Source organism: Micromonospora sp. NPDC005305 (assembly GCF_040607315.1).
GTDB lineage: Bacteria > Actinomycetota > Actinomycetes > Mycobacteriales > Micromonosporaceae > Micromonospora.
The window spans coordinates 166,757-224,427 of sequence record NZ_JBEXGL010000008.1; the positions used below are offsets into that span (position 1 = coordinate 166,757).

Sequence of the window (57,671 nt, forward strand, 5' to 3'; positions counted from 1 at the left end):
GGTGCGGCACCGACTCCGTGTAGGCGGTGACGCACCCGGCCACGGTCCGCCAGAAGGTCTCCTCGTCGAGGATCCCCTCGGTGTCGAGGATCGCGTTGAGGTGGCGCAGGAACGAGTCGAACACGTCGGTGAAGACGCAGAGCACCTTCTCGTCCTCGGGCACGGCGGCGCGGATCCGGCTCACCGCCTCGGGCAGGTCGGCCTGCGGGTTCATCACCACGATCTCCTCGGCGATGTCCTTGAAGACCACCCGCTCGACCGCGTCGTCGCGGAGCACCAGGATGACGTTCTCGCCGTGCGGCATGAACGCCAGGTCGTACGCGTACAGCGCGTGCAGCACCGGCACGAGGTAGGCGTCCAGGTAGCGGCGCAGCCAGTCCGCCGGGGCCAACCCGGAGCCGGCGATCAGCGCACCGGCGAACGAGCGGCCGGCCCGGTCGACGTGCAGCAGCGACGCCATGGTGGCCAGGCGCCGGCCGGGCTCCAGCCCGGGCACCGGGCTCTCCCGCCAGAGCGCGGCGAGCATCTTCCGGTACGGCGAGTACCGGTCGGTGGCCGCCTCGAACTGCCGGTGCCGGTAGCCGATGGCGGCCTGCTCCCGGATGATCGACAGCCCGGTCCGCGCGAACACCGGGTCGGCGGCGATCAGGCCGGCCAGCCAGTCGTTGATGGCCGGGGTGTGTTCCATGTACGCGGCGGACAGCCCGCGCATGAAGCCCATGTTGAGCACCGAGAGCGCGGTCTTCACGTAGTGCCGGTTCGGGTCGGTGATGTTGAAGAAGGTGCGCACCGACTGCTGGGCCAGGTGCTCGTCCGGCCCCTCGCCCAGCGGCACGAGGTGGCGCCGGGCCACCTCGCCGGCGAAGGTGACGGCCAGCTTGTTCCACCACTGCCAGGGGTGCACGGGCAGCAGCAGGTAGTCGGCCGGGTCGAGGCCGAGCCCGGTGAGGGTGCGGGCGAACCCCGCGAGGGTCTCGGCGCCGAGTTCGGCCCGGACGTGGGTGTCGTAGTTCAGGTCGGCGGCGCAGGTGAAGGTGGTGTGGTCGCGGTGGGCGGCGAGCCAGAGCAGGCGGACCGGCTGGCCGGCCTCCGGGGCGTACCGGTGGTGGTCGTGCACGCCCCAGCCGATCCGGCCGCTGTTGGCCACGAAGCACGGGTGGCCCTCGGTCATCGCCGTCTCGATCTGCTGGAAGTCCGCCTGGACCAGCTCGGCCGCCGCCAGCTCGGGCCGGGCCAGCTTGTAGGCGAGCCCGGCCAGGGTGGAGGTGATCTCCTCCAGGTAGACGGGCAGGACGGCGTCGGTGAGGCCGAGCGCGCCGCGCAGCTCCAGGCAGAGGTCGACCGCGTCGAGCGGGGCCGCCCGCCCGTCGACGTGCCGGGTCAGGCCGGCGGGGTCGATCCACCAGTGGTGCAGGCTCAACTGCCGGGCCGCGAAGCGGTACTCGGCCGTGCCGTCGTCGCTGCGCACCCGGTAGTGGCCGGGGCTCAGCGGCTCGGGGGTGATGAGCCGTTCGTGGGCGAACTCGGCCAGGGCCTTGCGGACCAGGTGGCGGTTCGCGGCGGCCCACAGCTCGGGGGTGAGGTGGTCGACGGCGGCGGAGGGGGTGGTCACGCGGGTACCTCTCAACGGGTGGCGGCCAGGAACTGCTCGCGGGTGCAGACGCTCAGCAGGGCGGTCTTCTCGGGCTTGGCGATCGGGCCGACGACGGTGAAGCCGACGGCCGCGTTCACGGCGTGCACGGCGGTGTTGCGCACGTCGGGCTCGACCACCACCCGGCGGGTGGCCGGATCGGCGAAGATCCAGTCCAGCACCGTGGTGATCACGGCGAGGGTGAAGCCGTGCACCGGCGCGTCGGCGGGGGCGCAGAGGAAGTGCATCCCGACGTCGCCCTCGACCGGGTCGTAGAGGCCGACCAGCTCGACCTCGGCGGGGTCGTAGCGCTCGGCGAGGAACGCCGGGCGCCCCTGCCAGCACCCGAGGTACGCGTCGTGGTGCGGGTGCGCGGCGATCCGCCGGTACTCCTCGGCCACCCGGGCCACGTCGGCGTCCTGCATCATCCAGAACACCGCCTTGGGGTGCGTGACCCAGCGGTGCAGCAGCGCGGCGTCGGCGTCCGGGTCGAGCGGGCGGAGGCTGAACTCGCCGAGGCGCGGATCGTGCCGGTGGTGGGCGGGCGCCGTCATGAGGCCATCCCGGCCGGCGCGCCGAACTCCTGGAAGGCGATGCTCTTCTCGATCGGGTAGTGCTCGCGGCCGGTCAGCTCCCGGATGATCCACGAGTTGCGGTAGGGGCCCATGCCGAGGTCGGGCGAGGTGACGCTGTGCGTGTGGGTGCCGGCGTTCTGGAGGAAGACGCCCCGTCCGGTGTGGTCGATGCTGTAGTTGCGGGCCACGTCGAAGCGGCCGTGGCCGTCGAAGCGGAGCCGGTCGCGGATCGGGTCGAGGAAGGCGGGCACCCGGTAGCGGTAGCCGGTGGCCAGGATCAGCCCCTCGGTGTCCAGGGTGAAGTCACGCTCCTGCTCGACGTGGTGCAGCCCCAGCGTGTACGTCCCGCGCTCCGGGTCGTGGGTCGCCTCGGTCAGCTCGGTGTTGGTGAGCAGCCGGGTCGGCACCGGGCGGCCGATGCTCTTCACGTAGAGCAGGTCGAAGATCCCGTTGATCAGCTCCGCGTCGATGCCCTTGAACAGGCCCTTCTGCTCCGCTTCGAGGCGGTAGCGGGTCGGCTCGGGCAGGGCGTGGAAGTAGTCCACGTAGTCCGGGGAGGTCATCTCCAGGGTGAGCTTGGTGTATTCGAGCGGGAAGAAGCGCGGCGAGCGGGTGACCCAGTTCAGCTGGTAGCCGTGCGTGTCGATGTCGGCCAGCAGGTCGTGGTAGATCTCGGCGGCGCTCTGCCCGCTGCCGATGACGGTGACGCTCCGCTTGCCGCGCAGCGCGTCCCGGTGCTCCCGGTACCGCGAGTTGTGGATCACGTCGCCACCCAGCCCCGCGCAGGCCGGCGGCACGTGCGGCGGGGTGCCGGTACCGAGCACCAGCCGGCGGGCCCGGTGGGTGACCGCGCGGCCGTCCACCCGGGCGTGCACCACGTACCGGTCGTCGGTGGCGTCGTACTCGACGGCCGTCACCTCGTGTCCGAAGCGGACGCTGGGCAGCTTCGCGGCGGCCCACCGGCAGTAGGCGTCGAACTCGCTGCGCAGCGGAAAGAAGTTCTCGCGGATGTAGAACGGGTAGAGCCGGCCGGTCTCCTTGAGATAGCTGAGGAAGGAGTACGGCGAGGTTGGGTCGGCGAGCGTGACCAGGTCGGCGAGGAACGGGGTCTGCAGGTGGGCGCTCTCCAGCAGCATGCCGGGATGCCAGTCGACGTCGTCGCGGGCCTCCAGGAAGAGGCCGTCGAGGTCGGCGATCGGGGCGGTCAGGCAGGCCAGGCCGAGGTTGTACGGGCCCAGCCCGACGGCGATGAAGTCGTGGGTCGACATGGGGTTCTCCAGGGCGGGGCCGGTCAGCCGACCGGGCAGGACAGCTCGGCGGCGGTGCGGGTGCGGGCGTACCAGCCGGCGTGTTCGGCGATCAGGTCGAGCACCGCGGCGACGTCCTCCCCGGTCGTCTCCGGGTTGAGCAGGGTGAACTTCAGGTGGTGGGCGCCGTCCACCCGGGTGCCCGCGACGAGCGCGGCGCCGGAGGCGGCGAGCGCCTCGCGGGCGTACAGGTTGGCGTCGTCGACGAGGTCGGCGGCCAGGCCGGCGGGCCGCCAGCGGAACACCAGGGTGCTCAGCGTCGGCCGGGTCACCACCTCGAATCGCGGGTCGGCGTCGAGCAGGTGCCAGGCCTCGCCGGCCCGGTCCACCACCTCGTCGAACAGCGCGCCGATCCCGTCGGCCCCCATGATCCGCAGGGTGAGCCAGAGCTTGAGCGCGTCGAAGCGGCGGGTGGTCTGGAGGCTCTTGTCGACCTGGTTGGGGATGCGCTGCTCGACGGCGCGCGCCGGGTTGAGGTAGTCCGCGTGCCAGGTGGCGTGCCGCAGCGTCCGGCCGTCGCGCACGAGCACGGCGCTGGAGCTGACCGGCTGGAAGAAGGACTTGTGGTAGTCCACGGTCACCGAGTCGGCCCGCTCGATGCCGTCGAGCAGGTGCCGGCGGGTCGGCGAGACCAGCAGCCCGCAGCCGTACGCGGCGTCGACGTGCAGCCACACGCCGGCCGCCGCGCAGATGTCGGCGACCTGCGGCAGCGGGTCGATGCTGCCGAAGTCGGTGGTGCCGGCCGTGGCGACGACGGCCATGACCAGCAGCCCGTCCGCCCGGCAGCGGGCGATCTCCCGGGCCAGCGCGTCGGGGCGCATCCGCCGCTGCGGGTCGGTGTCGACGGTGCGGACGGCGTCGGGGCCGAGGCCGAGCAGCCGGGCCGCCTTCTGCACGCTGAAGTGGCCGGCGGCGGAGGTGAGCACCCGCAGCCGGGACAGCGCCTCGGGGCCGGGCCGCAGCCCGGCCCGTGCCCGCGCCTCCTCCCGGGCCAGCAGCAGCGCCTGGAGGTTGGAGTGCGTGCCGCCGCTGGTGAACACCCCGTCGGCGGCGGGCCCGAGCCCGATCCGCTCGGCCGTCCAGCCGATCAGGCGGCGCTCGATGAGGGTGCCGCCAGCGCTTTGGTCCCAGGTGTCCAGCGAGGAGTTGACCGCGCTGAGCACTGCCTCGCCGAGCAGCGCCGGGATCACCACCGGGCAGTTCAGGTGGGCCAGGTAGCGGGGGTGGTGGAAGTACACGGTGTCGCGCAGGTAGACGTCGTGCAGTTCGTCGAGGGCCGCGCCGGTGTCGCCGAGCGGCCGGTCGAGGTCGACGGCCGCGACGCGCGGGGCGAGGTCGTCCGGAGCGACCCCGGTGAACGGCCGGTCGGCGGTCGCCACCCGGCGGGCCACCCGCTCGACCCCCTCGGCCAGCACCGCACGGTAGCGGTCCAGCGAGCGGGCGGTGAACAGGTGGTCCCGGGCGGCGGCCGGGCCGGCGCCGGCCGAGGGGGCCGGAACGGTTGCTCCGGGCAGGCTCATGGGCAGTCCTCAGTGGTCGGAAGCGGACACGACGGCGACGGCGCGACGGCGCCTCGCGATCCCGCACGGTCCGGAAGTGATCGCGAAGTTAGGTTAGCCTAACCTAACTCGTGAGGGTCAAGAGGCCGGGACGACACGCGGGTCTCATGGTCAGCGCGCCCAGGCGACCGGTCACCGAACGCTCCAGTAACCCAGCGAGGTCACCTGGTGCTTCCCGACGCCGAGGGTGCGGCGCAGGTGCCGGGTGATGTCCCGGGTACTGGCCGCCTCGGCGGCCACCCAGTAGTGCGCGTCGTCGGCGGCCGGCAGCGCGTCCCGGACGGTCTTCAGGAGGCCCTCGCCGTCGGCGCCGCGCGGGACCCAGGTGACCTCGTGGTGCTCCCGGGCGCGGGGCGCCAGCGCCCGCTCGCCGTCGTGGGCGTACTCCAGCCAGACCGTGGCGGGCACGTCGGCGGCGGCGTCGAGCAGGCTGTTCACCGCCGGCAGCGAGGCGGCGTCGCCGACCAGGAAGAGGTGGCGCGGGGCCGGCTCGGGCAGGGCGAAGGCGCTGCCCTGCACGGTGGCGTCGATGGTGTCGCCGACGGCCGCGGTCTCCGCCCAGCGGGCGGCGCACCCGTCGTGCAGGGCGAACTCCAGGTGGAACCGGCCGGTGGCCGGGTCGGGGTCGACCAGGGTGTACGCCCGCTGGTGCGGCTTGCCGTCGTTGTCGAACCAGAGCCGGATCCACATGGTGGGGTGCACGCCGCAGGCGTCCAGCAGGCCGCCGCCGTCCATCAGCAGCCGCCGGTACCGGTCGCCGACCGGCTCGGTGTCGAGCACGGTGAGCCGGAAGTTCCGCCCGCCCATGGCTCGCAGCACGAGCGCTTCCCAGTTCCGCTTCACGTGACCCCTCCAGTAAGGTCTGCCTTAGTTAGGGGAGGGTAACCTAAGTTGATGTTCATGATGTGGCCGGCTGGTGACGTGTCCGCGACGGCCGGCCGGTGACCGGCATCCGGCGTGACGCCTGGGGTGTGCCGCAACTGTGGGGGAACAGCGTCGAGGAGCTGGCCCGGCTCCAGGGCCGCGCCGCCGCGCTCGACCGGGCCTGGCAGATCGAGGTCGAGCGGTGGCGCGCCGAGGGCCGGCTGGCCGAACACCTCGGCCCCGCCGAACTGGGCTGGGACCGGTTCGCCCGGCGGGCCCGCCTCGCCGACACCGCCGCCCGCTGCTTCCGGCGGCTCTCCCCCGCCACCCGCCGCTGGGTCACCGCGTACGTCGACGGGGTGAACGCCGGGCTCGCCGAGGGCGCGGCCGGCGCCCCGGAGTTCGCGGCGACCGGCTGCGCCCCCGGCCGGTGGCGGCCGTGGTCCCCGCTCGGCGTCTTCCTGGTCCAGCACATCCTCTTCGGCACCTTCCCCAACAAGCTCTGGCGGGCCCACGTGGAGGCCACCCTCGGCCCGGCGGCGACGAGCCTGTTCGCCGTCGAGGGACCGGGCGGTTCGGGCAGCAACGCCTGGGTGGTGCCCGGTGACCCGGTCGCCGGGCGGGGGCCGGTCCTGGCCGGCGACCCGCACCGGGTGCTGGAGCTGCCCGGGATCTACCAGCAGGTCCGGCTGGCCTGCCCCGAGTTCGACGTGCTCGGCTTCGCCTTCCCCGGCGTGCCGGGGCTGCCGCACTTCGGCCACGCCGGCGAGGTGGCCTGGGCGGTCACCAACGCGATGGCCGACTACCAGGACGTCTACCGCGAGCAGGTGCGCCGCGACGGCGGGCGGGTGCTGGTCCGGGACGCCGACGGCTGGCTGCCGGCCCGCCACCACGTGGAGCGGATCCGGGTCCGCGGCGCCGCCCCGGAGCCGGTCGAGGTGATCGAGACCCCGCGCGGCCCGGTGATCGACCACGACCGGCACACCGGCGAGGCACTCAGCCTGCGGATCCCCGCCCGGGTCGAGGCGGACCTCGGCTTCGACGCGCTGCTGCCGCTGCTGCGGTCGCGGACCGTGGAGGACGTCACCGAGGCGCTGCGCGGCTGGGTCGAGCCGGTGAACAGCGTGCTGGTGGCCGACCGGCACGGCGGCGTACGCCAGCTCGTCGCCGGGCTGGTGCCGCTGCGCGACGACCGCTGCCGGTGGGTGCCGGTGCCCGGCTGGGAGCCGCGCTACCGGTGGTCCGGCCGGTACGCCGAGGCCAAACCGGTCGAGGTGGCCGGGGTGGCGGTCTGCGCCAACGACCGCCGCGACGACGTGGCCGACCTCGGGGTCGACTTCGCGCCCCCGCACCGCGCCGCGCGGATCCGGGACCTGCTCGCCGTCGACGTGCCCGCGGACGCCGTGCACGTCGACACCCGGCTGGCGGTCGGCCCGCTGCGGGCGGTGCTCGACGGGCTCGACCCGGCGACCGTCGACCCGGCGGCACGGGCGCTGCGGGACCGGCTGCGCGCCTGGGACGGCCGGATGGCGGCCGACAGCACCGACGCCGGCGCCTGGGCGGCCTGGCGCACCGCGCTGGTCCGCCGGCTGCACGACCACCCCCGGCTGCGACCGCTGCGCACCCCGGCCCGGTACGACGAGCTGTTCGCGCCGTGGACCGACCCCCTCGCGCGGCTCGGGCACGCCCTCGACGGGCTGGTCGCCGGGGCGGACCGGCTCGGGGTGGACGTCGACGCGGTGGCCGTGGCGGCGCTCGCCGAGGTGGCGGCCGCCGGCCCGGCCCCGGCGTGGGGCACGCGGCACCGCCTGCACCCCGTGCACCTCGGCGCGGCCCCCCAGGTCGACGCCGCCGTCGCGGCCATGCGCGACCGGGTGGCCCTCGGCGGCGACACCGACTGCGTGCTCGCCACCTCCAGCGTCCCCGGAGTCTCCGACGCCTGCTGGCGGGGCCCGGTGGCCCGCTACGTCTGGGACCTCACCGACCGCTCCCGCAGCCGCTGGGTGGTGCCGTTCGGCGCCTCCGGCCGCGTGGGCGACCCGCACTTCGACGACCAACTGCCGCGCTGGGCGGCCGGCGAACTGATCCCGGTGCCCGACGCGGAACTCACGCGAGAAGGAGACCCGTCATGACGTACCAGGAGAAGCTGCCCGGCCTCGGCGAGCTGCGGCTCGTCCCGGTCGAGCCGGCGACGGACGCGGCGCTGCTGCACGGCTGGGTCACCCAGCCGTGGGCCCGGTTCTGGGGCATGGGCGAGCACACCGAGGCCGAGGTGCGGGAGGTCTACACGTTCCTCGACGGGCTGGCCACGCACCACGCGTACCTGATCACGCTGGACGGGACGCCGGTCGGCCTGTTCCAGACCTACCAGCCCGAGGCCGACCCGGTCGGCGAGCGCTATCCGGTCCGCACCGGCGACGTGGGCATGCACCTGCTGCTGGCGGCGAACCGGCCGGCGCCGGGCCTCGCCTCGGCGGTCGCGCCGGCCCTGGCCCGCTTCCTCTTCACCGACCCGACGCGGCAGCGCATCGTCGTCGAGCCGGACGTGCGCAACGAGCGTGCGCTGCGCCGGCTGGAGCGGGAGGGCTTCACCTTCGACGCCGAGGTCGACATGCCGGACAAGCGGGCCCAGCTCGCCTTCCTCACCCGCGACCGGTTCGAGGCCGACCACCCGCTGCCGGCCTGAGGACGACAGTGCCCGCCCGGCACGGGGCCGGGCGGGCACGGACGGTCGGTGGCTCAGGCGGCCAGGTACTTCTCCAGGTCGTCCAGGATCTTGTTGGCGGCGCCGACGCCGATGCCGGTCATCCAGACCTCGTCGGAGACCACGTGCGCCTTGCCCGCCTTCACCGCGGACAGGCCCTGCCACAGGCTGCCCCCCGTGACCTTCGCCTGCTCGGCGGCGGCCTTCTCCCCGTACGCGGTCACGAAGACCACGTCGCCGTCGACCTCGCTGACCCGCTCGGGGCTGACCAGGTCGAAGCGCTTGTCCTCCTTGCCCTCCAGCAGCTGCCGCTGCGGGCGGCCCAGGCCGGTGTCGCCGACCACGATGCCGGAGAACGAGTCCGGGCCGTAGACCCGGATGTTGCCCGGGATGAAGCGCACGATGGAGACCTTCCGCGACGAGGCGTCGCCGAGCTTCGCGCCGAAGTCCTTCGCCCGCTTCTCGTACGCGGCGAGCTGGTCCTTGGCCTGCTGCTCCCGGCCCAGGGCCTTGCCGTCGAGGAGGAAGTTCTCCTTCCAGGTGATGCCCACCTTCTCGGTGAACACGGTCGGGGCGATGGCGGACAGCTCGTCGTAGAACTTCTCCTGGCGGAACTTGCTGCCGAGGATCAGGTCCGGCTTGAGCGCGTTGATCGCCTCCAGGTCGGGCTCGGTGAGCACTCCGACCTCCTTGATGCCGGCCAGCTTGTCCGCGCCGAAGTAGGTGGGCCAGCTCTTCGCCTCGCCGGCGGTGGCCGCGCCGACCGGGGTGACGCCCAGCGAGAGCGCGGTGTCGATCTTGTCGGTGTCGAGCACCACGACGCGCTTCGGTTCGGCGGGCACCTTGGTGGTGCCCATCGCGTGGGTGATCTCCCGGGTCTCCCCGGCGCTGGTGCCGGAGACGGGGTCGCTCTCCCCGCAGGCGGTGAGGCCCACGCCGAGGGCGAGGGCCGCGGTGAGAGCGACGGCGAGACGACGCATCAAGGGTCCTTTCATGACGGGTACGGGTCGGCGCGCGGTCACGCGTCGCCGACGGAGGCGCCGGCCGGGGCCGGCGTGGCGGCCGGAGCGGCCGAGGTGTGGGTCAGGGCGGGCACCACGAGCGGGGCGCCGGTGACCGGGCAGGGCACGACCACGCAGTCGAGCCCGAAGACGTCCCGGACCAGGTCGGCCGTGAGGATCTCGCGCGGCGGGCCGGCGGCGACCACCGCGCCGGCACGCATGGCAACCAGGTGGTCGGCGTAGCGGGCGGCCTGGTTGAGGTCGTGCAGCACGGCGACCACGGTCCGGCCCCGCTCGGCGCGCAGCCGGTGCAGCAGGTCCAGCACCTCCACCTGGTGGGCCAGGTCGAGGAAGGTGGTCGGCTCGTCCAGCAGCAGCGCCTCGGTGTCCTGGGCCAGGGTCATGGCGATCCAGACCCGCTGCCGCTGGCCGCCGGAGAGGGTGTCCACCGGCCGGTCGGCCAGTTCGGCCACGTCGGCCATGGCCATGGCCTCGTCGACGGCCCGGCCGTCCTCCGCGGACCACTGCCGCCACCACCGCTGGTAGGGCTGGCGGCCCCGGCCGACCAGGTCGGCGACCGTGATCCCCTCGGGCACCAGCGGGCTCTGCGGCAGCACGCCGAGCCGCCGGGCCACCTCGCGGGTCGGCAGGTCGCGGATCGCCGTGCCGTCGAGCAGCACCGCGCCGCGCCGCGGGGTGAGCAGCCGGGCCATGGTGCGCAGCAGGGTGGACTTGCCGCACGCGTTCGGCCCGACGATCACCGTGAACGCGTCGGCGGGCAGGTCGAGGTCCAGCCCGTCGAGCACGGTCCGGGTCTCGTAGCCGACGACCAGGTCGCGGGTGGACAGCATCGCGGTCACGACCGCCTCCCTCGGGTCCGCAGCAGCAGGAAGATCAGGTACGGGCCGCCGATCGCCGCGGTGAGCACGCCGGCCGGAAGCTGGGTGGGGGCGAACAGCCGACGGCCGGCCAGGTCGGCCAGCACCAGCAGCAGCGCGCCGAGCAGGGCGGAGCAGAGCAGCGGCGGCCGCTCCGCCCGCACCAGCCGCCGGGCCACCTGCGGGGCGACCAGCGCCACGAAGTCCACCGCGCCGACCTGGGCCGTGACGGTGGCGGCCGCCAGCACGCCGGTGGCGGCCAGCCCGACCCGGCGGGCCACCGGGCGCAGCCCGATCCCCCGGGCGGTGTCGTCGTCCAGCGCGGTGCTGCGCAGCGCCCACCCCGCCCAGAGCAGGACGGGCAGCAGCGCGGCGAGGGTGCCGGCGATCCAGGCCGCCTCGGTCCAGCCCTTGCCGGCCAGGGTGCCGATCAGCCAGAGCTGGGCGCGCAGCCCGTCGATCGGGTCGGCCGAGAGCATCACCACCTCGGTGAGCGCCCGGAGCGCGAACGCGACCGCCACGCCGGCCAGCACGAACCGCTGCGCAGCCAGGCCGTGCCGGGCGCCGAGGGCGAAGACCAGGATGGCCGCCACCAGGCCGCCGACGAGCGCGGCCGGCGCCACCAGGACCGCCGCGGCGCCGCTGGTCAGGGCCACCGTGGCGGCCAGGCCGGCGCCCTGGGTCACCCCGATGACGTCGGGGCTGGCCAGGGGGTTGCGGGCCACGCTCTGGATCAGGGTGCCGGCCACACCGAACGCCGCGCCGGCCAGCGCCGCGAGCACCGCGCGGGGCAGCCGCAGGTCGAGCACGACGAGGTCGTACGGGGTGCCGGCGCCGGAGAGCGCGCGCAGCACGTCGGCCGGCGCCACGTACGGCGTGCCGAGCGAGAGGCTGAGCACCACGGCGGCGGCGAGCAGCAGGACGAGCGTGACCGCGACCAGCACCGGGCGGCGGCGCATCGGAACGGTCAGCGGGCCGACCCGCAGCAGCGACCGCCCCGCCAGGGCGGTGGACGAGGCCGTCATGCGGTCACGACCTTGGCGCGGCGGACCAGGAAGGCGAGCAGCGGCGCGCCGACCAGCGCGGTGATGATGCCGGCCGGGACCTCGCCGGGCGGGGCCACCAGCCGGCCGACCACGTCGGCCCCGAGCACCAGGGCCGGCCCGAGCAGCGCGGCGACCAGCAGGGTCCACCGGTGGTCGGCGCCGACCAGGGCCCGGGCCAGGTGCGGCACGGCCAGCCCGACGAAGGCGATCGGCCCGGCGGCGGCCACTGCGGCGCCGGTGAGCAGCACCCCGCCGAACCCGGCGGCGAGGCGGACCAGGGCGATCCGGTGGCCGAGACCGCGGGCGACGTCGTCGCCGAGGGCCAGCGCGTCCAGGCCGCGAGCGGCCAGCGCCGCCAGAGCCGTGCCGGCGAGGACGAACGGGAGCACCTGCCCGGCGACGCCGACGTCCCGGCCGGTGAGGCCGCCGACCACCCAGAACCGGTACTCCTCGAAGGTGCGGGCGTCGATGCTGAGCAGCGCGTACACGACGGCGCCGAGACCGGCGTCGAGCGCCGCGCCGACCAGCGCGAGGGTGACCGGGCTGGCGCCCTCGCGGGTGCGGTTGGCGACGGCGAAGACCAGGAGCCCGGCGAGCAGCGCGCCGGCGATGCCGAACCAGACGTACCCGGTGAGCGTGCTCACGCCGAAGACGGCGATGGCCAGCACCACCCCGAAGGACGCGCCCGCGCTGACCCCGAGGATGCGCGGCTCCGCGAGGGGGTTGCGGGTGACTGCCTGGAAGAGCACCCCGGCCAGGGCCAGGGCGAGCCCGACGACCAGTCCCAGGGCGGTCCGCGGCAGCCGCAGCTCGCGGACCACGGTGGTGGCCTCGCCGCCGTCCGGGGCGACCAGGGCGTGCCACACCTGGTCGACGGGGAGGTGGCGGCTGCCGAGCGCCAGGCTGGCCAGCAGCGCGACGACGAGCAGGAGAGCCGCCGCCACGGTGACCGCGAGGCGGCGGGGCGTGCCGCGGCGGGTGGGGGCGTCGGCCCGGACGGGCCGGACGGCGACGGTGGTCACAGGGGGTGCTCGCCTCTCGGATTAGGTACGCCTTACCTTAACCGAGCTGGTTAGGCACGCCTAACTCGGCGTTGTCGATGTGCGGCTTGCGCCTCCAGCGGGGGGAGGCGGCAGGGTGGGCGCATGGACGCGTGCTATTCCATCGGTGACCTGGCCCGGCGGACCGGGTTGCCGGTGAAGACCATCCGCTTCTGGTCCGACCGCGGGATCGTGCCGCCGAGCGACCGCGGCCCGACCGGTCACCGCCGCTACGGCCCGGACGCCCTGGCCCGGCTGGAGCTGGTCCGGACGCTGCGTGAGCTGGGCGTGGACCTGCCGACGGTGCGCCGGGTGGTGGAGCGGGAGGTCGGGCTGCCCGAGGTCGCGGCGGCGCACGCCGACGCCCTGGCCACCCAGATCCGGGTGTTGCGGCTGCGCCGCGCGGTGCTGACCGTGGTGGCCCGGCGCGGGGCCACGGCCACCCAGGCCGAACAACTGCACCGGCTGGCCGGGCTGGCCGCGGCGGAGCGACGGCGGCTGGTCGACGAGTTCCTCGACGCCGCCTTCGCCGGCCTGACCGGGCCGGGGTTCGCGGGGATCCGCCGCTCGCTCACCCCCGAGCTGCCCGACGACCCCACCGAGGAGCAGGTCGAGGCGTGGGTGGAGCTGGCCGAGCTGGCCCTGGACCCGGGCTTCCGGGCGGGCCTGCGGCGGCTGGCGGAGCAGCACGCGGCCGACCGGGCCGGCGTGCCGGGCGTCCGCCGCGACGCGGTCGCCGTGGTCCGCGAGGAGGTCACCCCGGCGCTGGCCGCCAGCGTGGACCCGGCGTCACCCCGGGCCGACGGGGTCGTCGCCGCGGCCACGAGCCGGTACGCGCGGCTGTGCGGTCGCCCGGACGACGCCGACCTGCGGCGGCGGCTGCTGGACCGGCTGGAGGCCGCCGGCGACCCGCGCCGGGAGCGGTACCTGCGCCTGCTGTCGGTGGTCAACGGCTGGCCGCCCGTGGAGAGCCTGGCCCCGGTGCTCGACTGGTCGATCCGGGCGCTGCGGGCCCGCCAGCCCCTACCCTGAGGGCATGCGATTCGACCAGCACACCGTGGTGCTCCTGGTCCGGCCGGACGACGCGCCCGACCTGCCCCAGGACGCGCTCGACCGGCTCCAGGACGCGCACCTGGCCCATCAGGCCGGGCTGGTGGAGCAGGGCGCCGTGCTCGCGGCCGGCCCGTTCCTCGGTGGTGACGACGAGCGGATCCGCGGGATCGCCGTGCTCTCGGTCGACCCGCAGATGGCCCGCGACCTCTACGCCAACGACCCGGCCGTCCGCGCCGGGCGGCTGGAGGCACAGGTGCTGAGCTGGATGGTGCCGGAGGGCAACGTCCGCTTCGAGCAGGTGCCGGTGCCCCGCTCGATGCTGGAGGCGGCGGCCGGGGACTGACCAGGCGCCCTCACTCGGCGCCCATCACCAGCCCCTCGATGGTGTGCTTCTGGCGGATCGGCACGAGGGTGTCGACCACGGGGCAGTGCAGGTGCGCCCGGACCAGTTCCGGCAGGCCCGCCCAGTAGTCCCGGGTGACCGCCAGGTCGTGGTGGGCGGCGTTGCCCGCGCCCGGCGCGTCGACGCCAAGCACCAGCACGGGCCGGGCGAGCTGGCTGACGTTCGGGGTGCCCCGGTGGATGGTGAGCGCGGAGCGCGCCGAGATGTCGCCGCGCTTCGGGTACTTGCGGACCGCGCGGGACCCGTAGCGGGGGTACCGGTCCTTCGGCGGGAACATCTCGTGGTCGAAGTCGCGGCCGTCGTCCCACTGCGTCCCCGGGGCGATCTCGAACGGGCCCATCTCCTCCACGGTGTCCACCGTGGTCAGGTTGAAGGCCAGCGAGGTGAGCCGGCGCCGCAGGCGGGTCTCCTCGGGCATCGGGAAGTCCCGGTGCCACGGCTGCATCTTCGCGCCGGGGAACGGGATGTCGAACCCCAGCTCGACGATCTCGTAGTCGGGGCCGAGCACCGCGCGGCACACCGACACCACCCACGGGTGGGTGACCAGGTCGACGAAGCCGCGCAGCTGCTCCGGGTGGATCTCGACGTACCAGCGCTCCGGGCCGCGGCCGACCGCGCCGTCGGGGCGGGAGCGGGCCTCCCGGAACGCGGCGTCGATGTCCTCGTCGACCCGCTCCACCGAGTCGGTGGAGAAGGCGCCACGGCGGGCGGTGATGCCGTCGCGGTAGAGGTCCCCGAGGGCCTCGACGGGGGTCTCGTCCTCGATCAGCTGGGATGTCATCGGGGCCTCCTCGTCGCGGGGACGACCCGAGTATTACAACGTTGTAGAAGCGTCGCAAGACCTGCCGGAGCCACTCCGGTGCGGAGCCGTCAGTCCTCGGCGGCCTGGCGGCTGCCCGGCACCACCGGCATCGGCCACACCCCGGTGCGCGGCGGCCCGACCGCCACCTCCACCTGGTGGTCCGACCAGACGTACGTCTCCGGCAGCAGGTCGGTCACCGGGACCGCCCGCAGCGCGTCCGGCGGCCCGACGATCACCCGGATCGACGGGAAGTAGTCCAGGAGAACCTGCCGGCACCGGCCGCACGGCGGAATGACGCCCCGGCCCCGGTCCCCCACCGCCACGATGGTCTCCAGGTCCCCCGCGCCCTGGGTGGCGGCGGCCCCGATGGCCACCACCTCGGCGCACGGGCCGCCGGTGAAGTGGTAGACGTTCACGCCGCTGAAGACCCGGCCGTCCGTGGTCCGCGCGGCGGCGGCGACGGTGTGGTTGTCGCTGCGGCAGCGCAGCTTGGCGACGGCCATCGCGGCCTGCACCAGCGCCCGGTCGGTGTCGCGCATGATCATCCCGTCCCGTCGTCGGACCTCACCTCGGCCGAAACTCTAGCCCGGCCACCCGCGCCCACCTGGCAGGGCGCGCGGGAGGCGGCGGTAGCCGGTAACCCGGGAGCGGTGGGCCGTACGCCTGCCTATCCTTGGCGACGACATGCAGAATCCAGCCGCACCCGCCGTACCCGAGACCGCCCGCGACCTGCACCGCCGCCTGTCCGCCCTGATGTTCCGCGACCAGCGCCGGCTCCAGCGCCGGCTGGACGGGGTGCGGAAGCTGCGCGACCCGCAGCGGCGGGAGTCGGCGCTGGCCGAGATCGCGGCCGACGTGGCCCGGGCCGAGGCGCGGCTGGCCGCCCGGCGGGCCGCCGTGCCGACGGTCACCTATCCGGCGCAGCTTCCGGTCAGCGAGCGCAGGGACGACATCGCCGCGGCCATCCGCGACCACCAGGTGGTGATCGTGGCCGGCGAGACGGGCTCCGGCAAGACCACCCAGCTGCCCAAGATCTGTCTGGAGCTGGGCCGCGGCGTCACCGGGCTGATCGGCCACACCCAGCCCCGCCGGCTCGCCGCGCGGACGGTGGCCGACCGGATCGCCGAGGAACTCGGCACCGAGCTGGGCGACGTGGTCGGCTACAAGGTGCGCTTCACCGACCAGGTGGGCGACAACAGCCTGGTCAAGCTGATGACCGACGGCATCCTGCTGGCCGAGTTGCAGACCGACCGGATGCTGCGCCAGTACGACACGTTGATCATCGACGAGGCGCACGAGCGCAGCCTCAACATCGACTTCATCCTCGGCTACCTCCGGCAGCTGCTGCCCCGCCGCCCCGACCTCAAGGTGGTCATCACCTCGGCGACCATCGAGACCGACCGGTTCGCGAAGCACTTCGCCGACGCCGAGGGCAACCCCGCGCCGGTCGTCGAGGTGTCCGGCCGGACCTATCCGGTGGAGGTGCGCTACCGCCCGCTGGTCGAGGTCGTCGAGACCGAGGAGGAGGACGACGGGGACGAGGAGAACGTCCGGGACCAGATCCAGGCCATCGGCGACGCCGTCGAGGAACTGGCCGCCGAGGGTCCCGGCGACATCCTGGTCTTCCTCAGCGGCGAACGGGAGATCCGGGACACCGCCGACGCGCTCGGCAAGCTGGTGCAGAAGAGACGCTCGCTGCTCGGCACCGAGATCCTCCCGCTCTACGCCCGGCTCTCCACGGCCGAGCAGCACCGGGTCTTCGCCCCGCACGCCGGGCGCCGGGTGGTGCTCGCCACCAACGTCGCGGAAACCTCGCTGACCGTCCCCGGCATCACGTACGTGGTGGACCCGGGGACGGCCCGGATCTCCCGCTACTCCAGCCGCCTCAAGGTGCAGCGGCTGCCGATCGAGCCGGTCTCCCAGGCGTCGGCCAACCAGCGCAAGGGCCGCTGCGGGCGCACCTCGGACGGCATCTGCATCCGCCTCTACGACGAGCAGGACTTCGCCTCCCGGCCCGAGTTCACCGACCCGGAGATCCTGCGCACCAACCTGGCCTCGGTCATCCTCCAGATGACCTCGATCGGGCTGGGCGACATCGGCGCGTTCCCGTTCCTCGACCCGCCGGACCGGCGCAACGTCACCGACGGCGTGAACCTGCTGCACGAGCTGGGCGCGCTGGACCCGACCGAGACCGACCCGGCGAAGCGGCTCACCCCGCTCGGCCGGCGGCTGGCCCAGCTCCCGGTCGACCCGCGGCTGGCCCGGATGGTCCTCGAAGGCGAGCGCAACGGCTGCGCCACCGAGGTCATCGTCATCGCGGCGGCGCTCTCCATCCAGGACCCGCGCGAGCGGCCCGCCGACAAGCAGGCCCAGGCCGACCAGGCGCACGCCCGGTTCGCCGACAAGGAGTCGGACTTCGTCGCGTACCTGAACCTGTGGCGCTACCTGCGGGAGCAGCAGCGGGCCCTGTCCTCCAGCGCGTTCCGGCGAATGTGCAAGGCGGAGTACCTGAACTACCTGCGGGTGCGCGAGTGGCAGGACATCGTGAGCCAGCTCCGGCAGGTGCTGCGCACCTCGGACAAGGGTGACGGCCGCCGCGGGGCCGGCGCGGACCTGCCCGAGGAGATCGACACCCCGAAGGTGCACCAGTCCCTGCTGCCCGGCCTGCTCTCCCACCTCGGGCTCAAGGACGCGCAGAAGCACGAGTACCTCGGGGCGCGCGGGGCGAAGTTCGCGATCTTCCCGGGCTCGGCGCTGTTCAAGAAGCCGCCGCGCTGGGTGATGGCCGCCGAGCTGGTCGAGACCTCCCGGCTCTGGGGCCGGGTGGCCGGCCGGGTCGAGCCGGAATGGGTCGAGCCGCTCGCCCAGCACCTGGTGAAGCGCAGCTACAGCGAGCCGCACTGGGAGAAGAAGCAGGCCGCCGTGATGGCCTACGAGAAGGTCACCCTCTACGGCATCCCGCTGGTCACCTCCCGCAAGGTCAACTTCGGCCGGATCGACCCGGTGCTGAGCCGGGAGCTGTTCCTGCGGCACGCCCTCGTCGAGGGCGACTGGCAGACCCACCACCAGTTCTGGTCGGACAACCAGCGGCTGCTGACCGAGGTGGAGGAGCTGGAGAACCGGGCCCGCCGGCGCGACATCCTGGTCGACGACGAGACCATCTACCACTTCTACGACCAGCGGATCCCCGCCGACGTGGTCTCCGGCCGGCACTTCGACACCTGGTGGAAGAAGACCCGACGGGAGCAGCCGGACCTGCTCACCTTCACCCGCGAGCTGCTGGTCAACTCCGGGCGGGCCGGGGTGGACGAGACCGACTACCCGGACGAGTGGCGGGCCGACGGGGTGGCCCTGCCGCTGACCTACACCTTCGACCCGGGCACCCCCACCGACGGCGTCACCGTCGACATCCCGCTGCCGCTGCTCAACCAGGTGCCGGCGGAGAGCTTCGACTGGCAGGTGCCCGGCCTGCGCGAGGAACTCGTGATCGCGCTGATCCGGTCGCTGCCCAAGGCGATCCGGCGCAACTTCGTCCCGGTGCCCGACTACGCCCGGGCGGCGCTCGCGCAGATGCCGGCCGGCGAGGAGCCGCTGCTCGCCGCGCTCGCCCGGCAGCTGCGCCGGATGACCGGGGTGACCGTGCCGCCCGACGCCTGGGACGTGGACAGGCTGCCGCCGCACCTGCGGGTCACCTTCCGGGTGCTCGGCGAGGACGACAAGCCGGTCGCCGAGGGCAAGGACCTGCCGGCCCTGCAACGCGAGCTGCGCCAGGAGGTACGCCAGGTCGTCGCCGCCGCCGCGCCCGACGTGGCCCGGACCGGGCTGACCGGGTGGGACATCGGCTCCCTGCCGCGCACCATCGAGCAGGTCCGCGCCGGCTACGCGGTCACCGCGTACCCGGCCCTGGTCGACGAGGGCACGACCGTCGGGGTGAAGGTGTTCGACTCCCCCGCCGAGCAGGAGGCCGCGCACTGGGCCGGCACCCGGCGGCTGCTCCGGCTGACCGTGCCCTCCCCGGCGAAGTTCCTCCAGGGCCGGCTCAGCAACGAGGCCAAGCTGGCGCTGTCCCGCAACCCGCACGGCGGGGTGCCGGCCCTGATCGAGGACGCGGCGGGCGCGGCCATCGACAAGCTGATGGCGGACGCGGGCGGCCCGGCCTGGGACGCCGAGGGCTTCGCCGCGCTGCGCGAGCGGGTCCGCGCCGACCTGGTCGACACGGTGGTCGAGGTGATGGGCCGGGTGCGGCAGGTGCTGGCCGCCGCGTACGCGGTGGAGCAGCGCCTCGGCGCCACCCGGAACCTGGCCGTCGTGGCCGCGCTGGCCGACATCCGCAGCCAGCTCGGCGGCCTGGTGCACAAGGGCTTCATCACCGAGGCCGGGTACGCGCGCCTGCCCGACCTGCTGCGCTACCTGACCGCGATCGAGCGGCGGCTGGACCGGCTGACCGGCAACCCGCAGCGGGACAAGCAGCAACAGGACCGGATCGCCGTGGTGCAGAAGGAGTACCAGGACCTGCTGGCCGCGCTGCCGCCGTCGAAGCGGCAGTCCGCGGCGGTCCGGCAGATCCGGTGGATGATCGAGGAGCTGCGGGTGAACGTCTTCGCCCAGGCGCTCGGCACCCCGTACCCCGTCTCCGAGCAGCGCATCTACCGCGCCATGGACGACGCCGAGGGCCGCTAGAGCGGCTCCACGCCGGCCGGAAGCCGGTCGGCGGCGGTGGCGTCGTGCACGTACTCCAGGAGGATGCGGCGCAGCTCGCGGCCGGCGTGGGTGGGCACCACGTCGCGGCGGCGGGCCACCGCGATGGTCCGGCGGACGCCGGGCGGGGCGAGCCGGGTCACCCGGATTCCCGGCCGGCGGGTGACCGCGATGCCGGGCACCAGGGCCGCGCCGAGTCCGGCCTCGACGAAGCTGAGGACGGCGTCCAGCTCCCCGCCGTCCACCGACAGGGTCGGCTCGAAGCCGGCCGCCCGGCACGCCTGGAGGGTGGCGTCGCGCAGGTCGTAGCCCTGGCGGAACATCACCAGCGGCTGGTCGCGCAGGTCGGTGATGCGCACCTCGCCCCGCTCGGAGGCGGCCGGCAGCGGGTCGACCGAGGCGACCACGAGGCTCTCCCGCAGGATCGGGTCGGCGCGCAGCCCCGGGTCGGTGCCGGTGGACGGCATGATGATCAGCGCCAGGTCGAGGTCGCCGCGGAGCAGGTCACGGACCAGATCCTGCGAGCCGCCCTCCTCCACCCGGAGGTCGACGGTGGGGTGGGCGTCGCGGAACCGGCGCAGCACCGGGGGCGCCAGCGAGGTGGCCAGGCTGGGGGTGGCGCCGAGCCGGACCCGGCCCCGGCGCAGGCCGACCAGTTCCTGCACCTCCCGGGTGGCGGTGTCCACGTCGGCGAGGATCCGCTTGGCGAAGGGCAGCAGCACGTCGCCGGCCGCGGTGAGGGCGATGTTGCCCCTTACCCGCTCGAAGAGCGGGGCCCCCAGGTCGGTCTCCAGGGCGTGAATTTGCTTACTCAGTGAGGGCTGCGTGATGCCCACCAGATCGGCAGCTTGGGTGAAATGTCGTACTTCTGCGACCGCGACGAAGTACCGGAGCTGATGGAGCTGCATCTGTATAGCTTATGGCTATCAAGACTGCGAGGTCGATGCATTGGACGACTGATCAAACTGCTCCTAGCGTCGGCCATGTGGTAATCACGAAAACTCGGTCGCCCATCCGCTCCAATGTCGGCCTCAAGGCCGTCATGGCGGTGACGGGCATCATCCTGGTGCTGTTCCTGATCCTGCACATGCTCGGCAACCTGAAGATCTTCACGGGCGAAACCTCGTTCGACCACTACGCGCACTGGCTCCGGGAGATCGGAACGCCGCTGCTGCCGTCGACCTGGTACCTGTGGATCCAGCGCACCGCGCTCACCGTGGCCGTGCTCGCGCACATCGTCTCGGCCACCGTGCTCGCGAAGCGCGCCCGGGCCGCCCGCCCGGTGCCGTACGCGCACCGCAGGAAGATCCACGTGAACTACGCGGCCCGGACCATGCGCTGGGGTGGTGTGATCATCCTGCTCTTCGTGATCTACCACATCCTGGACCTGACGACCGGTCACCTGAACCCGCAGGGCGACCCGGCCAACCCCTACGGCAACGTCGTCCAGGACTTCGCGGCGGACCGCTGGTACGTCACGCTCTTCTACACCCTGGCGATCGTCACGCTCGGCTTCCACCTGCGGCACGGCGCGTTCAGCGCGTTCCGCAGCCTCGGGCAGCAGACCCCGAAGGGCGAGCGCCGCGCGCGTGCCGCGGCCCTCGCCCTCGCCGTCGCGCTCTGCGTCGGCTACCTCGTGGTCCCGTTCGCCGTACTTACCGGATTGGTGGCCTGACATGGATCTCTTCACCACCGGCGACCCGATCGCCGACACCAAGGCTCCCGACGGCCCCATCGAGACCCGCTGGGACCGTCACCGGTTCGAGATGAAGCTGGTCAACCCGGCCAACCGGCGCAAGCTGACCGTGATCGTGGTCGGCACCGGCCTGGCCGGCGGCTCCGCCGCGGCCACCCTGGCCGAGCAGGGCTACCACGTGAAGTCCTACTGCTACCAGGACAGCCCGCGCCGGGCCCACTCCATCGCCGCGCAGGGCGGCATCAACGCCGCCAAGAACTACCGCAACGACGGCGACTCGGTGCACCGGCTCTTCTACGACACCGTCAAGGGCGGCGACTTCCGCTCCCGCGAGTCCAACGTGCACCGGCTCGCCGAGGTCTCGGTCAACATCATCGACCAGTGCGTCGCCCAGGGCGTCCCGTTCGCCCGCGAGTACGGCGGCCTGCTCGACACCCGCTCCTTCGGCGGCGCGCAGGTGCAGCGCACCTTCTACGCCCGGGGCCAGACGGGCCAGCAGCTGCTGCTCGGCGCGTACCAGGCGCTGGAGCGGCAGATCGGCCTGGGCAACGTGGAGATGAATGCCCGGCACGAGATGCTCGAACTGGTCATCGTCGACGGCCGGGCCCGCGGCATCGTGGTCCGCGACCTGGTCACCGGCGAGATCAGCACCGAGATGGCCGACGCCGTCGTGCTCGCCTCCGGCGGCTACGGCAACGTCTTCTACCTCTCCACCAACGCCAAGGGCTGCAACGTCACGGCCTCCTGGCGGGCGCACCGCAAGGGCGCGTACTTCGCGAACCCCTGCTACACGCAGATCCACCCGACCTGCATCCCGGTCTCCGGCGACCACCAGTCGAAGCTGACCCTGATGAGCGAGTCGCTGCGCAACGACGGCCGGGTGTGGGTGCCCAAGGCCAAGGGCGACGCCCGCAGCCCGAAGGACATCGGAGAGGACGAGCGGGACTACTACCTGGAGCGGATCTACCCCTCCTTCGGCAACCTGGTCCCCCGGGACATCGCCTCCCGCGCCGCCAAGAACGTCTGCGACGAGGGCCGCGGTGTCGGCCCGGGCGGGCTCGGCGTCTACCTCGACTTCGCCGACGCCATCGGCCGGCTCGGCCGCAAGGCCATCGAAGCCAAGTACGGCAACCTGTTCGAGATGTACGAGCGGATCACCGGCGAGGACCCGTACGAGGTCCCGATGCGGATCTACCCCGCCGTGCACTACACGATGGGCGGCCTCTGGGTCGACTACGACCTCCAGTCGACCATCCCGGGCCTGTTCGTGATCGGCGAGGCCAACTTCTCCGACCACGGCGCCAACCGGCTCGGCGCCTCGGCGCTCATGCAGGGCCTGGCCGACGGCTACTTCGTGCTGCCGAACACCATCGCGAACTACCTGGCCGCGGGCGCCCTGGACAAGGTCGACGCCAGCCACCCCGAGGCGGTGGCCGCGCGGACCGAGGTCGAGGAGCGGCTCCAGCGGCTGCTCGCGATCAACGGCGACCGCACGGTGGACTCGTTCCACCGGGAGCTGGGCCAGATCATGTGGGAGCACTGCGGCATGGAGCGCTCCGAGGCCGGGCTGCGCAAGGCGATCGACGAGATCCGCACCCTGCGCGACGAGTTCTGGCAGCGGGTCCGCGTCCCGGGCGACGGCGAGGGGCTCAACCAGTCGCTGGAGAAGGCCGGCCGGGTGGCCGACTTCTTCGAGCTGGCCGAGCTCATGTGCATCGACGCCCTGCACCGCGAGGAGTCCTGCGGCGGCCACTTCCGGGCCGAGCACCAGACCCCCGACGGTGAGGCGCAACGCGACGACGACCGGTTCTCCTACGTGGCGGCCTGGGAATACGCCGGCACCGGTCAGCCCGTGCTGCACAAGGAAGACCTGACCTTCGAATACGTCCACCCCACGCAGCGGAGCTACAAGTGAACCTGACCCTGCGCATCTGGCGCCAGAAGGGCCCCGAGGACAAGGGTCAGATGGTGACCTACCCGGTGCAGGACGTGTCCCCGGACATGTCCTTCCTGGAGATGCTCGACGTGCTCAACGAGCGGCTGATCCTCGACGGCGAGGAGCCGGTCGCGTTCGACCACGACTGCCGCGAGGGCATCTGCGGCATGTGCAGCCTCATGATCAACGGTGAGGCGCACGGCCCGCAGCGCGGCACCACCGCCTGCCAGCTGCACATGCGGCAGTTCTCCGACGGCGACACGATCGACATCGAGCCGTGGCGGGCCCGGGCCTTCCCGGTGATCAAGGACCTCGTGGTCGACCGGAACGCCTTCGACCAGATCATCGCCGCCGGCGGCTACATCACCGCGCCGACCGGCAGCGCCCCCGAGGCGCACTCGACGCCGGTGGCCAAGGCGGACGCGGACGCCGCCTTCTCCTCGGCCGCGTGCATCGGCTGCGGCGCCTGCGTGGCGGCCTGCCCGAACGGCTCCGGCATGCTGTTCACCGCTGCCAAGATCACCCAGCTCTCGCTGCTGCCGCAGGGCCAGCCCGAGCGGTACACCCGAGTGATCGGCATGGTGGACGCGCACGACGAGGCCGGCTTCGGCGGCTGCACCAACATCGGCGAGTGCGCGGCGGCCTGCCCGAAGGGCATCCCGCTGAACACCATCGGCCGGCTCAACCGGGACTACCTCAAGGCGACGTCCAAGCGCGCCGGCACCCCGGGGTCCTGACCCCCCGCCGTCCGACCCACACGACCGCCGCGCCCCGCACCCGGGGCGCGGCGGTCGCCCTTTTCCGGGTACGCGGGGCAGCCCCCCGCCGGTTCAACCGCTCCCCCGGGGGTAGCAGTCCGGCGGACGGCACCGAAGAGGGGACATTCAGGCATGAAGGCACTCACCTGGCAGGGCAAGCGTGACGTCCGCGTCGAGGACGTACCGGACCCGCGGATCGAGGAGCCGACCGACGCGGTCATCCGGGTGACCTCGACCGCCATCTGCGGCTCCGACCTGCACCTGTACGAGGTGCTCGGGCCGTACCTGAAGCCCGGCGACGTGCTGGGGCACGAGCCGATGGGTGTCGTCGAGGAGGTCGGCCCGGGGGTGACCCGGCTCAAGCCCGGCGACCGCGTGGTCGTCCCCTTCAACATCTCCTGCGGCTCGTGCTGGATGTGCGACCGCCAGCTCTACGCCCAGTGCGAGACCACCCAGGTGACCAGCGAGGGCAAGGGCGCCGGGCTGTTCGGCTACACCTCGCTCTACGGCTCCCTCCCCGGCGGGCAGGCCGAGTACCTGCGGGTGCCGCAGGCCCAGTTCGGCCCGATCAAGATCCCGGAGACCGGGCCCGACGAGCGCTGGCTCTACCTCTCCGACATCCTGCCCACCGCCTGGCAGGCGGTGAAGTACGCCGACACCCCGCCCGGCGGCACCCTGGCGGTGTTCGGCCTCGGCCCCGTCGGGCAGTTCTGCGCCCGGATCGGCCGGCACCTCGGCGCCGGCCGGGTGATCGGCCTGGACCTGGTGCCGGAGCGGCTGGAGATGGCCCGCCGGCACGGCATCGAGGTGCTCGACGTCAGCGAACTCGACGACGTGCCCGGGGCGCTGATCGACCTGGTCGACGGGCGCGGCCCGGACGCGGTGATCGACGCCGTCGGCATGGAGGCGCACGGCGCCCCGGCCGGCAAGATCGCCCAGACCGCCGCCGGGCTGCTGCCGGACAAGCTGGCCCGGACCATGACCGACAAGGTGGGTGTCGACCGGCTCGTGGTGCTACACGCCGCGCTCAAGGCCGTCCGGCGCGGCGGCACCGTGTCGATCTCCGGCGTGTACGGCGGCGAGCAGGACCCGATGCCGCTCATGGAGATGTTCGACCGGGGCGTCCAGCTGCGCATGGGGCAGTGCCACGTGAAGCGCTGGATCGACGACATCATGCCGCTGCTCGCCGGCGACGACGACCCGCTCGGCGTCGAGGACCTGCGGACCCACCGGCTGCCGCTCGCGCAGGCGCCGCAGGCGTACGAGATGTTCCAGAAGAAGCAGGACGGCTGCGTCAAGGTCGTGCTCGAACCGTGAGCCGGACGGTGGTCATCACCGGCGCGACCAGCGGGATCGGCCGGGCGGCGGCCCGGGAGTTTGCCGGCCGTGGGCACCGCCTGGTCCTCGCGGCCCCCTCCCCCGCCACCCTGGCCCAGGTACGCGAGGAGTGCCGGGCGGCCGGCGCCGAGGTGCTCACCACCCGGGCGTGGTGTTCGCGCCGAACCCGTGCCGGGGAGGCGGTCCGGGGCGGCTGGCTGCCCGACGTGTCGCGGGCGGTGCGGTCGGCGGGCGGGGTGACCGCGGCGGCGGGCTTGGCGCTGCTGCGCCGGCTGCGCTGAGGTGCGCCGCCGGGGTGCGACATCGCCCGCGCAGGGCGCCGGGCGGATGGCTACCGTGTACTGCGGGACACGGCGGAGGGACGGGACATGCGGCGACCGGAGGACCGGGAACTGGAGCGCGCGGCCGGCGGGCGGCGGTGGCGGATGGCGGGGCTGGCCGCGGTGGCCGGGCTGGCCTGGGCGGCACGCGACGTGCCCGCCCAGCTCGGCGGCCGGCTCTCCGGCGCCCGCGCGGAACGGGCGGCCCGCTCGCCGCGCTTCCGGGACGGCACCTTCCACAACCCGTCGGGCACCCGCAGCACGATGGTCGCCGACCCCGGCCGCAACCTGGTCAAGGAGCTGATCTTCGGCAAGCAGAAGCGGCGGCCGGACAGCGCCGTGCCGCTGCTGCGCCCGGCCGACCCGGCACCGGCCGACCCGGCCCGCGAGCTGAGCGTCGTCTGGTACGGGCACGCCTCCACGCTGGTCGAGATCGAGGGGCACCGGGTGCTGCTCGACCCGGTCTGGAGCGACCGCTGCTCCCCGTCGGCGCTCGTCGGCCCGCGCCGCATCCACGAGCCGCCGGTCCGCCTCGACGAGCTGCCCCGGCTCGACGCCATCCTCATCTCGCACGACCACTACGACCACCTCGACATGGCCACCGTCCGCGGGCTCCTCGCCCACCAGTCCGCGCCGTTCCTCGTGCCGCTCGGCGTCGGCGCCCACCTGGACCGGTGGGGCGTGCCGGAGGACCGGATCGTCGAGCTGGACTGGTCGGAGAGCCACCGGGTCGGCGCGCTGACCCTCACGGCCACCGCCGCCCAGCACTTCTCCGGGCGGGGCCTGCGCCGCGACGGCACCCTCTGGAGTTCCTGGGTGGTGGCCGGGGCGCAGCGGAAGCTCTTCTACACCGGCGACTCCGGCTACTTCGACGGGTACGCCGAGATCGGCGCCGAGCACGGCCCGTTCGACGTCACGCTCATGCAGATCGGCGCGTACGACCGGGCCTGGCCGAGCATCCACATGTTCCCCGAGGAGGCCGTCGCCGCCCACCTCGACCTGCGCGGCGGGCTGTTCGTCCCGGTGCACTGGGCCACCTTCAACCTGGCCCTGCACGACTGGTCCGAGCCGGTGGACCGGCTCTGGGCCGAGGCGAAGGCCCGGGACGTCCGGCTGGCCGTGCCGCGCCCCGGCGAGCGGGTCGTGGTCGACGAGCCGCCGGCGGTGGACGGCTGGTGGCAGGGGGTCGCCTGACCCCCGCGCCTCAGAGCACGAAGGCGTCCGTCCAGAGGGCGCCGGAGCGGCCGGACAGCGCGTCCAGCATCGCCACCGCCTGCCCGTCGGTGAGCTGGGCGACGAAGTCGACGATGGCCCGCCCTCTGGCCCGGCCGATCCGGTCCGGCGTCCGCGGGTGCAGCTCCGCCTCGGCCAGCTCGACCAGGTCGTGCAGCCGGCGGGGCAGCCGGGACTCCTCCTCCGGGTCGAGCAGCCACTCCCACAGGGCCTCCACCAGCGTGCCGAGCAGCCGCGCCTGGCCGCGCTGGTGCAGGGCCAGGTCCGGCCGGGCCAGCACGAACCGGTGGTGCACGAACTTGAGCACCTGCACCTCGTGCCACTGCGGCTTGGCCAGCAGCACGTGCCCGGATCGGACGTCGGGCTCCGGGGCCACCGTGATGGCCTCGACGAAGCGGGTGGACCAGCGGGCGGAGAACCGCGCCACGTACTGCTCGGCCTCGATCGAGCCGTCGAAGGGCAGCGCCAGCAGGCCCTCCACCAGCTCCTCGCGGACGTGCTCGACGGCGGCGGCGAACGCCTCGTCGTCGGCGATCCAGGCGTCCTTGCGGTGCAACTGCCGGCGCAGCCGCTCGATGGCCGCACCGGGCCGCCGGCCAGCCGCGGCCAGCGCCGAGGAGGTGATCGCCCGGAAGTGCCCGCACTCGCGCTGCCAGGCGGACAGCTCGGCGGCCACCGCGCCCTGCTGGAGCACCCCGACCCGGTAGAAGTCCTCCACGTCGTGGATGGCGTACGCGATGTCGTCGGCGGTGTCCATGATCGACGCCTCGGGGGTCTGCTGCCAGTCCGGGATCCGGCCGGCAAACGGCTCCCGGGCCTGCCGCAGGTCGTCCACCTCGGTCCGGTACGCGCCGAACTTCGCCGACCCGCTCTCCGGGTCGTCGAGCGGGGCGGCCGCGCCGCGCGGGGCCGGGTCCAGGTGCCGAGGATGCGGGTCCGGATGGTCCAGCCGGGTCCACGGGTACTTCAGCATCGCCGCCCGGACCGCCGCGGTCAGGTCCAGGCCGGTGGTTGCCGCGCCGCGGATCTCGGTGCTGGTGACGATCCGGTACGACTGGGCGTTGCCCTCGAAGCCGTCCGCCAGCCCGAGCCGCTGCCGGGCCAGTCGGTCCAGCACCCGCTCCCCCAGGTGCCCGAACGGCGGGTGCCCGAGGTCGTGCGCGAGCGCGGCGGCCTCCACCACGTCCGGGTCGCAGCCGCCCAGCTTCTCCAGCAGGTCCCGATGCGCCGGGTCGGCGGTCAGCCGCTCGGCGACCGCACGGGCCACCTGCGCCACCTTGAGGCTGTGGGTGAGCCGGTTGTGCACGAGCAGACCCGACCCGCCCGGGCTGATCACCTGGGTCACCCCGTTCAGCCGGGCGAAGAACGGTGAGCCCACGATGCGGTCCCGGTCGGCCCGGAACGGGCTGACGGCGAGGTCGCCGAGCGCTCGGGCGCTACCGCCGAAGAGCCGCCGGGCCCGCGGATCCGCAGCTTGTTCCATGATCGCCACGCTAGCGCAGGGCGCCGCAGGTCGCGATGCGCCTGCCCGCCGGTGGGGCGGCTGTGGCGGATGGGTCGGCGGGTGCCGCGCCGACGCCCTGGCGGGACCGGCACAATGGCTGCCGAACCCACCCGAGAAGGCGGACCAGATCGTGACCCAGTCTGTGCACCAGCGGATCGCCGAGGAGCTCGGCGTCGCCGAACGTCAGGTGCGGGCGGCCGTGGAGCTGCTCGACGGCGGCGCCACCGTGCCGTTCATCGCCCGCTACCGCAAGGAGGCCACCGGCCTGCTCGACGACGCGCAACTGCGCACCCTGGAGGAGCGGCTGCGCTACCTGCGGGAGCTCGACGAGCGGCGCGCCGCGGTCCTGGAGTCCATCCGCGGGCAGGGCAAGCTCGACGAGGCCCTCGAAGCGCAGATCATGGCGGCCGACTCGAAGTCCCGGCTGGAGGACATCTACCTGCCCTACAAGCCGAAGCGGCGGACCCGGGCGCAGATCGCCCGCGAGGCCGGGCTGGAGCCCCTCGCCGACACGCTGCTGGCCGACCCGACGCGGGACCCCCGCGCCACGGCCGCCGACTTCGTCGACGCCGACCGGGGGGTGGCCGACGCCGCCGCCGCGCTCGACGGCGCGCGGGCCATCCTCATCGAGCGGTTCGCCGAGGACGCCGACCTCATCGGCACGCTGCGGGAGCAGATGTGGTCGCGGGGCCGGCTGGTCTCCCGGGTACGCGAGGGCCAGGAATCGGCCGGGGCCAAGTTCGCCGACTACTTCGACTTCGCCGAGCCGTACACCAGACTTCCCTCGCACCGGATCCTCGCCATGTTCCGGGGCGAGAAGGAGGGCGTGCTCGACCTGACCATGGACCCGGAAGCCGACGGCGACTCCGACGCCGTGGTCACCGGCCCCACCCGCTACGAGGCGGCCGTCGCCGGCCGGTTCGGGGTCAGCGACCAGGGGCGGCCCGCCGACCGGTGGCTCACCGACACGGTGCGCTGGGCCTGGCGTACCCGGATCCTCATCCACCTCGGCGCCGACCTGCGGCTGCGGCTCTGGCAGGTGGCCGAGGAGGAGGCCGTCCGGGTCTTCGCCACCAACCTGCGCGACCTGCTGCTGGCCGCCCCGGCCGGCGCCCGCCCCACCATGGGCCTCGACCCGGGCCTGCGCACCGGCGTGAAGGTGGCCGTGGTCGACGCCACCGGCAAGGTGGTCGCCACCGACACCATCTATCCGCACGAGCCGCGCCGGCAGTGGGACGCCTCCCTGCACACGCTGGCGACCCTGGCCGCGGCGCACGGCGTCGAGCTGGTCGCCATCGGCAACGGCACCGCCAGCCGGGAGACCGACAAGCTCGCCGGCGACCTGATCAAGCAGCACCCCGAACTGAAGCTGACCAAGGTGGTGGTCTCCGAGGCGGGTGCCTCGGTCTACTCCGCCTCCGCGTACGCCTCGCAGGAACTGCCCGGGCTCGACGTCTCGCTGCGCGGCGCCGTCTCCATCGCCCGCCGCCTCCAGGACCCCCTCGCCGAGCTGGTGAAGATCGACCCGCGGTCGATCGGCGTCGGGCAGTACCAGCACGACCTGTCCGAGGTGAAGCTGTCCCGCTCCCTCGACGCGGTCGTCGAGGACTGCGTCAACGCCGTCGGCGTCGACGTCAACACGGCCTCGGCCCCGCTGCTCACCCGGGTCTCCGGCATCGGCGCCGGGCTGGCCGAGAACATCGTCCTGCACCGGGACGCCAACGGGCCGTTCCGCACCCGCGCCGAGCTGAGGAAGGTGCCCCGGCTCGGACCGAAGGCGTTCGAGCAGTGCGCCGGCTTCCTGCGCATCCCCGGCGGCGACGACCCGCTCGACTCCTCCAGCGTGCACCCCGAGGCGTACCCGGTGGTGCGCCGGATCCTCGCCCACACCGGCCAGGACCTGCGCGCACTGATCGGGAAGTCGGCCATCCTGCGCGGGCTCCGGGCGACCGAGTTCGTGGACGACACCTTCGGCCTGCCCACCGTCACCGACATCCTCGGCGAGCTGGAGAAGCCCGGCCGGGACCCCCGCCCCGAATTCCGGACGGCCACCTTCGCCGAGGGGGTGGAGAAGATCAGCGACCTCACGCCGGGCATGGTGCTGGAGGGCGTGGTCACCAACGTGGCCGCGTTCGGCGCGTTCGTCGACGTCGGGGTGCACCAGGACGGCCTCGTGCACGTCTCGGCGCTGTCGCACACCTTCGTCAAGGACCCGCGCGACGTGGTGAAGTCCGGTGACGTGGTGCGGGTCCGGGTGCTCGACGTCGACGTACCCCGCAAGCGGATCTCGCTGACCCTCCGGCTGGAGGACGACGCCCCGGCCGGACGCCCGCAGGGCGGCGACGCGCGCCGAGACCGCGGCGGCCAGGGTAGTGGCCAGGGCGGCGGTCAGCGCGGCGGGCGGGGCGGTCAGCGCGGCGACGGCCAGGGGGGCCGTGGTCAGGGTGGCGGGCCCCGCGGTGGCCAGGGTGGCGGCGGTTCGCGCGGAGACCGGGGCGGCTCGCGCGGCGGGCCGCAGCGGCAGGGGCGCGGCGGTGGCACGCCGGCACCGGCCAACGACGCCATGGCGGACGCGCTGCGCCGCGCCGGCCTGGCCTGACGTCACGCGACGCTGTCGAGCTGACGTCACGAACGACTCAGCTCGACAGCGCACCGCGCCCCGGACCGACCCGAGTGGCCTCGGGATCGCGACGCGCCTTGCGGATCTTGGACAGTTGCCGTTCGGCTCGAACGGCAACTGTCCAAGATCTGGAGATGCGCCCCTTCGTGCTGCTGGCCGCGCCAAGGGTCAGGCGATGGTCCGCCCGGGGTGCCCGGGCAAAGGCGGACGGGAAGGCCCGGCCTGAGGTTTCGGGGGGCTGTCGAGCTGACGTCACAAACGACTCGCCGGGCCGGCAGCACGGAGGGTCGCTGCGCCGACATCACCGACGACTCAGCTCGACAGCGTGACCGGAGATGGACCCGTGTAGGCGTGGACAGGGCGGTGCGGGGCGGGCGCGTACCCTCGCGGGCGTGGGTGGGGACGACGGCCTGGAGTGGCGGGAACGGCAGCGCCGCGCGGTGCGGGCCCACGCGGCGGCCGACGCCCGGCAGCGCGCCGCCGAGCAGGCGCAGGCCGCGGATCTGGTGGCCCGGTTCGCCGCCGAGGCGCTACGGCGCGGGCTACGCGCCGAGCGGCTGACGGCGGCCGGCTACGACGGGCGGGGCCGCTACCGGACCCGGATCACCGGCTGGTACGTGGACCGGGCGCGCAGCCGGGCGGTGGACACCGAGGGCCGCTTCTACCTGCTGGCCGTGCCGCCGAGCCTGCGGTCGCGGCTGTTCGGGACCGACCCCGAGCCCGCCCCGCCGCCGCTGGTGGTGGGCCGGGGCGGCCGGGACGGTGAGTCGGTGCCCCTGGCGACGCTGCTCAGCCTGCGTCTCGAGGCGGGCGACGACTGGCGCTGACCCGCGCCGGCCGGTCGGCCCGCTGCCGCGGCACGCCCCGCGTGGACCGCCGCTCCACCCGCCGCCACCAGGACCGCTGCACGACCAGGGTGAGCAGGCCGGCCAGCACGATGGCGGCCAGGTTGATCACGAGCTGGAGAGCGGAGCCGGCGGCCTCGGTCCAGACCCCGTAGGCCCCCGCGACGGCCACGTTCGCCGCCGCCGGCACGGTGGTCACCGAGATCAGCACGCCGACCAGTGAGCCGGACTTCTTCGACGTCAGCGAGAGCATGCCGGCGATCCCGGCGAGCACGCCGACCACCCAGGAGAGCGCGTCCGGGCGCCAGATGAAGTCGGTGAGCGGCCGGTCGGCCAGCAGCATGTCCCGGCTGACCAGCCCGGCGGCGGTGAGCGCCCAGGTGCTCAGCACGGTGACCAGCATGGCGGCGAGGAAGCCGACCACGAGGGCCTGCACCGAGCGGCCGATGACGTGCGGCTGCCGGCGTAGGAGCGCCACGCAGAGCGCCGCGAGCGGGCCGAACTCGGGGCCGACGACTATGGCGCCGACGATGAGGATGGGCTGGTCGAGCAGCACGCCGATGCCGGCGATCATCGTCGCCACCGTGATCAGCACGAGATAGGTGCCGGTCAGCACCGTCTGCTCACCGGTTTTCGCCGCGATCTCGTCCCAGACGACCGCGTCCTCGCCGTGCCCCGGCGCGTCACGGGCCGCCTTCTTCGCCGCTCCGACAGCGTGAGCTCCACGTCGTCGGCCGAGATGCCGCCCCGCGCTTCGACACCGAGTTGCTGAAGCCGTTCCAGGACGCGTTCCGCGCTTTCCCGAACGACATCGCAGAGAACGAGGTCGCCGGCCGGCTGGCGGGCGGCACCCGGAATTACCGCCAGGTGCGCCACCCCCGGGGCGGCGGTGAGCAGATCCACCACCGCGGACGACCGGTCGGTCGGCGGGATGATCCTCAAGTGCAGCACGTCCCAGCCCGTCATCCGCGCGTGCGGTCCGAGAACACCATACTGATGCGGACTTGCCCCGCAGGGGAAGGTGGCCGGCTCAGCCGGGTGCCGGCTGTGGGATGGCCCCGACCCGAGACGGCGCGGCGGACCAGAGGGCAGCCAGCGAGTCGACCAGCCGGTGGCGTGGCACCCAGTCGAGTTCCCGTTCCGCGCGGCTGACGTCGCCACACATCCATGGCACGGCGGAGGACCGGCCCGCGGCCGGCGTATCGCTGCCCAATCGGTAGCCGCCGGTGAAGCCGGCCTGCTCGGCGAGGAGCCGCACGGCCTCCCGGGTGGCCACGGCCCTGCCGCTGGCCACGTTGTACACCCGGCTGATCAGGGCTGGACGGTGAAGCGCGGCTCGGACGGCCGCCGCGACGTCACGGACGTCCACGAAGTCGCGGTGGGAGTCGGGCATGCTCAGCTCGATCTGCTGCTCGTCGCGATCCCGCGCCGCCCGGATCAGCGAACAGGCCCGCCCGAGCAGGTTTCCCGTCGGCAGCCCCGGCCCCACCGGATTGAAGACGCGCAGCACCACCGCGTCGAGGCCACGGTCCGCCGCAGCGAGCTCGACCAGCCGGGTGGCCGTCAGTTGGCTCAGCCCGTACTCGCTCACCGGCAGGGCCGGCTGGTCCTCGGTGACCAGATGGCCGTCCGGCACCCAGCCGTACTCGGCGGCGGAGCCGATGCGCACCAGTCGCGCCTCGGGAGCGGCGGCCAGGAGCGCGTCGATCAGCTTGGCCGTGACCAGCGGGTGGGCGCGGAGGAAGTCGTATCCGGTGCCGGTGATCCGGCCGGCGCAGTTGACTACGGCGCTGGGTCGCTCGCGGCGTACCAGGTCGGTCAGCGCCTCCGGGCTCATCTCGATCAGATCGCACCGGTCCCGGGTCGGACAGCTGAGGGTGGTCCCGTCCCTGGCCAGGGCGTCGCGGATGTGCCGGCCGAGGAATCCGGTGGAGCCCAGAAGCAGGACTCGCCGTGCCGCACCGGCCATGTCAGGTCGGTCGGCCGGGAGAGTACATCGACCGCTCCGACGGCCTGCCGACGAGGGCCGGCTCCGGGGTGCCCATGAACTCGTGCCAGGTGACGGTGCCGGGTGCCGATATACCCTCTCGCCGCAGCACGACCCGTACCGTCTCGGCGAGGATCCGCAGGTCGAGGCGGAGCGACCGCTGGTCGACGTACTGCACGTCGTAGCGGAACTTGTCCTCCCAGCTCAAGGCGTTGCGGCCGCGTACCTGGGCCAGACCGGTGATGCCAGGGCGTACCTCGTGCCTCCGTGCCTGCTCCGGTGTGTATCGGCTGAGGTACTCGACCAGGTGGGGACGCGGTCCGACGAGGCTCATCTCACCCCGCAGCACGTTCCACAGCTCCGGCAACTCGTCGATGCTGCTGGCGCGCAGCCACTGGCCGATCCGGGGCAGCCGGTCCTCGTCCCGGACCAGTCCCCGGGTCGGGTCGACAGGATGCATGCTTCGGAACTTGATCAGGTCGAACAGCTTGCCGTCGAGGCCGGGTCGGGTGTGCCGGAACAGCACCGGTCGGCCGAGCGTGACCAGCACGACCGCGGTGACCACCAGCATCACGGGTGCGAGCAGGACGAGCAGAAGCAGCGCGCCGATGACGTCCAGGACGCGCTTCCACCGGTCGTACGGGCGACGGATCGCCTCACGGTGGGTGCCGTGTCCGGCGGATTTCCGGTGCGGGTGAGCGGTGTCGTCGATGTTCAGCACATGCTGTCTCATACGGTCCCTCGTGCGCTAGTCATCTTGGTCAACATGTCCTCGATCTGATCGACGCCGACCCGCAGGGACATCCGGTCCCGGTACATCTGCTGCGCACGCCGGCCCATGTCCGCCCGGGTGGAGGACGGCAGCGCGGCGGCCGCGGCGAATCGCTCCGCCAGCGCCCGCCAGTCCTCGGCCGGGGCCGCGAGCCCTACGCCGCTCGCGGTGACCAAGGTGGCGGCGTCACCGGCGGCGGAAACGATGACGGGGCGCGCGCAGGCGAGCGCGGCCTGCAACTTCGACGGCACGGTGCCGCGCAGCGCGGGCAGGTCCCGGAGGATGACCAGTTGGAAGTCGGACGCGGCGTACAGAGCCGACATCTCCTCAGGCGCCCGTCGCCCGACGAAGCGGATGTTGTCGGCGCCCAGTTCGTCGGCGAGCCGGCGTGCGTCGGCCTCCTCGGTGCCGGAGCCCACCAGCACCAGGTCGACCAGGTCCGCGTTGGCCGCAGCGGCCCGGATCGCCGTCTCCACCCGCTGGAACGGGCCCATGTTGCCGGCGAACATGATGGTGCATCGGCCGCGGTGGCCGATTTCGGCGCGCGCCCCGTCGCTCGGTGGCACCGGCCGAAACAGCGTCTCGTCGGTCCAGTTCAGCACCACCCGCACCCGGGCAGGATCGGCGCCCCGCTCGATGACGAGTTCCGCCATTGATTCGGAGATGACCGCGATTCCGGCCGAGGCCCGGTAGACGCCGCGCATCACGACGTGCAGCGCCCGGTCCATCGCCGAACCGACCAGACCGCCCGGGGCCAGGTCCGAGCCGCTCACCGACTCGGGCCACATGTCCTGCACATGCAGCAACACCGGCACGCCGCGCAGCACCCGCAGCGCGAACGGGGCGGCGAAGACCGTCGGCGGCGGGCAGTAGGCGTAGACCACGTCCACGCCGGCGAGGAAGCGGGGAGCGGCGAGGAGGCTGGTGGCCGCGAACGAGCCGAGGTTCGCCACCCGCCGCAGGGGGGAGTTGTCGTGGCTCGGGTAGATCGGCACGCGCCGGATGTTCACCCCGGCGGCCCGCTCCTGATGGTTCCAGCGCTGGCGGTACCCCGGCTGGATGCGCCCCTGCGGGTAGTTGGGGAAGGCCGTGAGCGCTCGCACCTCGTGGCCCCGCCGCGCCAGTTCCCCGGCCAGGTTCCCGGCGATGAAGATGGGCTCGGGCGCGTACCACTGGGAGATGATCCCGATCTTCACGCCGGCACCGCCGCAAGGTGTGGGACGACCTCCACCGGCTCGGGGTAGGTGTCCGGGGTGGCCGGGTCGAAGATCTCGTTGGCCCAGAAGAGGGTCATCAGCTCGTCCGAGCCGGTATTGACGATCTTGTGCACCCACATGGTGGGCATGTCCACCGCCACCGGCTCCCGGCCCGAGACCCGGAACCGGACCACCTCGTCACCGCCGAACCGTCGCAGGCTGATCTCGGCGCTCCCCCGCACCACCGTGAAACGCTCCACCTTGGTCAGATGGAAGTGCTCGCCGCGGGTCTGCCCGGGGTAGCTGGTAGAGCAGAAGGTCTGCCCGCCACCGGCGTGGACCTTGACCGCCTCGACCAGTTCCCCCCGCCGGTCGGCGTGCCGCGGCAGCGGTATCGGGAAGTGGGAGGGGAAGCAGTGCGACCGGTAGGTGTTGAACAGGCGCAGACGATGCCGGTCGGTCAGCGCCGGCAGCTGGCCGGTGCGGTAGAGAGCGGCGTAACCGGTGAGCACTTCGGCCAGTTCGCGCACACTGGTCCGCCACGCCGGCATGTCCGCGTCCCAGGAACCCCCGCCCGGCGCTCCGACGAGCCGGGCCGCGGCGTCCGTGGCGTGCACCAGGCGCAGCTCCCGATCCTCCAGCACCTCGGGGCGCCCGCCGTCAGCCAGGACGCGGCAGAAGGTGGCGACGACCGAGTTGTAGAACGGCCGACCGTGCTCGCCGTACAGGTTCGGCAGCCTGACGTCGTGGAAGTCGTACCCGGCGTCGGCGAGGATGGCGGCGGCCGCGGCCTTGCCGTCCCCGTACGGGCTGCCGTTGCCGGCCTGGACCGAGTTCGCGTAGACCACCCCGGCGGGCGGAACGGGAGCGGCCCGCAGCCCGGCGGCCAGCGCGACGGCCAACCGGACGTTGCCGGCCGCCACCTCGCTCGGGTCGTCGGCCCGGTTCACCCCGGCCAGGTGCAGCACCCGGTCGACGCCGCTGACCTTGGCGGCGACCCGCGCCGGGTCGGCCAGGTCGGCCCGGGTGAGGGCCACCGGCTCCGGCCAACACAGGGCACGCAGCAGCACCCGGACGTGCCAGCCGAGGAATCCGCCGGCCCCGGTGAGGGCCAGCCTCAGCATGCCAGCGCCGGATCGCGCAGCGCGAGTTCCGCGCGCACCTCCGGCAGAGTGCGCAGCAGAGCCATGATTTGGGGTACGCCGAGCCGGGGCGCGTTGGCGGAGTTGAAGTCCTCGACCGGACCGGCGCCGATCTCCCCCTTGGAGACGTAGAGGGCGTAGTTGAGGTCGCGGGCGTCGACCGGCACCCGGAAGAAGTCGCCGAAGTCCTCCGCCTGGATCAGCTCCTCGCGGGTGGCCAGCGTCTCGTCCGGCTTCTCGCCGTGCCGCAGGCCGATCAGATCGAGTTTGACCGGCACGTCGAAGAGGCGGCAGACCGCCTCGGCCAGGTCGCCGATGGTGCAGGCGGCCGCCTTGCGGATGAAGATGTCCCCGGCCTGGGCGTGCTGAAACGCATGCTCGACGAGGTCGACCGAGTCCTCCAGGGACATCAGGAACCGGGTCATCTGGGGGTCAGTGACGGTCGGCGCGCGGCCGGCCTTGATCTGCTCAATGAACAGCGGGATGACCGAGCCCCGTGAGTACATGACGTTGCCGTAGCGGACGCAGCTCACCGTGGTCGGGCTGTCCGGGTGGTTGCGGGCGTGGGCCTGCGCCACCTTCTCCATGAGGGCCTTGCTCATGCCCATGGCGTTGACCGGGTAGACGGCCTTGTCGGTACCGAGCAGCACCACGTTGCTCACCCCGTTGGCCTCGGCGGCCTCGACCACGTTCGCGCTGCCCAGCACGTTGGTCCGGATGGCCTCGAGGGGGAAGAACTCGCAGGAGGGCACCTGCTTGAGCGCCGCGGCGTGGAACACGTAGTCGACGTCCCGGCAAGCCCGCGCCACCGAGTCGAGGTCGCGCACGTCGCCGACGTAGTAGCGCACCCGGCTCTCGCCGACGCTCTGCCGCATGGCGTCCTGCTTCGCCTCGTCGCGGCTCAGCACCCGTACCTCGCCGACGTCGTGCGTCAGCAGGCGGCGCACCATCGTCTGACCGAAGGAGCCGGTGCCACCGGTGATCAACACCCGGCACCCGGCAGGAAGGACAGTCACAGAAACTCCGCTCCTCGTTACTCGGCCGCGAGCTTGACCGACTGACAGGGCCAACGAGACGATACCGGGTGAGGACACGCAAACAGGCGCAAACCAGACGAAATTCCTTCAGCGCACGGCCTGACTGACCAGCGTCCGGAGCCGGGGCGCGCACGTTCGCTCCCAAGACAACTCCGCGCGCGCCGCCGCCCCGTGCCGGTCAGCGGCCACGCACACCTCATCGGCGTCGTCCAGCAACCGCCGCACGCCCTGCGCGAAGGCCGCCGGCCGGCGGGGGTCGGCGAGCACGCCGACCATGGATCGGGTCACGAAGCGCCGGGTCGCCGGGAGGTCCGAGGCCACCACGGCCAGCCCGACAGTGGCGTACTCGTAGAGCTTGGTACTGACGCAGAGGGCCGCCTGACCGACGTCCTGCAACGCCGACACGCCGATCCCGCAGCTCGCCAGCAGCCGGCCGACCTCATGCGCCGGCATCGGGTCGAGCAGGAGGAGGTTCGCCGGCGTACCGTGCCGTCGCAGCAGCTCCTCGAAGGCCCGCCGGGCCGCAGCCGAGGGGAACCGCCGCACCACGAGGAACTCCACCTCCGGCGCGACCCGCGCCAGCTCGTGGGCCAGGCCGACGATGACCTCGACGCCGAACATCGAGGTGAGGGTGCCCGTGTGCACCACCCGGCGCAGCAGCTCCGGGACGAGCGGCCGGGGCGCGTCGCCGAGCAGCGCGTCCGCCGGGTAGTTCGGGGTGACCGAGGTGGGGATGCCCCAGCCACGGAACCGGTCACCGAGTTCCTCGGTGGCGACGTTCGCGCCGGCGAGCACCGAGGCGTACCGGCGTTCGACACCAGTGATCATGCGGTGGGCGGGCCGGCGCAGCAGCCGAGGACCGGGCAACCGCTCGGAGTAGTACTCGGGGTAGTACTCGTGGACGTCGTAGAGCACCGGCCGGCCGGTCCGGCGAGCCCAGCGGCGTGCCTGCGGCAGCAGGTAGAAGTCGTGGATGTGCCAGCCGTCGGGATCCGCCCGGCGAGCCAACTCGGCGACCCGCGGCACCAGCCGGATCCGCTCCCGGAACGACGTCGGCGCGGGAAGCCGGGTCTCCCGGACGCGGTCGTGGGGCTGGGACTCCCCCGGCTCCCCACCGAGCCAGATGAAGTGGACGTCGAACCCGGCGTCGAGCACCGACTGCGCACACCGGAGGATCCGCTGGTCGCCCACCGGGTGGACCGTCGGCACACAGACGGTGCGACGCAGTGCGGGTGCGGTCGGCGCGCGTAGCTGCCACAGGTCCGTTCTGATGTGGCCGTTCGGCACGTCCATGTGTCTCCCTGCTTCGTCGAGGCCCATGTTCACGGGGTGGGGATCGCCCCGTCCAGGAACGGATGCAGGGCCTCGGCCGCCGCTGTTCCGTCATGCCACCGGGCGACGAACGCGGGACCGGCCGCTGCCGTGTCCACGTAGGCCGCCGGGTCGGCGAGAATCTCCTCCATCACCGCCGCGAAGCGGTGCGGTGGCGCGTCCACGATCGGTGGCTGCTCCGGCATGAGGGCACGGGTGGGGGCGTCGACGTAGCCGATGACGAGGCGCGCCGCAGCCATGGCCTCGACGGCGGCCACCCCGTAGCTGCCCGTGAGGATCTGGTCGACCACGATGTCGGCGCCGGCCACCAGGTTGGGCATGGCGGCGTGCGCGACCGTCTCCGGCGCCAGGTAGCGGATGCGGCCACGGGCCGCGAGGTCCCGCAGGACGGGGTCGATGACCTGCGTGCCCTTGATCGGCGGGACGGTACGACTGGGGCGGTGGAGCACCGTTGGGGGCCGGACCGTCAGGGCCGGGCGTGGCGTCCACCATTCGGAGACCGCGACGGACACCGGCAACCAGGACGCCCACGGCGCGTCGAGGAGCAGGTCGGGTGTGCTGACGAAGAGTGGGACGCCGAGGTCCGCCGCGATCGTCCGGTGACGACGGGCGAGCCCACGGGCGAGGTCCACCCACTCCCTGGGAGCGGTGGCGTAGTACGAGAACGGATTCCGCTCGATGTGGGCGTCCGGGTCGCGTAGGTCGGTGCCGTGCGAGATCAGCGCCACCCGCAGGCTCTGGCGGGCCAGCAGCGGGACGTCCTCGCCGACATCCGACCTGCCCACCCCGCCGTACACCGGCAGGAAACCGTCCACCGCGACGTGGGTGGCACCCCGCAGGATGCGCCGCATCCGCCAGCTTCGCCCCCAGGGCGTGGTCAGGCGCGGATGCGGCAGCCGGTGGTCGGCGTGGAACGACAGCCGGCGCCCGGGCCACAGGCGTGGACGCTGTTCCACCGCGAAGGAGACGGCGGACCCGCCCAGGCGGCGTTCGACCGCTCGCGCCCACTGGTGCGCCTGTCCGGCGTAGTTCGCGGGCCCGACAGCCAGGCGCCACCGCGCCGCCAGGTCCGCCGAGGGCGCTCCGCCCGGCTGTTCCCGCCGGCGGCTGGACAGGCTCATCGGCGGGCTCCTGCCGTCACGGGCGCAATGTCGCTGTAGCTCGCCGTCCCCGAGGGCTTCGGCGTGCCGTCGGGGCCGCCGGGCCGGTTCCGGTGGAGCCAGCGGGCGGCGAAGCCGAGCAGGACCACGGTCAACGCGACAGCCAGCACCACGGAGATGGGTTGCGGAAGGTACCCCCGGGCGACCAGGAGAATGGGATAGGCGATACCGACCAGGAGCAGGTAGCTCCGGACGGAGCCGGCCCAGGCACTCAGGCTCGTTCCGGCCAGTCGCAACGACCAGCCCACGTAACCGATGCTGATCGCCAGGCCGCTCAAGGAGTACGCGCCGATGCCGATCATGGCAGAGCCGACCAGGAGTCCGGACGCGAGTGAGCCCAGTCGAAGCGCGGTCTCCAGGCCCGACAGCAGCAGCAGGCTGCGGAGCCGGTCCTTGACCGTCATCAGCGTGCTCAGCGGCGACGACACGAACGAGGCGGCGAGCCAGGGCGCGAGCAGGGCCGAGATGGACCCGGCGGTCCGCCACTCGACGCCGAAGGCGAGCACGTACAGCTCCGGACCCAGCAGGAGGACGAAGCCGAATGTCGGTACCGACAGGAACACGAGACCGGTGGTGACCCGCTCCACGGCGAGCCGGACGTCGCCCCCGTCCCGCTCCAGAGCGGCGATCCTGGGGAAGAAGACGCTGCCGACCGCCTGCCCGATCAGGGCGGCCGGCAGGGTCAGCAGGCGGGTCGCGAACGCGAAGAACCCGGAGACCGTCACCCCGTAGCAGACCGCCACCACCGGTGCGATCGCGCCGACGCTGATCATGTTCAGCAACGCCGGCGGGCTCGTCAGCAGGGCGAAGCGCCGCCACTTCACGGTCGTCGACCACCACTGTGCGGCGGACCGGACGCCGAGGACGCCCGAGCGGCGCAGCAGCGCCACGGAATAGCAGACGCGTCCCGCGACGTAGCCTCCCGTCAGACCGGTCGCGCCCGCGCCCAGTGGCGCGGCCACGAGCTGCCCGACGCCCTGCACCGCGGCGCCCAGCACCGTTGCTCCGCTGACCGCCGCGAACCTCTCCCGGCGGCTCTGGAGCATCCGGGCCGCCGCCGACGTGCCGAGTGTCGCGACCATGGCGGGCACCAGCCACACGCCTGCCCCGGCGCCGAACGCGGACCACCGACGGCCGCTCACCACCAGGCAGGTCACCAGGATCGCCAGCATGGCGACGGCGACCAGCACCGCGGCGACGACGGCGGTGGCCGTGAGCACCTCGGCTTCCCGCTCGTCCTCGGCGAGCGGGATCGCCATCTCCAGGCGGAGGGTGGCCGCGGTCGCGACGATCAGGGCAAGCGAGAGCGCGATCGAGAACTCGCCGAACTCCCGCGGCGCGTAGAGACGAGCCAGGAACACGGAGGTCAGCATGGTGATGCCCTGGGCCAGGGCGGTGCTGATCGCGAGATGGGACACGTGCCGGTAGAAGGGAGACGCCCCGGGACCGGAGTGGCGTCGCAGCACTAGCTCCTCCTCGCTCCGACGAGGAGGGATCGTGGGCCGCTGACCTGATCGTCGCCCCGGGCCCACGGGCTGCCAGCCGGCCTCAGGCCGGTCGGCCCGTCGCCCCGTGACGGGCACATCCGGTAGAGGAGCCAGGCCTGGGCGGACACCTGTCCCAGCAGCAACCACCACCAGGGCGAGGCCAGGATCGAGCTGGCCGCGAGACCGCTGGCGGCGAACCCGGCGAGCCCGAGGCCGGTCGCCATGCGCAGGTCGAACGCCTCCGCCCGGTGGGCCGCGGCAGCCGTCCCCCGCAGCGTGACGTGCACCAGCACCACGATGACGGCGACCAGCGGAAGAAGCAGCGGCAGGCCGAATTCGGCGGCGATCTCGGCGAAGCTGTTGTGGGCCACCGTCGTGCCGCCGAGATCGGCCTCCTGCCACTGACCGGCGAGCATCTCGTACGAGCCGGCGCCACGCCCGAGGAGCCCGGAGCCGACGAACAGCCGCCAGCCCAGCAGCGTCAGGTTGACCCTGATCTGGTCGGACGCGCGCAGGCTGTCGTTCTCCTCGAAGGGGGACGTGAGCTGCCCCAGCACGCGTTGCCCCGGCTCGCTCGCGGCGGCGAGCGACAGACCGATCCACGCGGCGAGACCGAGCACCAGCACGGGCACCGCCACTGGCCGCTGGCGCAGGCTCGCCGCCCGAGCGAACCACCACACCGCCACGGGGCCGACCACCAGCGCGCCCAGGAAGCCCGTGCGGCTCTGCGTGGCCACGATGAGGACGATCCAGAGGATGACGAGCCCGGCGTGCAGGAAACGGACCGGCGTCGACCTCGCGGCAATCCCGCCCCAGACGAGGAAGGGGAGGCAGGTCAACAGGAATCCGGCGTAGTTGTTGGGGTTGTAGAAGGTGCTGGCGATGAGCGTCGCGTTGGGACCGAGGGCCGCCCCGTCCGACAGATGATGTCCCGACTGCAGTTCCCAGACCGCGATGGCCCCCGTCACCAGGAAGGCCACCGTCCAGCCCAGGCGCAGCGTGGCGACACCGGCGCGTGAACCACCGGAGAAGGCCAGCACGCAGAGCCCCGCCGCGAACGCGTACGAGATCGAGCCGATCCTCCGGAGCCCGGCGTCCGCCTCCACGGTCCAGAAGAGCGAGACGGGTAGCCACAACGCCCAGGTCACCGCCAGCCACAGGAAGAGCCTGGGCACCACGACGGTGGCCGTCTGCGGCCGGACCAGCAGCAGGAACGCCGGCACGACGGCCAGCACGACGACGACCCGGTAGAGATTCGGGAAGGTCGCCGGAGAGAGATCGACGGTGGCGTACGCGCCCAGCGCACCGAGGACCGGAAGAAGCGCCAGCAGCAGCCGCCGCACCTTGCCGAGTTCCGGGGGTGGCGTGGTTTCGGCGCCGTCGAGAGCCGCCAGCGCAGTCACCGTGTTACGCCGATCGCTCTTACCACCGCAGCAAGGGGCCCGATCGGAACTGCTAGATGCTGATCCATTGCTTCCTCTGTCGCGACGATTGGCGGTTGCGGTGCGGCGAGACCACAGTCACCAAACGAACCAGGATGCGGCGGGTTACTTGATCACCGCGTCCGCTACCGCCGGGCCGCCGGCCGGTGGTCCGCTTGGGACCGCGGCGCTACCAGGAGCGCAACCAGTTGAAGCTGAGCCTTCTCGACCTGCGGTCCTGCCCCACCAGCTCCGCGAACTGCTTGAGGAGCTGCGGCGGGAGCGCGACGGCGGGAGCTGAAACCGCCCTGTGAACGGGACGGTGGCCCCGGCGAGTCAGACCCGGATGCCAGCCCACTGGTGATGCCGGCGGACCGTGGACAGGATGAAGTCGACGACCCGGCGAGAGGTGTCTGGTACGCGGTAGTCCGCCGGACATGGGACGCCCTCTGCGGCGACCTGGTCGACCGCGACCCGCACCGCCTCCACCACACCGTGCGGGTCCAGCCCGGTCATGATGATCCCACCAGCGTCGAGCGCCTCGGGCCGCTCGATCGACTCCCGCAGGGTCACCGCAGGGAAGCCGAGGATGGCTACCTCCTCGCTGATGGTGCCGCTGTCCGACAGCGTGCACCGCGCGTTGGTCTGCAGGCGTACGTAGTCGAAGAGGCCGAACGGCTCGTGGAAGGCGATGCCCTCCAGCGCGGTGTCGTCGACAGCGAGGGCCTCCAGGGCCTTGCGCGTGCGGGGGTGGGTGGAGACCAGCAAAGGCAGGCCCCACTCATCGCGGACCGTGCGCAGGCAGTCGAGCAGGCGGTGCAGCCGGTCCGGCCGGTCGACGTTCTCCTCCCGGTGCGCGCTGACCACGAAGTACCCGTCGGGCGCCAGCTCCAGCTGGTCGAGGATCGTGGACGCCTGGATGTCGGCGCGGTAGTGCTCCAGCACCTCCCGCATCGGCGAGCCGGTGTGGAGGATCCGCCGCGGGTGCAGACCCTCGGCGAGCAGGTTGCGCCGAGCGTGTTCGGTGTAGACCAGGTTGAAGTCGGCCACGTGGTCGACCAGCCGCCGATTGGTCTCCTCCGGCACGTTGAGGTCGAAGCACCGGTTGCCGGCCTCCATGTGGTAAACCGGCACCCGCATCCGCCGGGCCATGAGCGCCGCGATGCAGCTGTTGGTGTCGCCGAGCACCAGCAGCGCGTCCGGCCGGTGGGTGACGACGGCCTCCTCGATGCCGACCAGGACCCCACCGAGGACCCGGCCCAGCGAAGCGGTGTCGATGCCGAGGAGCCGGTCCGGCGGGCGTAGCCGCAGCTCGGTGAAGAAGATGTCGGACAGGGCCGGGTCCCAGTTCTGGCCGGTATGCACGAGCACGTGCTCGACCGTGCGGTCCAGCCGGTCCATCACCCGCGACAGCCGGATGATCTCCGGTCGGGTGCCGACCACCGTCATGACGCGGGTCATGGCCTGTCCCCTCACCTCTCGGCCGGCAGCAGAACGCGGGCGCATGCCGCCAGCACCTCCTTGAAGCAACGAGACGGCACGGACGAGGTTGTGCCGGGCGACGTCTCTTACCTGAACATCGCCGAACCCGTGCATCTCTCACATACACGCCGGCTCTGCACTAAAACGTGAAAGTGCGGCGAAACCCGTGTCGTGCCTGTAAGCAATGGAGACGAGGAGGTGCGGGTAGCCCCTCGCCGGCGCTACGACAGGGAGAACAGATGCCGCGGGAGATAACCACTGCGGACAGCGCAGGCCAGGCTGGCAGACGGCGCAGGGTCGTCCAGCTCCTGGTCGCCGACACTGCGGCGTGGCTCGGCGGGAGTGTGGTGGCCGTGTGGGCCCGGTACGAGTTCGACCTGACCCCGGGGCAGCTCGCCCGTGCGGTCGCGATCGGCCTCGTCGCCACGGTTCTGCACCTGGGCGGCACGGCGTTACGCCGCCGCTACGCGGGGCGCCACCCCCTCGGCAGCCTCGGTGAGATCCGTGGCCTTGCCGTGACCACCGCCGCGACCGCGGCCCTGCTACTGCTCGCGCTCGCGCCGCTTTCGCAGCGCCCGGTTCCGGCCAGCACGCCGGTCGTCGGGGCGGCACTGGCCCTGCTCCTGATGTTCGGCACCCGCTCCGTCTACCGGCAGCAGCGGGACCGCGCGCTGCGCCCCCGGGCCGCCGACGCCCAGAAGGTGCTGCTGTTCGGCGCCGGTTCGGCGGGCGAGGGCCTGCTGCGCTCGATGGTGAGCGACCCGGCCAGCGCCTACCTGCCGGTCGGCCTGCTCGACGACGACCCGGACAAGCGGGACCTGCGCATCCACGGGGTGCGGGTGCTCGGCGGCCGGTACGACGTGGCGGACGCGGTGCGCCGGACCGGCGCGACCACCCTCATCTTCTCGGTGGCCAACGCCGACGCCGACCTCGTCCGGCAGATCCGGGAGGCCACCCTGGCCACCGGCGCCGCGTTCAAGGTGGTCCCCCCGGTTCGCGAGCTGGTCAATCACCGGATCACCGTGAACGACGTGCGGGACCTCCAGATCAGCGACCTGCTCGGCCGGCGGCAGGTGGTCGGCGACCTGACGCTGGACCACGACGGGCTCCGGGGACGCCGGATCCTGGTCACCGGCGCGGGTGGGTCGATCGGTTCGGAGCTCTGCCGGCAGATCATGCGGGCCGATCCGGGCGAGCTCATGATGCTGGACCGGGACGAGTCGGCGCTGCACGCCCTGCAGATGTCCCTCGCCGGCCGGGCGCTGCTCGACAGTCCCGATCTGATCCTCGCCGACCTGCGCGACGACGAGGCGATCCGGCGGATCTTCCAGGAGCGGCGGCCGGAAATTGTCTTCCACGCGGCGGCGCTCAAGCACCTCACGCTCCTCGAGCGGCACCCGGGCGAGGCGGTCAAGACGAACGTGTGGGGCACCCTGACCGTGCTCGACGCCTGCCGGGACGTCGCCCGGTTCGTCAACATCTCCACCGACAAGGCCGCCGACCCGATCAGCGTGCTCGGCTACTCGAAGCGGATCACCGAGCGGTTGACGGCGCACGCCGGCGCGAACCATCCCGGCACATTCCTGAGCGTGCGCTTCGGCAACGTGCTGAGCAGCCGCGGGTCGGTGGTGACGGCCTTCCAGCGGCAGATCGAGGCGGGACTGCCGGTGACCGTCACCCATCCCGACGTGACCCGCTACCTGATGACCGTCCAGGAGGCGGTGCAGCTGGTCCTCCAGGCCGCCGCCATCGGCCGCGACGGTGAGGCGCTCGTGCTGGACATGGGCGAGCCGGTCCGCATCCAGGACCTTGCACGGGAGATGATCGACCGGGCCCAGAGTCCCACCCCGATCGTTTTCACCGGGCTCCGTCCGGGCGAGAAGCTGCACGAGGACCTGCTCGGCACCGGCGAGGTCGACGTCCGGCCGCTGCATCCGCTGATCTCCCACGTGCCGGTGCCGGTGCTGGACCCCGTCGAGGTGGCCGCGCTCGATCCGTTCGACGACCCGCAGAAGGTCACCGCACACCTCGCCCAGCTGTGCGACCGGGCGTTCGACCCGGCGGACGACCGGCCGCTCGACGTCGAGCTGTCCCACTGACCCGTTCCGCGCGGCCCGCCCCGACACCGGGGCGGGCCGCCTCGCGTCCGCGACACCCCGTCGCCTCCTGGCCACGGTCGGTAGCAGGGCGAATGCATCGAGGCATTGACATGCGTGCCGCACGCGGCGAGGCTCGCGCCTGATGTCCTTCCACGAAGGAGGCGCGATGAGACCGACACGGCTGGCGATCGCCGGCGTGTTCACCCTGGTCGGCGCGATGGCGCTGACCGCTCCGGCCAGTGCGCGGCCACCGTCTGACCCGGGCGGCCGTGACGGGCTGGAGGTCTACGTCGGCACGGTCGACGCCGGGCAGCTGGAGAAGCTGCGGGCGGTCGGGGTCGACCTGGACGAGGACCACCGGTCCGCCGATCCGGCCGGGGCCACCACGATCGAGACCGTGCTCACCCGGCGGACGGCCGCCCGGCTCGCCAGCCAGGGTGTGCCGCTGACGGTCAAGAAGGTCCGCGGCAAGCCGGCGTCCCAGGCGCTGCGCGAGCAGGCCGCGGCCGGCTGGACGGCGTTCCGGTCGTACAGCGAGCCGGGCGGCATCCGGGACGAGCTGACCGCCACCGCGGCCCGGTATCCCGGGCTGGCGAAGGTGGAGACCATCGGGCGTACGGTGCAGGGCCAGCCGATCCTCGCCGTGAAGGTCACCCGTGGCGGACGCACGCTGCCGGACGGGAAGCGGCCGGCGGTGCTCTACGCGAGCACCCAGCACGCCCGCGAGTGGATCACGCCGGAGATGACCCGCCGGCTGCTGCACCACGTGCTGGACAACTACGGCGCCGACGCGCAGATCACCCGGCTGCTGAACACCACCGAGCTATGGTTCCTGCCGGTGGCCAACCCGGACGGCTACGACCACACGTTCACCCCGGGCAACCGGCTGTGGCGCAAGAACCTGCGGGACAACGACGGCGACGGTCGGATCACCGGGGCGGACGGCGTGGACCTCAACCGCAACTTCGCCTACAAGTGGGGGTACGACGACGAGGGCTCGTCGCCGGAGCCGCCCAGCGACACCTACCGGGGCGCCAGGCCCAACTCGGAGCCGGAGACGAAGGCGCTGGACGGATTGTTCCGCCGGGTCGGCTTCGAGTTCTTCGTCAACTACCACTCGGCCGCCCAACTGCTGCTCTACGGCGTCGGCTGGCAGGTGAGCACCCCCACCCCGGACGACGTGATCTACGAGGCGATGGCCGGCGACGACGCCCACCCGGCGGTGCCCGGCTACGACCCGGACATCTCCGCCGAGCTGTACACCACCAACGGCGACACCGACTCGCACGCCCAGGTCCGCTACGGCACGCTCGGCTTCACCCCGGAGATGTCCACCTGCCAGACGGCCGCCGCGTCCGACCCGGACGACCAGTGGCGTCCCGAGGACTGCGTCAGCGGTTTCGTCTTCCCCGACGACGAGAAGCTGATCTCGGCGGAGGTGGCGAAGAACCTGCCGTTCGCCCTGGCCGTGGCGAAGTCCGCGACCGACCCGGACGACCCCGCCTCGGTGGTCGGCCGGAGCACACCGGACTTCGTGGTGGACGCGTTCGACACCTCGTACGGGCGGACGCAGCAGGTCGCTTCGATCACCCGGCGGGCCCTGAAGGACGTGCGGATGCACTTCACGGTCAACGGCGGCCGACCGAAGACCACGAAGGTCCGCGAGTGGCGCGGCGGCGAGCGGTACGGCGACACGAACGACCGCTACTACGCCGAGCTGCGGGGCACGGTCACCGGCACGAAGCCCGGCGACCGGGTGGAGGTGTGGTTCACCGGGGTGAAGCCGCGCACGGGCCCGGTGGCCAGCGCCCACTTCACCTACCGGGTGCACCCGGACATCGGCGGTGACGTGCTGGTCCTGGCGGTGGAGGACGTGACCGGGCTCAGCCCGGCACAGGACGCCACCACGGCGAAGTACGCGGCCGGCATCGCCGCCGCCGTGGAGAAGGCCGGACACCGGGCCGACGTGTACGACTTCGACGCGATGGGCCGGAGGGCGCCGCACCCGCTGGGCGTGCTGTCGCACTACCGGGTGGTGGTGTGGGAGACCGGTGACGACGTCGTGCTCCGCTCCCCCGGGCAGGTCGCCGGCACCGCGGCGGAGGCGGCGCTCACCACCGAGCTGGCCGTCCGGGACTACCTCAACGAGGGCGGCAAGGTCCTGGTGAGCGGCAAGTACGCGCTGTTCGCCCAGGGCGACGACGGCGGGTACGTCTACCGGCCGGGCGCCCCGCCGGAGTGCGTGGACCCGGACGACGTGGCCTGCCTGCCGCTGCTCAACGACTTCCAGCAGTACTGGCTGGGGGCGTACCACTACCTGGGCGACGGGGGCACCGACCCGGCCGGCGACCCGTACCCGGTGCGCGGCTCGGCCGGGGCGTTCACCGGCTTCTCCGGGAGCCTCAACGCGCCGGGGTCGGCCGGCAACCAGGACCACACCGCCTCGTTCCTGAGCACGTCGAGCTTCCTGCCGCCGGACCGCTTCCCACAGTTCGCCAGCTCCGCGGCGGTGGACTGGGCCCGGCCGGGCGCCGCGCCGTACGACCCGCGCACCGGGGACTGGTACGTGTACAGCGGCCGGGCCGACGAGGCGTACAAGCGGCTCACCCGCACCGTCGACCTGACCGCGGCGACCAGCGCGCAGCTGCGGTTCGCCACCTCGTACGACATCGAGGAGAACTGGGACTTCCTGATCGTCGAGGCGCACGAGGTGGGCAGCGACGACTGGACCACCCTGCCGGACGCCAACGGCCACACCCGCCCGGTCACCGGGGAGAGCTGCGCCTCGGGCTGGGTCGACGAGCTGCACCCGTTCCTCGCCCACTACCAGGGCGCGGACTGCTCACCGACCGGGAGCACCGGCAGCTGGCACGCGGCCACCGGGTCGTCCGGCGGGTGGCAGGAGTTCGCCGTGGACCTGTCCGGGTACGCCGGGAAGAAGGTCGAGATCGCCATCTCCTCCGTCTCGGACTGGGGCACCCAGGGCCTCGGCGTCTTCCTGGACGACGCCCGGGTGACCGTCAACGGGTCGGTGGTCTCGGAGACCTCGTTCGAGACGTCCGACCTGGGCGGCTGGACGGTGGCCGGGCCGCCGGCCGGCTCGGGACCCGGGGCGAACGACTGGACGCGCAGTGAGCAGGCGTTCGAGGAGGGCTCGGCGGTGGTCACCGCCGACAGCGTCTACCTCGGCTTCGGCCTGGAGGGGCTGGCTCCGGCGGCCCGGGACGACCTGGTCGCCCGGTCGCTGACCCACCTCACCGGCCGGCCGCGCCGCTGAGCGCGGGGCGGGCACGCCGGCGGTGGTCTCCTGCCGGCGTGCCTGCCCGTACGCCCCGCCGACCGGCCCGGGATGTGGTGAGCTGTACGGGTGGCGGGGCTGGGTCTGGTGCTGCACCCCACCCGGGACGTCTCCGAGGTGGTGGGGATCATCGAGCGGTGGGCGTCGCGCCACCGCAAGACGCTGCTGGTCCGGGCCGAGGACGAGCACCGGGTGCCGTCCTGCGTCGAGCCGGTCCCGGCGGACGAGCTGGCCGACCGCGCCGACGCCCTGATCAGCATCGGCGGTGACGGCACGATGCTCGGCGCGCTGCGCCTGGCGGTCCGCGACCCGAAGCCGGTGCTCGGCGTGCACCTGGGCCGGCTCGGTTTCCTCGTGGAGGTCGAGCCGCCCGACCTGCCGAACGCGCTGAACCGCCTGCTGGCGAAGGACTTCACCGTCGAGTCGCACGCCTGCCTCGCCTGCGACGTGTGCGGCGACGACGTGGTGGCCTTCAACGACATCGCGCTGGTCCGCCAGCCCGGTTCCGGGTTCGTCACCGCCAGCCTGGCCGTCGACGGGCAGCGGTACGGCTACTACCGGTGCGACGCGCTGGTGGTCAGCACGCCGACCGGCTCGACCGCGTACAGCTACGCGGCGGGCGGGCCGCTGATCTCGCCGGCCGCGGACGCCGTGGTGGTGACCCCGTCGTCGCCGATGGCGGGCATCTCCCGGGCGGTGGTGCTCGCCCCGGAGGAGAGCATCCGGCTGGATCTCCAGCCGCACTCGGCGGCGGTCGCCGTCGAGATGGACGGTCTGGTGATCAAGGAGGCGGCGACCGAGGGCGCGGTGGAGATCCGCTACCGGCGGGACGCCGGCCGGGTGGTCCGCTTCGACCCGCAGCGCTACCAGGAGCGCAACCAGTTGAAGCTGAGCCTGCTCGACCTGCCGTTCCTGCCCGACCAGCTCCGCGAGCTGCTGCCCGAGGAGCTGCGGCGGGAACGCGACCAGCGGGAGCTGGAACCGCCCTGCTGACCGGCCGGGTCAGGCCTGCTCGAGCACCTCGGAGACCAGCGCCCGCGCCTCCTCCTGGATCCGGGTGAGGTGCTCCGGGCCCTGGAACGACTCGGCGTAGATCTTGTAGACGTCCTCGGTGCCGGACGGCCGGGCGGCGAACCAGCCCGACGCGGTGGTCACCTTGAGCCCGCCGATCGGCGCCCCGTTGCCCGGCGCGGTGGTCAGGGTGGCGGTGATCGGCTCGCCGGCCAGTTCGGTGGCGGTCACCTGCTCGGGCGAGAGCTTGGCCAGCACCGCCTTCTCCTCCCGGCTGGCCGGGGCGTCGATCCGGGCGTACGCGGGCGCGCCGAAACGCTCGGCCAGCTCGGCCCAGTGCTCGCTCGGCGTCTTCCCGGTGGTGGCGACGATCTCCGAGGCGAGCAGGCAGAGCAGGATGCCGTCCTTGTCGGTGGTCCAGGTGCCGCCGTCGCGGCGCAGGAAGGAGGCGCCGGCGCTCTCCTCGCCGCCGAAGCCGACCGCCCCGTCGAGCAGGCCGGGCACGAACCACTTGAAGCCGACCGGCACCTCCAGCAGAGGGCGGTCCAGGTCGGCGGCGACCCGGTCGATCATCGACGAGGAGACCAGGGTCTTACCGACGGCCGCTGCCGGCCCCCACTGCTCCCGGGTGCGGAACAGGTGGCCGATGGCCACGGCCAGGTAGTGGTTGGGGTTCATGAGGCCGCCGTCGGGCGTGACGATGCCGTGCCGGTCGGCGTCGGCGTCGTTGCCGGTGGAGATCTGGAACCGGTCCCGGGCCGCGATGAGCGAGGCCATCGCGTTCGGCGAGGAGCAGTCCATCCGGATCTTGCCGTCCCCGTCGAGGGTCATGAACCGCCAGGTCGGGTCGACGGTCGGGTTGATCACCGTGAGGTCGAGGCGGTGCCGTTCGGCGATCTCCCCCCAGTACGCCACGCTCGCCCCGCCCATCGGGTCGGCGCCGATGCGCACCCCGGCGTCCCGGATGGCGGCGATGTCCAGCACGGCGGGCAGGTCGTCGACGTAGCGGGCGAGGAAGTCGTACCCCCCGGTGGTGTCGGCGGCGCGCGCCCGCGCGTACGGGATGCGCTTCACCTCCTTGAGCCCGGCGGCGAGGATGCTGTTCGCGCGGTCCTGGATCCACTTCGTGACGTCGCTGTCGGCGGGCCCGCCGTGGGTGGGGTTGTACTTGAAGCCGCCGTCGTCCGGCGGGTTGTGCGACGGTGTGATCACGATGCCGTCGGCGAGCCCGGCGGTGCGCCCCCGGTTGTGGGTGAGCACGGCGTGCGACAGCGCCGGGGTGGGGGTGTAGCCGTCGCGGCTGTCCACCAGCACGGTCACGTCGTTGGCGGCGAGCACCTCCAGCGCGCTGGCCTCGGCCGGGGCGGAGAGCGCGTGGGTGTCGCGGGCCAGGAAGAGCGGGCCGTCGAGGCCCTGCTCCCGCCGGTAGTCACAGAGCGCCTGGGTGACGGCGAGGATGTGGTCCTCGTTGAAGGCGTTGCGCAGGCTCGACCCGCGGTGCCCGGACGTGCCGAAGGAGACCTGCTGCGCCGGGTCGCCCGGATCGGGATGACCGGCGTAGTAGGCGGTGACCAGCCGGGGCACGTCGACCAGGTCGGCGGGCTCGGCGGGCTGGCCGGCACGGGGGTGGGGCACGGTGGGAACCTCCTACAGATGGTGCGGGTGGATCAGGCCTCGACGCGCTGGCCCTTGCCGATGACGACGATGCCGTTGTCGGAGACGGTGTACCGCTGGCGGTCCTTCTCCAGGTCGACGCCGATCTCGGCGCCCTCCGGAACGTAGACGTTCTTGTCCAGGATCGCCCGCCGGACCACCGCGTGCCGGCCGATCTCGACACCCTCCATGAGCACCGCGCCGTCGACGTGCGCCCAGGAGTGCACCTTCACCTTCGGCGAGACGATCGAGTTCTCCACCAGCGAGCCCGAGACCACCGCGCCCGGCGACACCATCGAGCCAACCGCCCGGCCGACCCGCTCGCCCCACTGATGGACGAACTTCGCCGGCGGGTACGGCGGCTGCATGCTGTAGATCGGCCAGTCGAAGTTGTAGAGGTTGAACACCGGGTGGACGTTGATGAGGTCCATGTGGGCGTCGTAGAAGGAGTCGAGCGTCCCCACGTCCCGCCAGTAGCCCCGGTCCCGGTCGGTGCTGCCCGGCACCTCGTTGTCCTTGAAGTCGTAGACGTTGGCCTCGCCCCGCTCGACCAGCATCGGGATGATGCTGCCGCCCATGTCGTGCTTGCTGGTCTTGTCCTCGGCGTCGCGCTCGACCGCCTCGCAGAGCGCCTTGGTGCTGAAGACGTAGTTGCCCATCGAGGCGTAGATCTGGTCGGGCGCGTCGGGCAGCCCCACCGCGTCGGTGGGCTTCTCGCGGAACGCCCGGATCCGCCGGCCGTCCTCGCCGACCTCGATGACGCCGAACTGGTCGGCCATCGACAGGGGCTGCCGGATGCCGGCCACGGTGACCGCTGCGCCGGAGGCGATGTGGTCCTCGACCATCTGCCGGGGGTCCATCCGGTAGATGTGGTCGGCGCCGAAGACGATGACGTGGTCGGGCTGCTCGTCGTTGATGAGGTTGAAGCTCTGGTAGATCGCGTCGGCCGAACCGGCGAACCACCACGGGCCGCGGCGCTGCTGCGCCGGCACCGGGGTGACGTAGTTGCCGAGCATCGTCGACATCCGCCAGGTCTGGGTGATGTGGCGGTCCAGCGAGTGGGACTTGTACTGGGTCAGCACGACGATCTTGAGATAGCCGGCGTTCGCCAGGTTGGAGAGGACGAAATCGACCATGCGGTACATCCCGCCGAAGGGGACGGCGGGCTTCGCCCGGTCGGTGGTGAGGGGCATCAGGCGCTTGCCCTCCCCGCCGGCAAGGACGATCGCGAGCACCTTGGCAGCCATGCTCAGACGCTATCCATACCGCACCGACTTCACCACTCGTACGGGCACGTTTCCGCACCCGGTGCCGGGCGGGAAAGCACGCTAGGGTGCCGGTCATGAGCGATACCGCACGGCTGCGCGTCGACCTGCTCACCCGGGAGTACCCGCCGGAGGTCTACGGCGGCGCCGGGGTGCACGTCGAGTACCTCGCGCGCGAGCTGCGCCGCCTCGCCGACGTGCGGGTGCACTGCTTCGGCGCGCCCCGCGACGAGCCGGGTGTCACCGCGTACGCCGAGCCCGCGGCGCTGGCCGGCGCCAACGCCGCGCTGCGCACCATGGGCGTCGACCTGGAGATGGCCGCCGGCGCCGCCGGCACCGACGTGGTACACAGCCACACCTGGTACGCCAACCTGGCCGGGCACACCGCGAAGCTGCTGCACGGGGTGCCGCACGTGGTGACCGCGCACAGCCTGGAGCCGCTGCGCCCGTGGAAGGCCGAGCAGCTCGGCGGCGGCTACGCGCTCTCCTCGTGGTGCGAACGGATCGCGTTCGAGGCCGCCGACACGGTCATCGCGGTGAGCGAGGGCATGCGGCGCGACGTGCTGACCGCGTACCCGGAGGTCAACCCCGACAAGGTGCGCGTCGTCTACAACGGCATCGACACGGCGCAGTACGCCCCGGACCCCGGCACCGACGTGGTGGACCGGCTGGGCATCGACCCGGCCCGCCCCAGTGTGGTCTACGTCGGGCGGATCACCCGGCAGAAGGGCCTGCCGTACCTGCTGCGGGCGGCCCGGGAGCTGCCCGCCGACACCCAGCTCGTGCTGCTAGCCGGCGCCCCCGACACACCGGAGCTCGCCGCCGAGGTGGAGGGCCTGGTGGCCGAGCTGCGGGCCGGCCGCTCGGGTGTGGTCTGGATCGCCGAGATGCTGCCCAAGCACGAGGTGATCCAGGTGCTCACCCACGCCACCATCTTCGTCTGCCCGTCCGTCTACGAGCCGATGGGCATCGTCAACCTGGAGGCCATGGCCTGCGAGACGGCCGTGGTCGCCACCGCCACCGGCGGCATCCCCGAGGTGGTCGCCGACGGCGAGACCGGGCTGCTCGTCCCCATCGAGCAGGCCGGCGACGGCAGCGGCCGGCCGCTGGACCCGGAGCGCTTCGTGGCCGACCTGGCCGCGACCATCAACGACCTGCTGGCCGATCCGAAGCGGGCGGAGGAGCTGGGTCTCGCCGGCCGCCGCCGGGCCGTCGAACACTTCTCCTGGGACGCCATCGCGCAGCGGACGCTGGAGGTGTACCGGTCGGTGGGCGCCGCCGGCTGACTTGAGCGCGAAGCGATCTCGGGCAGTAGGTTGAACCGGTGACTGGACGGTTCCCGATCGAAGACGTCTCCCCCGTCGTCGCCTGCGGTCGCTACCCGGCCAAGGCGGTGGTCGGCGAGATCGTGCCCGTGTCGGCCCGCGCCTACCGCGAGGGCCACGACGCGCTCGGGTGCAACGTGGTCTGGCTCGGCCCGGACGGCGCCGCCCGCCCGTTCACCCGGATGCGCCCCGGCGAGCCCGGCCAGGACCGCTGGCACGCCACCATCCGCCCCGACGCGGTCGGCACCTGGCGGTTCACCGTCGAGGCGTTCCAGGACCCGTACCTCACCTGGCAGAACGCCGTCACCAAGAAGGTCGCCGCCGGTCAGGGCCCGGCCGAGCTGGCCAACGACCTGGCCGAGGGCGCCCGGGTGCTGGAAGCCGCCCTCGACCTCGTGCCGTCCGCCGACCGGGAGCGGGTCCGGGCGGCGGTGACCGCGCTGCGCGACGAGGCCGCCGAGCTGCCCCGCCGGGTCGGCCCGGCGCTCGACCTGGCCCCGCTGCTCTGGGACCATCCGGTCCGCGAGCTGGTCACCACCGGCGACGAGCGCACCCTCTGGGTCGACCGGCCGCGGGCGCTCTTCTCCGCCTGGTACGAGTTCTTCCCCCGCTCCGAGGGCGCCATCCCGGCCACCGTCGACGCGCCCGCCCGGTCCGGCACCTTCGTCACCGCCCTGGAACGCCTGCCCGGCGTCGCCGCCATGGGCTTCGACGTGCTCTACCTGCCGCCGATCCACCCGATCGGCCGGGTCAACCGCAAGGGCCCCAACAACGGGCTCACCGCCGGGCCCGACGACGTCGGCTCGCCGTGGGCGATCGGCGCCGCCGAGGGCGGCCACGACGCCATCCACCCCGACCTGGGTACGCCGGCGGACTTCCGCGACTTCGTCGCGGCGGCCGCCGAGCAGGGCCTTGAGGTGGCCATGGACCTGGCGTTGCAGTGCGCCCCGGACCACCCGTGGGTGACCGAGCACCCGGAGTGGTTCACCACCCGGGCCGACGGCAGCATCGCGTACGCGGAGAACCCGCCGAAGAAATACCAGGACATCTACCCGCTGAACTTCGACAACGACCCGGAGGGCATCCGGGCCGAGATCCTGCGGGTGGTGCTGCACTGGGTCGGCGAGGGCATCAAGATCTTCCGGGTCGACAACCCGCACACCAAGCCGTTCGACTTCTGGCACTGGCTGATCTGGGAGGTCAAGAAGGTCGACCCGGACGTGCTGTTCCTGGCCGAGGCGTTCACCCGCCCGGCGATCATGCACGGGCTCGGGAAGATCGGCTTCACCCAGTCGTACACCTACTTCACCTGGCGCACGTCCGCGGCCGAGATGCGGGAGTACTGCGCGGAGCTGGTCGCGGCGGCCGACTACATGCGACCGAACTTCTGGCCGAACACCCCGGACATCCTGCACGAATCGCTGCAGCACGGCGGCCCGCCGATGTTCAAGATCCGGGCGGTGCTGGCCGCGCTGCTCTCCCCCTCCTGGGGCATGTACGCCGGCTACGAGCTGTTCGAGCACGTCGCCCGCCCCGGCGCCGAGGAGTACCTGGACAGCGAGAAGTACGAGCTGCGCCCCCGCGACTGGGCCGGCGCGCAGGAACAGGGCCGCTCACTCGCCCCGTTCATCGCCACCCTCAACCGGGTCCGCCGGGACAACCCGGCCCTGCACCGGCTGCGCAACCTGCGCTTCCACGACATCGACAACCCGGCGCTGCTCTGCTGGTCCAAGCACGACCCCGACACCGGCAACACGGTCATCGTGATCTGCTCGTTCGACTCCCGCGCCGTGCAGTGGGGCAACACCACCCTCGACATGCCGGCGCTCGGCCTCGACTGGCACGAGCGGTTCACCGTGCGCGACGAGCTGACCGGCGCCGACTACGACTGGGGGCAGCGCAACGCGGTGCGGCTCGACCCGTACCTGCAACCCGCGCACGTGTTCACGGTGCGGCGGCCCACCGCGCCGGCCGAGCCCGAGGCCGTGCCGTCGGTTCCGGCGGCGGCCGACCTGACCGTAGAAGACGTACCCGCCGACCTCTCCGGCGGCACCGCCCCGACCGCACCGGCCGCGAAGGACGACGCACGATGGAGCAGCTGATCGCCGGCCAGGCCCACGACCCGCACGCCGTGCTCGGCGCGCACCCCGCCGACGGCCGCACCACCATCCGGACGCTGCGCCGGGGCGCGACC

The 57,671-nt window shown here is 73.0% G+C and carries 45 protein-coding genes (2 of these 45 running past the window's edge); 19 read left to right on the forward strand and 26 right to left on the reverse strand.

The features are described from left to right. From ABZS80_RS16340 to ABZS80_RS16360, 5 genes are all read right to left on the reverse strand, one after another. A protein-coding gene (locus ABZS80_RS16340) for an IucA/IucC family siderophore biosynthesis protein (RefSeq protein WP_355056526.1) crosses the window boundary here: on the reverse strand, positions 1-1,612 show its 5' portion. It extends 167 nt beyond the left edge of the window; only the first 1,612 of its 1,779 coding nucleotides appear in the window; the start codon lies at positions 1,610-1,612; its stop codon lies beyond the left edge, outside the window. An 11-nt stretch (positions 1,613-1,623) separates the two neighbouring features. After that, a complete protein-coding gene (locus ABZS80_RS16345; protein WP_355056528.1) occupies positions 1,624-2,184 on the reverse strand; it encodes a GNAT family N-acetyltransferase in 561 nt (186 codons plus the stop codon). Continuing rightward, the gene (locus ABZS80_RS16350) at positions 2,181-3,473 is read right to left on the reverse strand and encodes a SidA/IucD/PvdA family monooxygenase (RefSeq protein ID WP_355056530.1); all 1,293 of its coding nucleotides are present in this window, start codon (positions 3,471-3,473) and stop codon (positions 2,181-2,183) included. The genes ABZS80_RS16345 and ABZS80_RS16350 overlap by 4 nt, the downstream gene beginning before the upstream one ends. A 23-nt stretch (positions 3,474-3,496) precedes the next feature. Next, the gene (locus ABZS80_RS16355; protein ID WP_355056532.1) at positions 3,497-5,032 is read right to left on the reverse strand and encodes an aspartate aminotransferase family protein; all 1,536 of its coding nucleotides are present in this window, start codon (positions 5,030-5,032) and stop codon (positions 3,497-3,499) included. 171 nt (positions 5,033-5,203) lie between these two features. Further along, positions 5,204-5,914: a siderophore-interacting protein gene (locus tag ABZS80_RS16360; RefSeq protein ID WP_355056534.1), complete on the reverse strand. Its 711-nt coding sequence runs from the start codon at positions 5,912-5,914 to the stop codon at positions 5,204-5,206. A gap of 98 nt (positions 5,915-6,012) precedes the next feature. Here ABZS80_RS16360 and ABZS80_RS16365 point away from each other — a divergent pair, with 98 nt between their 5' ends. Continuing rightward, positions 6,013-8,067 carry a penicillin acylase family protein gene (locus tag ABZS80_RS16365; RefSeq protein ID WP_355056536.1) on the forward strand — a complete coding sequence of 685 codons (2,055 nt, stop codon included), beginning with the start codon at positions 6,013-6,015 and terminating at the stop codon, positions 8,065-8,067. Then, positions 8,064-8,621, forward strand: a complete 558-nt coding sequence (locus ABZS80_RS16370; protein ID WP_355056538.1) for a GNAT family N-acetyltransferase — start codon at positions 8,064-8,066, stop codon at positions 8,619-8,621. Before ABZS80_RS16365 ends, ABZS80_RS16370 begins: the two co-directional genes overlap by 4 nt. A 53-nt stretch (positions 8,622-8,674) precedes the next feature. Here the strand turns inward: ABZS80_RS16370 and ABZS80_RS16375 are convergent, their stop codons facing one another. Genes ABZS80_RS16375 through ABZS80_RS16390 form a run of 4 tightly spaced genes read right to left on the reverse strand, consistent with a single transcriptional unit; the run spans position 8,675 to position 12,586 of the window. Beyond that, positions 8,675-9,619, reverse strand: a complete 945-nt coding sequence (locus ABZS80_RS16375; RefSeq protein ID WP_355056540.1) for an iron-siderophore ABC transporter substrate-binding protein — start codon at positions 9,617-9,619, stop codon at positions 8,675-8,677. A gap of 38 nt (positions 9,620-9,657) precedes the next feature. Then, positions 9,658-10,491, reverse strand: coding sequence for an ABC transporter ATP-binding protein (locus ABZS80_RS16380; protein WP_151462476.1), 834 nt, complete (start codon positions 10,489-10,491; stop codon positions 9,658-9,660). 5 nt (positions 10,492-10,496) lie between these two features. Next, positions 10,497-11,543: an iron ABC transporter permease gene (locus ABZS80_RS16385; RefSeq protein WP_355056542.1), complete on the reverse strand. Its 1,047-nt coding sequence runs from the start codon at positions 11,541-11,543 to the stop codon at positions 10,497-10,499. Next, entirely contained in the window at positions 11,540-12,586 is a 1,047-nt protein-coding gene (locus ABZS80_RS16390) for an iron ABC transporter permease (protein WP_355056544.1), read from the reverse strand. Before ABZS80_RS16390 ends, ABZS80_RS16385 begins: the two co-directional genes overlap by 4 nt. 123 nt (positions 12,587-12,709) lie before the next feature. On the opposite strand from ABZS80_RS16390, the gene ABZS80_RS16395 reads away from it, so the two are divergent. After that, positions 12,710-13,636: a MerR family transcriptional regulator gene (locus tag ABZS80_RS16395; protein ID WP_355056545.1), complete on the forward strand. Its 927-nt coding sequence runs from the start codon at positions 12,710-12,712 to the stop codon at positions 13,634-13,636. A gap of 4 nt (positions 13,637-13,640) precedes the next feature. Then, positions 13,641-14,000, forward strand: coding sequence for a YciI family protein (locus tag ABZS80_RS16400; RefSeq protein ID WP_262283686.1), 360 nt, complete (start codon positions 13,641-13,643; stop codon positions 13,998-14,000). 10 nt (positions 14,001-14,010) lie between these two features. On the opposite strand, the gene ABZS80_RS16405 is transcribed toward ABZS80_RS16400, so the two are convergent. Together ABZS80_RS16405 and ABZS80_RS16410 are read right to left on the reverse strand one after the other, a co-directional pair. Next, complete coding sequence (locus ABZS80_RS16405) at positions 14,011-14,841, reverse strand: phytanoyl-CoA dioxygenase family protein (protein WP_355056548.1); 831 nt, start codon at positions 14,839-14,841, stop codon at positions 14,011-14,013. Between the two features lie 89 nt (positions 14,842-14,930). Beyond that, the gene (locus tag ABZS80_RS16410; protein WP_355056550.1) at positions 14,931-15,401 is read right to left on the reverse strand and encodes a cytidine deaminase; all 471 of its coding nucleotides are present in this window, start codon (positions 15,399-15,401) and stop codon (positions 14,931-14,933) included. A 145-nt stretch (positions 15,402-15,546) separates the two neighbouring features. On the opposite strand from ABZS80_RS16410, the gene hrpA reads away from it, so the two are divergent. Beyond that, positions 15,547-19,542: an ATP-dependent RNA helicase HrpA gene (hrpA, locus tag ABZS80_RS16415; protein WP_355056552.1), complete on the forward strand. Its 3,996-nt coding sequence runs from the start codon at positions 15,547-15,549 to the stop codon at positions 19,540-19,542. Here the strand turns inward: hrpA and ABZS80_RS16420 are convergent. Continuing rightward, the gene (locus tag ABZS80_RS16420; RefSeq protein ID WP_355056716.1) at positions 19,539-20,474 is read right to left on the reverse strand and encodes a LysR substrate-binding domain-containing protein; all 936 of its coding nucleotides are present in this window, start codon (positions 20,472-20,474) and stop codon (positions 19,539-19,541) included. The genes hrpA and ABZS80_RS16420 overlap by 4 nt on opposite strands. 29 nt (positions 20,475-20,503) lie before the next feature. Between ABZS80_RS16420 and ABZS80_RS16425 the strand changes: the two genes are divergently transcribed. From ABZS80_RS16425 to ABZS80_RS16450, 6 genes are all read left to right on the forward strand, one after another. Then, positions 20,504-21,235 carry a succinate dehydrogenase cytochrome b subunit gene (locus ABZS80_RS16425; RefSeq protein ID WP_355056554.1) on the forward strand — a complete coding sequence of 244 codons (732 nt, stop codon included), beginning with the start codon at positions 20,504-20,506 and terminating at the stop codon, positions 21,233-21,235. A gap of 1 nt (position 21,236) precedes the next feature. Beyond that, positions 21,237-23,171, forward strand: a complete 1,935-nt coding sequence (locus ABZS80_RS16430; RefSeq protein WP_355056556.1) for a fumarate reductase/succinate dehydrogenase flavoprotein subunit — start codon at positions 21,237-21,239, stop codon at positions 23,169-23,171. After that, entirely contained in the window at positions 23,168-23,929 is a 762-nt protein-coding gene (locus ABZS80_RS16435; protein ID WP_355056557.1) for a succinate dehydrogenase/fumarate reductase iron-sulfur subunit, read from the forward strand. The genes ABZS80_RS16430 and ABZS80_RS16435 overlap by 4 nt, the downstream gene beginning before the upstream one ends. Positions 23,930-24,082: 153 nt before the next feature. Beyond that, positions 24,083-25,267, forward strand: coding sequence for a zinc-dependent alcohol dehydrogenase (locus ABZS80_RS16440; protein ID WP_355056559.1), 1,185 nt, complete (start codon positions 24,083-24,085; stop codon positions 25,265-25,267). Beyond that, entirely contained in the window at positions 25,264-25,569 is a 306-nt protein-coding gene (locus ABZS80_RS16445; RefSeq protein ID WP_355056561.1) for an SDR family NAD(P)-dependent oxidoreductase, read from the forward strand. The genes ABZS80_RS16440 and ABZS80_RS16445 overlap by 4 nt, the downstream gene beginning before the upstream one ends. Before the next feature lie 87 nt (positions 25,570-25,656). Next, complete coding sequence (locus ABZS80_RS16450; protein WP_355056563.1) at positions 25,657-26,802, forward strand: MBL fold metallo-hydrolase; 1,146 nt, start codon at positions 25,657-25,659, stop codon at positions 26,800-26,802. Positions 26,803-26,812: 10 nt separating this feature from the next. Here ABZS80_RS16450 and dgt read toward each other — a convergent pair whose 3' ends face one another. After that, entirely contained in the window at positions 26,813-28,324 is a 1,512-nt protein-coding gene (gene dgt, locus ABZS80_RS16455) for a dGTP triphosphohydrolase (protein WP_355056564.1), read from the reverse strand. Positions 28,325-28,475: 151 nt separating this feature from the next. Between dgt and ABZS80_RS16460 the strand changes: the two genes are divergently transcribed. After that, the gene (locus ABZS80_RS16460) at positions 28,476-30,944 is read left to right on the forward strand and encodes a Tex family protein (RefSeq protein WP_355056566.1); all 2,469 of its coding nucleotides are present in this window, start codon (positions 28,476-28,478) and stop codon (positions 30,942-30,944) included. Between the two features lie 413 nt (positions 30,945-31,357). After that, positions 31,358-31,792, forward strand: a complete 435-nt coding sequence (locus ABZS80_RS16465; protein ID WP_355056568.1) for a hypothetical protein — start codon at positions 31,358-31,360, stop codon at positions 31,790-31,792. Here ABZS80_RS16465 and ABZS80_RS16470 read toward each other — a convergent pair. The 11 genes from ABZS80_RS16470 to wecB form a co-directional block, all read right to left on the reverse strand. Further along, positions 31,755-32,426, reverse strand: coding sequence for a DUF389 domain-containing protein (locus ABZS80_RS16470; RefSeq protein ID WP_355056570.1), 672 nt, complete (start codon positions 32,424-32,426; stop codon positions 31,755-31,757). The two genes, ABZS80_RS16465 and ABZS80_RS16470, sit on opposite strands and share 38 nt — an antisense overlap. Positions 32,427-32,840: 414 nt before the next feature. Then, the gene (locus tag ABZS80_RS16475; protein WP_355056571.1) at positions 32,841-33,779 is read right to left on the reverse strand and encodes an NAD-dependent epimerase/dehydratase family protein; all 939 of its coding nucleotides are present in this window, start codon (positions 33,777-33,779) and stop codon (positions 32,841-32,843) included. A gap of 1 nt (position 33,780) precedes the next feature. Beyond that, positions 33,781-34,530: a sugar transferase gene (locus ABZS80_RS16480; protein WP_355056573.1), complete on the reverse strand. Its 750-nt coding sequence runs from the start codon at positions 34,528-34,530 to the stop codon at positions 33,781-33,783. Further along, a complete protein-coding gene (locus ABZS80_RS16485) occupies positions 34,527-35,765 on the reverse strand; it encodes a glycosyltransferase family 4 protein (protein WP_355056575.1) in 1,239 nt (412 codons plus the stop codon). Before ABZS80_RS16485 ends, ABZS80_RS16480 begins: the two co-directional genes overlap by 4 nt. Next, complete coding sequence (locus ABZS80_RS16490) at positions 35,762-36,889, reverse strand: capsular biosynthesis protein (RefSeq protein WP_355056577.1); 1,128 nt, start codon at positions 36,887-36,889, stop codon at positions 35,762-35,764. The genes ABZS80_RS16485 and ABZS80_RS16490 overlap by 4 nt, the downstream gene beginning before the upstream one ends. Next, complete coding sequence (locus tag ABZS80_RS16495; protein WP_355056579.1) at positions 36,883-37,923, reverse strand: polysaccharide biosynthesis protein; 1,041 nt, start codon at positions 37,921-37,923, stop codon at positions 36,883-36,885. Before ABZS80_RS16495 ends, ABZS80_RS16490 begins: the two co-directional genes overlap by 7 nt. A 108-nt stretch (positions 37,924-38,031) precedes the next feature. Next, positions 38,032-39,237 carry a glycosyltransferase gene (locus ABZS80_RS16500; protein WP_355056581.1) on the reverse strand — a complete coding sequence of 402 codons (1,206 nt, stop codon included), beginning with the start codon at positions 39,235-39,237 and terminating at the stop codon, positions 38,032-38,034. 29 nt (positions 39,238-39,266) lie between these two features. Then, a complete protein-coding gene (locus tag ABZS80_RS16505) occupies positions 39,267-40,397 on the reverse strand; it encodes a hypothetical protein (protein ID WP_355056583.1) in 1,131 nt (376 codons plus the stop codon). After that, positions 40,394-41,902 (reverse strand): oligosaccharide flippase family protein, encoded by a 1,509-nt coding sequence (locus ABZS80_RS16510; RefSeq protein WP_355056585.1) that lies wholly within the window; start codon positions 41,900-41,902, stop codon positions 40,394-40,396. The genes ABZS80_RS16505 and ABZS80_RS16510 overlap by 4 nt, the downstream gene beginning before the upstream one ends. Next, complete coding sequence (locus ABZS80_RS16515; protein ID WP_355056587.1) at positions 41,902-43,326, reverse strand: O-antigen ligase family protein; 1,425 nt, start codon at positions 43,324-43,326, stop codon at positions 41,902-41,904. Before ABZS80_RS16515 ends, ABZS80_RS16510 begins: the two co-directional genes overlap by 1 nt. 354 nt (positions 43,327-43,680) lie before the next feature. Beyond that, the gene (wecB, locus tag ABZS80_RS16520; protein ID WP_355056589.1) at positions 43,681-44,805 is read right to left on the reverse strand and encodes a UDP-N-acetylglucosamine 2-epimerase (non-hydrolyzing); all 1,125 of its coding nucleotides are present in this window, start codon (positions 44,803-44,805) and stop codon (positions 43,681-43,683) included. A 260-nt stretch (positions 44,806-45,065) separates the two neighbouring features. On the opposite strand from wecB, the gene ABZS80_RS16525 reads away from it, so the two are divergent. The 3 genes from ABZS80_RS16525 to ABZS80_RS16535 all read left to right on the forward strand — a co-directional run bounded on the left by ABZS80_RS16525 (position 45,066) and on the right by ABZS80_RS16535 (position 51,216). Next, positions 45,066-46,925 carry a nucleoside-diphosphate sugar epimerase/dehydratase gene (locus ABZS80_RS16525; RefSeq protein ID WP_355056591.1) on the forward strand — a complete coding sequence of 620 codons (1,860 nt, stop codon included), beginning with the start codon at positions 45,066-45,068 and terminating at the stop codon, positions 46,923-46,925. A gap of 166 nt (positions 46,926-47,091) precedes the next feature. Next, positions 47,092-50,202, forward strand: coding sequence for a M14 family zinc carboxypeptidase (locus ABZS80_RS16530; RefSeq protein ID WP_355056593.1), 3,111 nt, complete (start codon positions 47,092-47,094; stop codon positions 50,200-50,202). A gap of 90 nt (positions 50,203-50,292) precedes the next feature. Next, positions 50,293-51,216 carry an NAD(+)/NADH kinase gene (locus ABZS80_RS16535; RefSeq protein WP_355056595.1) on the forward strand — a complete coding sequence of 308 codons (924 nt, stop codon included), beginning with the start codon at positions 50,293-50,295 and terminating at the stop codon, positions 51,214-51,216. Between the two features lie 9 nt (positions 51,217-51,225). On the opposite strand, the gene pgm is transcribed toward ABZS80_RS16535, so the two are convergent. Together pgm and glgC are read right to left on the reverse strand one after the other, a co-directional pair. Beyond that, the gene (gene pgm / locus ABZS80_RS16540; RefSeq protein WP_355056597.1) at positions 51,226-52,869 is read right to left on the reverse strand and encodes a phosphoglucomutase (alpha-D-glucose-1,6-bisphosphate-dependent); all 1,644 of its coding nucleotides are present in this window, start codon (positions 52,867-52,869) and stop codon (positions 51,226-51,228) included. Between the two features lie 32 nt (positions 52,870-52,901). Next, positions 52,902-54,134, reverse strand: a complete 1,233-nt coding sequence (gene glgC / locus ABZS80_RS16545) for a glucose-1-phosphate adenylyltransferase (protein WP_313722022.1) — start codon at positions 54,132-54,134, stop codon at positions 52,902-52,904. A 95-nt stretch (positions 54,135-54,229) separates the two neighbouring features. On the opposite strand from glgC, the gene glgA reads away from it, so the two are divergent. The 3 genes in view from glgA to glgB are tightly spaced (at most 38 nt apart) and all read left to right on the forward strand, a layout consistent with a single transcriptional unit that may run on beyond the window. Then, positions 54,230-55,438 carry a glycogen synthase gene (gene glgA / locus ABZS80_RS16550; RefSeq protein WP_355056599.1) on the forward strand — a complete coding sequence of 403 codons (1,209 nt, stop codon included), beginning with the start codon at positions 54,230-54,232 and terminating at the stop codon, positions 55,436-55,438. A gap of 38 nt (positions 55,439-55,476) precedes the next feature. Then, positions 55,477-57,579, forward strand: coding sequence for a maltotransferase domain-containing protein (locus tag ABZS80_RS16555; RefSeq protein ID WP_355056601.1), 2,103 nt, complete (start codon positions 55,477-55,479; stop codon positions 57,577-57,579). Further along, positions 57,567-57,671, forward strand: the start of a protein-coding gene (gene glgB, locus ABZS80_RS16560; protein WP_355056603.1) for a 1,4-alpha-glucan branching protein GlgB. It continues 1,998 nt past the right edge of the window; only the first 105 of its 2,103 coding nucleotides appear in the window; it begins with the start codon at positions 57,567-57,569; its stop codon lies beyond the right edge, outside the window. Before ABZS80_RS16555 ends, glgB begins: the two co-directional genes overlap by 13 nt.

What these genes read in the sequence shown, in the direction of transcription:
- ABZS80_RS16355 (WP_355056532.1), bottom strand. Translation starts at nt 5,032, where the DNA reads ATGAGCCTGCCCGGAGCAACCGTTCCGGCCCCCTCGGCCGGCGCCGGC.
- ABZS80_RS16345 (WP_355056528.1), bottom strand. Translation starts at nt 2,184, where the DNA reads ATGACGGCGCCCGCCCACCACCGGCACGATCCGCGCCTCGGCGAGTTC.
- ABZS80_RS16375 (WP_355056540.1), bottom strand. Translation starts at nt 9,619, where the DNA reads ATGCGTCGTCTCGCCGTCGCTCTCACCGCGGCCCTCGCCCTCGGCGTG.
- ABZS80_RS16505 (WP_355056583.1), bottom strand. Translation starts at nt 40,397, where the DNA reads ATGAGCCTGTCCAGCCGCCGGCGGGAACAGCCGGGCGGAGCGCCCTCG.
- ABZS80_RS16370 (WP_355056538.1), top strand. Translation starts at nt 8,064, where the DNA reads ATGACGTACCAGGAGAAGCTGCCCGGCCTCGGCGAGCTGCGGCTCGTC.
- ABZS80_RS16530 (WP_355056593.1), top strand. Translation starts at nt 47,092, where the DNA reads ATGAGACCGACACGGCTGGCGATCGCCGGCGTGTTCACCCTGGTCGGC.
- ABZS80_RS16350 (WP_355056530.1), bottom strand. Translation starts at nt 3,473, where the DNA reads ATGTCGACCCACGACTTCATCGCCGTCGGGCTGGGCCCGTACAACCTC.
- ABZS80_RS16525 (WP_355056591.1), top strand. Translation starts at nt 45,066, where the DNA reads ATGCCGCGGGAGATAACCACTGCGGACAGCGCAGGCCAGGCTGGCAGA.
- ABZS80_RS16490 (WP_355056577.1), bottom strand. Translation starts at nt 36,889, where the DNA reads ATGCTGAGGCTGGCCCTCACCGGGGCCGGCGGATTCCTCGGCTGGCAC.
- glgC (WP_313722022.1), bottom strand. Translation starts at nt 54,134, where the DNA reads ATGGCTGCCAAGGTGCTCGCGATCGTCCTTGCCGGCGGGGAGGGCAAG.
- ABZS80_RS16500 (WP_355056581.1), bottom strand. Translation starts at nt 39,237, where the DNA reads ATGGACGTGCCGAACGGCCACATCAGAACGGACCTGTGGCAGCTACGC.
- ABZS80_RS16405 (WP_355056548.1), bottom strand. Translation starts at nt 14,841, where the DNA reads ATGACATCCCAGCTGATCGAGGACGAGACCCCCGTCGAGGCCCTCGGG.
- ABZS80_RS16410 (WP_355056550.1), bottom strand. Translation starts at nt 15,401, where the DNA reads ATGCGCGACACCGACCGGGCGCTGGTGCAGGCCGCGATGGCCGTCGCC.
- hrpA (WP_355056552.1), top strand. Translation starts at nt 15,547, where the DNA reads ATGCAGAATCCAGCCGCACCCGCCGTACCCGAGACCGCCCGCGACCTG.
- ABZS80_RS16400 (WP_262283686.1), top strand. Translation starts at nt 13,641, where the DNA reads ATGCGATTCGACCAGCACACCGTGGTGCTCCTGGTCCGGCCGGACGAC.
- ABZS80_RS16480 (WP_355056573.1), bottom strand. Translation starts at nt 34,530, where the DNA reads ATGAGACAGCATGTGCTGAACATCGACGACACCGCTCACCCGCACCGG.
- ABZS80_RS16385 (WP_355056542.1), bottom strand. Translation starts at nt 11,543, where the DNA reads ATGACGGCCTCGTCCACCGCCCTGGCGGGGCGGTCGCTGCTGCGGGTC.
- ABZS80_RS16430 (WP_355056556.1), top strand. Translation starts at nt 21,237, where the DNA reads ATGGATCTCTTCACCACCGGCGACCCGATCGCCGACACCAAGGCTCCC.
- ABZS80_RS16380 (WP_151462476.1), bottom strand. Translation starts at nt 10,491, where the DNA reads ATGCTGTCCACCCGCGACCTGGTCGTCGGCTACGAGACCCGGACCGTG.
- ABZS80_RS16475 (WP_355056571.1), bottom strand. Translation starts at nt 33,779, where the DNA reads ATGGCCGGTGCGGCACGGCGAGTCCTGCTTCTGGGCTCCACCGGATTC.
- glgA (WP_355056599.1), top strand. Translation starts at nt 54,230, where the DNA reads ATGAGCGATACCGCACGGCTGCGCGTCGACCTGCTCACCCGGGAGTAC.
- ABZS80_RS16395 (WP_355056545.1), top strand. Translation starts at nt 12,710, where the DNA reads ATGGACGCGTGCTATTCCATCGGTGACCTGGCCCGGCGGACCGGGTTG.
- ABZS80_RS16450 (WP_355056563.1), top strand. Translation starts at nt 25,657, where the DNA reads ATGCGGCGACCGGAGGACCGGGAACTGGAGCGCGCGGCCGGCGGGCGG.
- ABZS80_RS16440 (WP_355056559.1), top strand. Translation starts at nt 24,083, where the DNA reads ATGAAGGCACTCACCTGGCAGGGCAAGCGTGACGTCCGCGTCGAGGAC.
- dgt (WP_355056564.1), bottom strand. Translation starts at nt 28,324, where the DNA reads ATGGAACAAGCTGCGGATCCGCGGGCCCGGCGGCTCTTCGGCGGTAGC.
- ABZS80_RS16425 (WP_355056554.1), top strand. Translation starts at nt 20,504, where the DNA reads ATGCATTGGACGACTGATCAAACTGCTCCTAGCGTCGGCCATGTGGTA.
- wecB (WP_355056589.1), bottom strand. Translation starts at nt 44,805, where the DNA reads ATGACCCGCGTCATGACGGTGGTCGGCACCCGACCGGAGATCATCCGG.